Annotated in this window: 52 protein-coding genes (1 of these 52 only partly in view); 22 read left to right on the forward strand and 30 right to left on the reverse strand. The window is 66.7% G+C overall.

The annotated features are described in order from the left end of the window. From BLQ58_RS29305 to BLQ58_RS08600, 3 genes are all read left to right on the forward strand, one after another. The coding region (locus tag BLQ58_RS29305) for a hypothetical protein (RefSeq protein WP_217635977.1) at positions 1-285 on the forward strand (285 nt) is incomplete at its 5' end. A gap of 70 nt (positions 286-355) precedes the next feature. Beyond that, positions 356-1963, forward strand: a complete 1608-nt coding sequence (locus tag BLQ58_RS08595; RefSeq protein ID WP_254775879.1) for a 3'-5' exonuclease family protein — start codon at positions 356-358, stop codon at positions 1961-1963. A gap of 140 nt (positions 1964-2103) precedes the next feature. Beyond that, the gene (locus BLQ58_RS08600) at positions 2104-2520 is read left to right on the forward strand and encodes a hypothetical protein (protein WP_092596531.1); all 417 of its coding nucleotides are present in this window, start codon (positions 2104-2106) and stop codon (positions 2518-2520) included. Between the two features lie 43 nt (positions 2521-2563). Here the strand turns inward: BLQ58_RS08600 and BLQ58_RS08605 are convergent, their stop codons facing one another. The 7 genes from BLQ58_RS08605 to BLQ58_RS08635 form a co-directional block, all read right to left on the reverse strand. Further along, on the reverse strand, positions 2564-3553 hold the full coding sequence (locus BLQ58_RS08605; RefSeq protein WP_092596535.1) for a Bug family tripartite tricarboxylate transporter substrate binding protein: 990 nt from the start codon (positions 3551-3553) through the stop codon (positions 2564-2566). Positions 3554-3669: 116 nt separating this feature from the next. After that, positions 3670-4647 carry a Bug family tripartite tricarboxylate transporter substrate binding protein gene (locus BLQ58_RS08610; protein ID WP_092596538.1) on the reverse strand — a complete coding sequence of 326 codons (978 nt, stop codon included), beginning with the start codon at positions 4645-4647 and terminating at the stop codon, positions 3670-3672. Next, positions 4644-5969: a DUF1254 domain-containing protein gene (locus tag BLQ58_RS08615; protein WP_092596541.1), complete on the reverse strand. Its 1326-nt coding sequence runs from the start codon at positions 5967-5969 to the stop codon at positions 4644-4646. Before BLQ58_RS08615 ends, BLQ58_RS08610 begins: the two co-directional genes overlap by 4 nt. Before the next feature lie 54 nt (positions 5970-6023). Next, positions 6024-7370, reverse strand: coding sequence for a DUF1254 domain-containing protein (locus BLQ58_RS08620; protein ID WP_092596544.1), 1347 nt, complete (start codon positions 7368-7370; stop codon positions 6024-6026). Positions 7371-7401: 31 nt separating this feature from the next. After that, positions 7402-8397: a Bug family tripartite tricarboxylate transporter substrate binding protein gene (locus BLQ58_RS08625; RefSeq protein WP_092596547.1), complete on the reverse strand. Its 996-nt coding sequence runs from the start codon at positions 8395-8397 to the stop codon at positions 7402-7404. A 36-nt stretch (positions 8398-8433) separates the two neighbouring features. After that, complete coding sequence (locus tag BLQ58_RS08630; RefSeq protein WP_092596550.1) at positions 8434-10572, reverse strand: acetate--CoA ligase family protein; 2139 nt, start codon at positions 10570-10572, stop codon at positions 8434-8436. A 76-nt stretch (positions 10573-10648) separates the two neighbouring features. Then, complete coding sequence (locus BLQ58_RS08635) at positions 10649-11455, reverse strand: IclR family transcriptional regulator (protein WP_092597300.1); 807 nt, start codon at positions 11453-11455, stop codon at positions 10649-10651. Positions 11456-11625: 170 nt separating this feature from the next. Here BLQ58_RS08635 and BLQ58_RS08640 point away from each other — a divergent pair, with 170 nt between their 5' ends. The 3 genes from BLQ58_RS08640 (at position 11626) to BLQ58_RS08650 (ending at position 14256) form a co-directional block, all read left to right on the forward strand. Beyond that, positions 11626-12309, forward strand: coding sequence for a TetR/AcrR family transcriptional regulator (locus BLQ58_RS08640; RefSeq protein ID WP_092596553.1), 684 nt, complete (start codon positions 11626-11628; stop codon positions 12307-12309). A gap of 118 nt (positions 12310-12427) precedes the next feature. Beyond that, complete coding sequence (locus BLQ58_RS08645; protein WP_092596556.1) at positions 12428-13426, forward strand: Bug family tripartite tricarboxylate transporter substrate binding protein; 999 nt, start codon at positions 12428-12430, stop codon at positions 13424-13426. 155 nt (positions 13427-13581) lie between these two features. Next, positions 13582-14256 (forward strand): histidine phosphatase family protein, encoded by a 675-nt coding sequence (locus tag BLQ58_RS08650; protein WP_092596559.1) that lies wholly within the window; start codon positions 13582-13584, stop codon positions 14254-14256. A gap of 11 nt (positions 14257-14267) precedes the next feature. Here the strand turns inward: BLQ58_RS08650 and BLQ58_RS08655 are convergent, their stop codons facing one another. Continuing rightward, the gene (locus BLQ58_RS08655) at positions 14268-14894 is read right to left on the reverse strand and encodes a LysE family translocator (protein ID WP_092596562.1); all 627 of its coding nucleotides are present in this window, start codon (positions 14892-14894) and stop codon (positions 14268-14270) included. Positions 14895-15086: 192 nt separating this feature from the next. Here BLQ58_RS08655 and BLQ58_RS08660 point away from each other — a divergent pair, with 192 nt between their 5' ends. Beyond that, the gene (locus BLQ58_RS08660) at positions 15087-17252 is read left to right on the forward strand and encodes an alpha/beta hydrolase domain-containing protein (RefSeq protein WP_092596565.1); all 2166 of its coding nucleotides are present in this window, start codon (positions 15087-15089) and stop codon (positions 17250-17252) included. A gap of 26 nt (positions 17253-17278) precedes the next feature. Here the strand turns inward: BLQ58_RS08660 and BLQ58_RS08665 are convergent, their stop codons facing one another. Together BLQ58_RS08665 and BLQ58_RS08670 are read right to left on the reverse strand one after the other, a co-directional pair. Next, positions 17279-17560, reverse strand: coding sequence for a DUF7696 family protein (locus tag BLQ58_RS08665; protein WP_092597303.1), 282 nt, complete (start codon positions 17558-17560; stop codon positions 17279-17281). 277 nt (positions 17561-17837) lie between these two features. Further along, complete coding sequence (locus tag BLQ58_RS08670) at positions 17838-18248, reverse strand: hypothetical protein (protein ID WP_092596567.1); 411 nt, start codon at positions 18246-18248, stop codon at positions 17838-17840. A 341-nt stretch (positions 18249-18589) separates the two neighbouring features. Between BLQ58_RS08670 and BLQ58_RS08675 the strand changes: the two genes are divergently transcribed. Together BLQ58_RS08675 and BLQ58_RS08680 are read left to right on the forward strand one after the other, a co-directional pair. Then, the gene (locus BLQ58_RS08675; RefSeq protein WP_092596570.1) at positions 18590-20857 is read left to right on the forward strand and encodes a mechanosensitive ion channel family protein; all 2268 of its coding nucleotides are present in this window, start codon (positions 18590-18592) and stop codon (positions 20855-20857) included. 386 nt (positions 20858-21243) lie between these two features. Beyond that, positions 21244-22398, forward strand: coding sequence for a helix-turn-helix transcriptional regulator (locus BLQ58_RS08680; protein ID WP_092596573.1), 1155 nt, complete (start codon positions 21244-21246; stop codon positions 22396-22398). A gap of 51 nt (positions 22399-22449) precedes the next feature. On the opposite strand, the gene BLQ58_RS08685 is transcribed toward BLQ58_RS08680, so the two are convergent. From BLQ58_RS08685 to BLQ58_RS08700, 4 genes are all read right to left on the reverse strand, one after another. Beyond that, positions 22450-23988, reverse strand: a complete 1539-nt coding sequence (locus BLQ58_RS08685) for a SpoVR family protein (protein WP_092596577.1) — start codon at positions 23986-23988, stop codon at positions 22450-22452. A gap of 63 nt (positions 23989-24051) precedes the next feature. After that, on the reverse strand, positions 24052-25329 hold the full coding sequence (locus BLQ58_RS08690; RefSeq protein WP_092596580.1) for a YeaH/YhbH family protein: 1278 nt from the start codon (positions 25327-25329) through the stop codon (positions 24052-24054). Between the two features lie 72 nt (positions 25330-25401). Continuing rightward, the gene (locus BLQ58_RS08695; RefSeq protein WP_092596583.1) at positions 25402-27324 is read right to left on the reverse strand and encodes a PrkA family serine protein kinase; all 1923 of its coding nucleotides are present in this window, start codon (positions 27322-27324) and stop codon (positions 25402-25404) included. Between the two features lie 879 nt (positions 27325-28203). Then, a complete protein-coding gene (locus BLQ58_RS08700; RefSeq protein ID WP_092596586.1) occupies positions 28204-29118 on the reverse strand; it encodes an SDR family NAD(P)-dependent oxidoreductase in 915 nt (304 codons plus the stop codon). Between the two features lie 135 nt (positions 29119-29253). Here BLQ58_RS08700 and BLQ58_RS08705 point away from each other — a divergent pair, with 135 nt between their 5' ends. Then, positions 29254-30156, forward strand: coding sequence for a LysR family transcriptional regulator (locus BLQ58_RS08705; protein ID WP_092597306.1), 903 nt, complete (start codon positions 29254-29256; stop codon positions 30154-30156). A gap of 67 nt (positions 30157-30223) precedes the next feature. Here the strand turns inward: BLQ58_RS08705 and BLQ58_RS08710 are convergent, their stop codons facing one another. Next, the gene (locus BLQ58_RS08710) at positions 30224-31228 is read right to left on the reverse strand and encodes a tripartite tricarboxylate transporter substrate-binding protein (protein ID WP_092596589.1); all 1005 of its coding nucleotides are present in this window, start codon (positions 31226-31228) and stop codon (positions 30224-30226) included. 265 nt (positions 31229-31493) lie between these two features. Here BLQ58_RS08710 and BLQ58_RS08715 point away from each other — a divergent pair, with 265 nt between their 5' ends. From BLQ58_RS08715 to BLQ58_RS08725, 3 genes are read left to right on the forward strand one after another with little or no spacing between them, the layout of a single operon-like run. Continuing rightward, positions 31494-32663: an acyl-CoA dehydrogenase family protein gene (locus BLQ58_RS08715; RefSeq protein WP_092596592.1), complete on the forward strand. Its 1170-nt coding sequence runs from the start codon at positions 31494-31496 to the stop codon at positions 32661-32663. Between the two features lie 22 nt (positions 32664-32685). Continuing rightward, entirely contained in the window at positions 32686-34059 is a 1374-nt protein-coding gene (locus BLQ58_RS08720) for an MmgE/PrpD family protein (RefSeq protein WP_092596595.1), read from the forward strand. Between the two features lie 23 nt (positions 34060-34082). Further along, positions 34083-34949, forward strand: a complete 867-nt coding sequence (locus tag BLQ58_RS08725; RefSeq protein ID WP_092596598.1) for an HTD2 family dehydratase — start codon at positions 34083-34085, stop codon at positions 34947-34949. On the opposite strand, the gene BLQ58_RS08730 is transcribed toward BLQ58_RS08725, so the two are convergent. From BLQ58_RS08730 to BLQ58_RS08760, 7 genes are all read right to left on the reverse strand, one after another. Then, positions 34946-36352 carry a DUF1996 domain-containing protein gene (locus BLQ58_RS08730; RefSeq protein WP_175459869.1) on the reverse strand — a complete coding sequence of 469 codons (1407 nt, stop codon included), beginning with the start codon at positions 36350-36352 and terminating at the stop codon, positions 34946-34948. The genes BLQ58_RS08725 and BLQ58_RS08730 overlap by 4 nt on opposite strands. Positions 36353-36473: 121 nt before the next feature. After that, positions 36474-38015, reverse strand: a complete 1542-nt coding sequence (locus BLQ58_RS08735; protein WP_092597309.1) for an acetolactate synthase large subunit — start codon at positions 38013-38015, stop codon at positions 36474-36476. A gap of 44 nt (positions 38016-38059) precedes the next feature. After that, a complete protein-coding gene (locus BLQ58_RS08740) occupies positions 38060-38809 on the reverse strand; it encodes a GntR family transcriptional regulator (protein WP_092596605.1) in 750 nt (249 codons plus the stop codon). Between the two features lie 158 nt (positions 38810-38967). Next, the gene (locus tag BLQ58_RS08745; RefSeq protein WP_254775859.1) at positions 38968-39909 is read right to left on the reverse strand and encodes a DUF535 family protein; all 942 of its coding nucleotides are present in this window, start codon (positions 39907-39909) and stop codon (positions 38968-38970) included. 419 nt (positions 39910-40328) lie between these two features. Then, positions 40329-40532 carry a CsbD family protein gene (locus BLQ58_RS08750; RefSeq protein WP_066741149.1) on the reverse strand — a complete coding sequence of 68 codons (204 nt, stop codon included), beginning with the start codon at positions 40530-40532 and terminating at the stop codon, positions 40329-40331. A 102-nt stretch (positions 40533-40634) separates the two neighbouring features. Then, positions 40635-41207: a hypothetical protein gene (locus BLQ58_RS08755; protein WP_092597312.1), complete on the reverse strand. Its 573-nt coding sequence runs from the start codon at positions 41205-41207 to the stop codon at positions 40635-40637. 300 nt (positions 41208-41507) lie between these two features. Further along, positions 41508-42266 (reverse strand): substrate-binding domain-containing protein, encoded by a 759-nt coding sequence (locus tag BLQ58_RS08760; protein WP_254775880.1) that lies wholly within the window; start codon positions 42264-42266, stop codon positions 41508-41510. Between the two features lie 242 nt (positions 42267-42508). Between BLQ58_RS08760 and BLQ58_RS08765 the strand changes: the two genes are divergently transcribed. The 3 genes from BLQ58_RS08765 to BLQ58_RS29435 all read left to right on the forward strand — a co-directional run bounded on the left by BLQ58_RS08765 (position 42509) and on the right by BLQ58_RS29435 (position 44465). Further along, on the forward strand, positions 42509-43117 hold the full coding sequence (locus tag BLQ58_RS08765; protein ID WP_092596614.1) for a TetR/AcrR family transcriptional regulator: 609 nt from the start codon (positions 42509-42511) through the stop codon (positions 43115-43117). A 92-nt stretch (positions 43118-43209) separates the two neighbouring features. Beyond that, positions 43210-43908 (forward strand): YbfB/YjiJ family MFS transporter, encoded by a 699-nt coding sequence (locus BLQ58_RS29430; RefSeq protein WP_254775860.1) that lies wholly within the window; start codon positions 43210-43212, stop codon positions 43906-43908. Positions 43909-43952: 44 nt separating this feature from the next. After that, positions 43953-44465: a YbfB/YjiJ family MFS transporter gene (locus BLQ58_RS29435; RefSeq protein ID WP_254775861.1), complete on the forward strand. Its 513-nt coding sequence runs from the start codon at positions 43953-43955 to the stop codon at positions 44463-44465. A gap of 15 nt (positions 44466-44480) precedes the next feature. Here the strand turns inward: BLQ58_RS29435 and BLQ58_RS08775 are convergent, their stop codons facing one another. The 6 genes from BLQ58_RS08775 to BLQ58_RS08800 all read right to left on the reverse strand — a co-directional run bounded on the left by BLQ58_RS08775 (position 44481) and on the right by BLQ58_RS08800 (position 49284). Then, a complete protein-coding gene (locus BLQ58_RS08775) occupies positions 44481-44921 on the reverse strand; it encodes a MarR family winged helix-turn-helix transcriptional regulator (RefSeq protein ID WP_092596617.1) in 441 nt (146 codons plus the stop codon). A 105-nt stretch (positions 44922-45026) separates the two neighbouring features. Beyond that, positions 45027-45788 carry a DUF4410 domain-containing protein gene (locus BLQ58_RS08780; protein ID WP_092596620.1) on the reverse strand — a complete coding sequence of 254 codons (762 nt, stop codon included), beginning with the start codon at positions 45786-45788 and terminating at the stop codon, positions 45027-45029. A gap of 109 nt (positions 45789-45897) precedes the next feature. Beyond that, entirely contained in the window at positions 45898-47205 is a 1308-nt protein-coding gene (locus BLQ58_RS08785) for an ATP-binding protein (protein ID WP_092597315.1), read from the reverse strand. Further along, entirely contained in the window at positions 47205-47918 is a 714-nt protein-coding gene (locus tag BLQ58_RS08790) for a response regulator (RefSeq protein WP_092596623.1), read from the reverse strand. Before BLQ58_RS08790 ends, BLQ58_RS08785 begins: the two co-directional genes overlap by 1 nt. A gap of 63 nt (positions 47919-47981) precedes the next feature. After that, positions 47982-48281, reverse strand: a complete 300-nt coding sequence (locus tag BLQ58_RS08795; protein WP_092596626.1) for an EF-hand domain-containing protein — start codon at positions 48279-48281, stop codon at positions 47982-47984. Between the two features lie 79 nt (positions 48282-48360). Further along, positions 48361-49284 (reverse strand): hypothetical protein, encoded by a 924-nt coding sequence (locus tag BLQ58_RS08800; RefSeq protein WP_092596629.1) that lies wholly within the window; start codon positions 49282-49284, stop codon positions 48361-48363. A gap of 240 nt (positions 49285-49524) precedes the next feature. Here BLQ58_RS08800 and BLQ58_RS08805 point away from each other — a divergent pair, with 240 nt between their 5' ends. Continuing rightward, positions 49525-50451 (forward strand): LysR family transcriptional regulator, encoded by a 927-nt coding sequence (locus tag BLQ58_RS08805; RefSeq protein ID WP_092597318.1) that lies wholly within the window; start codon positions 49525-49527, stop codon positions 50449-50451. A 12-nt stretch (positions 50452-50463) separates the two neighbouring features. Here the strand turns inward: BLQ58_RS08805 and madM are convergent, their stop codons facing one another. Further along, positions 50464-51246 carry a malonate transporter subunit MadM gene (gene madM / locus BLQ58_RS08810; protein WP_175459870.1) on the reverse strand — a complete coding sequence of 261 codons (783 nt, stop codon included), beginning with the start codon at positions 51244-51246 and terminating at the stop codon, positions 50464-50466. 14 nt (positions 51247-51260) lie between these two features. After that, on the reverse strand, positions 51261-51656 hold the full coding sequence (gene madL, locus BLQ58_RS08815) for a malonate transporter subunit MadL (protein WP_092596632.1): 396 nt from the start codon (positions 51654-51656) through the stop codon (positions 51261-51263). Between the two features lie 258 nt (positions 51657-51914). On the opposite strand from madL, the gene mdcA reads away from it, so the two are divergent. The 5 genes in view from mdcA to mdcE are tightly spaced (each overlapping or abutting the next) and all read left to right on the forward strand, a layout consistent with a single transcriptional unit that may run on beyond the window. Next, the gene (mdcA, locus tag BLQ58_RS08820) at positions 51915-53573 is read left to right on the forward strand and encodes a malonate decarboxylase subunit alpha (protein ID WP_092596635.1); all 1659 of its coding nucleotides are present in this window, start codon (positions 51915-51917) and stop codon (positions 53571-53573) included. Continuing rightward, positions 53573-54487: a triphosphoribosyl-dephospho-CoA synthase gene (locus BLQ58_RS08825; RefSeq protein WP_092596638.1), complete on the forward strand. Its 915-nt coding sequence runs from the start codon at positions 53573-53575 to the stop codon at positions 54485-54487. Before mdcA ends, BLQ58_RS08825 begins: the two co-directional genes overlap by 1 nt. Then, positions 54487-54795: a malonate decarboxylase subunit delta gene (locus tag BLQ58_RS08830; protein WP_092596641.1), complete on the forward strand. Its 309-nt coding sequence runs from the start codon at positions 54487-54489 to the stop codon at positions 54793-54795. Before BLQ58_RS08825 ends, BLQ58_RS08830 begins: the two co-directional genes overlap by 1 nt. Beyond that, a complete protein-coding gene (locus BLQ58_RS08835; RefSeq protein WP_092596644.1) occupies positions 54792-55646 on the forward strand; it encodes a biotin-independent malonate decarboxylase subunit beta in 855 nt (284 codons plus the stop codon). Before BLQ58_RS08830 ends, BLQ58_RS08835 begins: the two co-directional genes overlap by 4 nt. After that, a protein-coding gene (gene mdcE / locus BLQ58_RS08840; RefSeq protein ID WP_217635980.1) for a biotin-independent malonate decarboxylase subunit gamma crosses the window boundary here: on the forward strand, positions 55643-55902 show its 5' end (the start). The gene runs 583 nt beyond the window's last position; the window shows 260 of its 843 coding nt (coding positions 1-260); the start codon lies at positions 55643-55645; the stop codon falls past the right edge of the window. The genes BLQ58_RS08835 and mdcE overlap by 4 nt, the downstream gene beginning before the upstream one ends.

Below are 55902 nucleotides of genomic sequence, written 5' to 3' on the forward strand. Positions count from 1 at the left end.
AGCCAAAGCTCCGTGGCGTTCGCCATCAAGCGCCCACACTTATCGGTTGTTTGTTTGTTAAAGAACCCCAGCAACCGGCTTTGCCGTTCGCTGTCGCTGCGTCTTTCGTTGCAGCGGAGAAACGAGATTATGCAGAGCATTCAACGTTTCGTCAACAGTTTTCGCAGAACTTTTTTCTGCCGGCCAGCGCTGCAAACCTCGCAACCCCAACCCCCTGCCAACCCCGCAACCCTTGTCACTGCTGCGTTTGCAGCGCGCTTTGTGTTGCGAGGGGGCGAATATTAGATGGGATTGGCGACCTGCGCAAGGGGTTTCGCAAAAGAATTTTCCGATCCCTTAGAATCGCCGGATGACGATGCCGGAACCGCCCACCTATCTCCCCGAACGCCTGGCCAGCCGGGACGCGGGTGCGCTCGATGCCCTTGCGCTGGCCACCGCCCTGGCCCGCCCTATTGCCTTTGTCGATCTGGAGACCACGGGGCCGGACGCCCAGCGCGACCGGATCACCGAGATCGGTGTCGTGGAAGTGGGGCCCGACGGCATTCACGAGTGGGACACCCTCGTCGACCCGCAGGCCAGCATCCCGCCGTTTATCCAGGGGATGACCGGGATCACCGACGATATGGTGCGCGGGCAACCCACCTTCGCGTCGATAGCCGAACTATTGGCGGAACGGCTACAGGGCCGGCTGTTCGTCGCCCACAATGCCCGCTTCGACTATGGCTTCCTGAAGAATGAATTTCGCCGCGCCGGCGTGACGTTTCGTGCCGATGTCCTTTGCACGCTGCGGTTGTCCCGCTCCCTGTTCCCGTCGGTGGAGCGCCATGGGCTCGACGCGCTGATCGCCCGCTTCAACCTGATACCAAAGGGCCGCCACCGCGCGCTGGCCGATGCCGAACTGCTCTGGCAGTTCTGGCAGAAGATCCACGACCTGTATTCAGTGGATCTGGTGGAGTCGGCCGTCAAGACGCTAGTCAAGCATGCCAGCCTGCCCGCTGGCCTGAGCGAGACCGCGCTGGACGACGTGCCGGACCGCCCAGGCGCCTACCTGTTTTACGGTGACGACGACGCCTTGCTATATGTAGGCAAGAGCATCCACCTGCGGCAGCGCATCCGTGCCCATTTTTCCGGCGACCATACCAATCCAAAGGAAATGCGCATCGCACGCGCGGTCCGGCGCGTGGATTGGCGCGAGACCGGCGGGGAAATCGGCGCGCTGCTGCTGGAGGCCCACCTCGTCAAGACGCTGCAGCCGCTGCACAACCATCAGCTGCGCCACAACGACGAGCTGTTCGCCTGGGAAATGATCGATGGCCTGCCCGCGCCGCGCCTGCGCTCGGACCGTCAGGTCGACTTCAGCCGCCATACCCGTCTATATGGTGTGTTTCCGAGCCGCGCCGCGGCACGCGCACGCCTGCTGGCGCTGGCCGAAGCCCATCAGCTTTGCCTGGTCACGCTGATGCTGGAACCAACGGCCCGCCGCGGCCACCCTTGTTTTGCGCGGCAAGTCCACCGCTGCGCGGGGGCCTGCACTGGTCATGAATCGCGTGCTGCGCATCGCCTGCGCACGCTGGCCGCACTCGAAGCATTGACGGTGGCCCCATGGCCGTTCGATGGGGCGATTGCCTGGCGCGAGGGCGAGCAGCCCGACCAGCCCTGGCATGTGATCGAGGACTGGTGCTACCTGGGCACGGCGCGGACGCTGGCTGACGCCGAAGGGCTGACCGCCCTGCCAGCCCGCTTCGATATGGATACCTACCTGATCCTGGCGCCGCACCTGGCCAGCCTCAGGGCGACGGCCGTGCCGCTGGCCTCAGCGCGCCCGTTCGTGCTGACGGCACCGGTCGTGCCGGCCACGGCGATGATCGCCACGACCGGCGAAAGCCGGCGTGCGGCTAAGACGCGTGCCACGCCCCGGCGCACCGTGGCCGTGACAGACGCCCAGTCATCGCTGTTTGGCTAAACAGCGATCTGCACGCCACACAGCAACGGGGCCACGCTGCCCGGTGCTGCGTGCGGCGGCGCGCATAAGCGTGTTGCCAGCCCTCTGCCGGGTCGGCTAGTCTCCGACAGGAGGGATTGCACCCGCGAGATGGAGCCGCCATGCCTGCTTCGCCCCGACCTGCCGCCTGCCGCGCCTTCGTACTGGCCACCGGCGCCCTTGCCCTGGCCGCTGCATGCGCCAATATCGAGGCCAGCACCATGCAGCGGATCTTCGATTCATGGAAAGGGGTGCCCGTCGAACAGGCCAAGGCGCAGTGGGGGCCGCCGCAATCGGTGCAGGCCGTGCCAGGCGGCACAGCCTATGTCTGGACGGACGAAATCCCCGTCGCCCGTGCGCCGGGCAGCGGTCCGCGCGACGCCGGGCTGGAGCCACCGGCCAGGGTAGCCCAGTGCCAGCGCAAGCTGGTGGCGGGGCCCGATGGCAACGTCAGCCACGGCGAATGGAGCGGCAGTGCGTGCTGCACCCAGAGCCTGGTTGGCATCTGCGCCGGACTGGCCCGCAGGGCCACCGGCTGATGGCCGGGCAACCGCACCGCCCTTTGCCCCTTCCTTCCGTCGATCAATCGATCTTCGCGCCCGACACCTTGACGGCCTGTCCCCAGCGCTTCTGCTCGTTGACGATGGTTGCCGCAAACGCCTCCGGCGACTGCCATGCCGGCTCGGCGCCCTGCGCTTCAAGCTTGGCCCGGGTGTCCGGGTCCGCCAGTACGGTGCGCAGCGCCCCCGACAGCTTGTCGACGATTTCCTTCGGCGTGCCGGCCGGCGCCAGCACACCGTAAAAACCCACCACCTCGAAACCTTTCAGGCCCGACTCCTCCATGGTCGGCACATCGGGCAGCGCCGGCGAACGCTTGCCCGACGTCACCGCCAGCGCACGCACCTTGCCGGTCTTGATGTGCTGGGTGAACAGCGGAATCGAATCGGCCATCATCTGGGCCTGGCCGCCCATCACGTCGGTCAGTGCCGGCGCGCTGCCCTTGTAAGGGATATGGACGATGAACGTGCCCGACGCCTGCTTGAACATCTCGGGCATCAGGTGCGAAATGCCGCCATTGCCGCCCGACGCAAAATTGAGCTTGCCCGGATTGGCCTTGGCATAGGCGATGAACTCCTTCAGGTTTTTGGCCGGCACATTGTTGTTGACGACCATCACCAGCGGAATCAGCGCGGTACGTGCCACCGGCGCAAAGTCCTTCGGCATGCTGTACGGCAGCTTGGGATAGAGCGATCCGTTGATCGCCATCTGGCCGGTATTGGCAATCAGCAGCGTATAGCCGTCGGGCGCGGCCTTGGCCACGTTATCCGACCCGATATTGCCGGCGGCCCCCGCCTTGTAGTCAAGCACGACGGTCTGGCCCAGGATCGGCTGCAGCTTCTCGGACAGGATGCGCGCATGCGTATCGACCGGCCCGCCAGGCGGAAAGCCCACCACCATGCGAATCGGCTTGTCGGGCCAGGCGGCCTGCGCGGCGCCGGCAGCCAGAGCCAGCGGGGAAAGGACCAGGGCAGCCAGGACATGCCGGGCGCGGCGGGTAGCGAACAACGTCATTTCTCTCTCCGGATGCGGCCCCGCTCTATGCGGCAGGGACCGGTCCGGTATTGTGACGTTTTTATGACAATCTTGTGAAGGGCTTTCGCCAAGTGGCGCTGACCACAATCATCCGCCTACTCCAGTACGATGCCGCGCGCCTTGATCAGCGCGCCCCATTTCCTTACCTCGCCGTCGATGAACGCGGCAAAGTCCGCACTGCTGCCCGGCGACGGCTGCAGGCCGAGCGCCAGCAGCTTCTGACTGATCTGCGGATCGGCCAGCGCCTGGCTGGCATCGCGATTGATCTGCTGCACGAGGGCGGGCGGCGTGCCGGCCGGGGCCACGATGCCGAACCAGCCGTAGCCGACCACGCCGGGCACGCCCTGCTCGGCGAACGTCGGTGCATCGGGATAGACCGGCGTGCGCGCATCGGCCGCCGCCGCGATCACGCGCAGCTTGCCGGCCTGGATAAAGGGCAGCGCGGTCGTGATCGCCGTCAGCGTGGCATCGACGCGTCCGGCCAGCAGTTCGGTATAGGCCGTGGCATCGCCGCGGTAATGGACGTTGAGCGCCTTGAACCCCGACTGCGCAGCAAACAGCTCGGCCGTCAGGTGCGGCCCCGAGCCGATGCCCGGCGACGCGAACGTGACGCCCTCGGGCTTCTGCTTCGCCATCTTCACGAAGTCCGCCACGGTCCTGACCGGCGAACTGGCATTGACGATCAGGAACACCGGCCCCAGCACGCGCGGCCCCACGGCGACGAAATCCTTGTGGATATCGAACCGTTGCGACAGGCCGGCTGCCGTGTTGATGGCGAACGGCGCGGCCGCCCACAGCAGCGTGTAGCCATCGGCCGGTGCGTGCGCCACCGTTTCGCTGGCCACGCGCGTGCCGGCGCCGGGCTTGTTCTCGACCACCACCTGCTGCCCATACTTGCGGCTCAGCGCCTCGGCCAGCACGCGCGCCGACGTATCGTTCGATCCGCCCGGCCCGTAGGGCGACACCAGCCGCACCGGCCTGCCGGGCCAGGTATTGCCGAAGGCGTGCGGCACGACGCCGGCCAGCGCCATCGCGCCCAGCAGGCGGCGGCGGGTCAATTGCGATGGGGTCATGATGCCTCCCGGATCCGCTCGATGGCGGGATAGCGATAGGTGCGGTCAAGGTGGTCGGGCTGGGGCACGTACAGGCGCAGCGCCACATAGAAGGCCCCGGCCGGCGCCGGCAGCCAGTTGCCGTGCGCGGCGCGATCCCGCGGGGGCTGCGCCGACAGGTACAGCGTCAGGCTGCCATCGGCGGCGCGCTTCAGTGACGGAGACCGGTCGCCCAGCGAATAGCGCGCAAGTTCGTTCGGCACCAGCATGCAGTCGCCCTTGTCGTACATGGTCAGGGACCAGAACGCGCCCACGCGCGGCAGGTTGTCGGCCGCGAAGTGCAGCCGGTAGGCGTGAGCGCCTTCGAGCGGCGCGCCGTCGGCACAGCGGTCGGCCATCACGTACATGGCCTCCTGCACGCCCAGCGCTCCAATATAGTTGCGCGCCACCAGCGCGCGTTGCAGGTAATGCGTGCCATACGACTCGCGCACGTCCACCGACATCGTCCAGCCACCGCCCATGTCCGACGCCTGCGGCTCGGCCAGGTCGGCCAGCACGGCCTGCAGCGCCGTACCCAGCGTCTCGACCTGCGCCGGCGTGGGCGCAAGCCCCTTGCCGATACCGGCTTCGGCAAAGCGGGCCACCACATCGGCTTCTGCCGGCGGGGGCGGGTTGTCGGCCAGCATCCGGTTGACCACGGCGGCAAAGCGCCGCGGATCGCCCAGATGCTCGCGCGGCTGCATGCCGACATCGAACGCGAACGCGGCCGGCTCCCCGTCGAGCCGCTGCAGCGCGATGGCATCCTGCAGCGCATGGCCGGCGGCCAGGTCGGCATCGCCGTCCACCAGCAGCCGGCCGATCATCCACACCGCATTGGTCGGACACGCAACGGCCCGCATGCCGGCAGGTACTTCGCCATGCCAGTCGGGCCCGTGCAGCAGAAAGCGGCCAGCGCCGGTGCCCGTGGTGCGGCTGCCCAGATAGCCAAACGGATTGGTATAGAAATCGAGCAGGCCCAGCACATAGTAGCGGCCGGCAAAGTCGGGCACTTCGAGCACCACGGGCTCGCGCGACAGGTCGAGCCAGGCATTGGTGTACAGCGTGTCGTTGTTCGGCGTGACGACCTGGCGATGCTGCGGGCCCAGCAGTTCGCGCGTGTGGATCAGGTGGTTGACCCAGCGCAGCGAGGATTCGGGGCCATCGCCGGCGAACTGCCTGGCCCGGTCACGGCGCGGGCATGTGGCCGCGCGCATGCGGGCCATCTCGTAGAGCGGCAGCGTGTAGATCACGGCTTCGCGGGCAAGCTGCAGGCCGGGGCTGGCGGCGGTGGTGGTTTGTGGCATGGGTTGGTGTCTCCTTTCCCTTATATATGTAGCGAGGCGTGTTCCGCACCACGCTCAGCCGATCCGGCGCACGGCGGGGATCGCGTACTGGCCCGCGATGAAGCCGGCGGATGGGTGGTACAGCCGCAGGATCAGGTAGAACGGGCCATCGGGCGCGGGCAGCCAGTTGGCATCGTCGGACGGCCGGGCATGGCCGATAGGAATCACCAGCGTGCCGTCCGGCTCCAGGCGCAGTCCCGGGGTGCGATCGCCCACCGCATAGCGGCCGATCTCGTTGGCCGAGAAATAGCGGTCCTCCCCGTACAGCGATACCGACCAGAACGCCTCGGCCGGCGGCAGCATGCCGGGCGCGAAACGCAGTTCGTATCGATGCCGGCCATGCAGCGGCTCGCCGTTGGCGTCGAAATCGGCCATCGCATAGACGGCCTCGTCCGCGCGCAAGGCGCCCAGCCCCTTCATCGCCGTGCAGGCGCGCAGCACCCAGTCGTCTCCATAGACGCCCAGCCGCATGCTGTAGCCCCACGCCTTGTGCCCCTGGCTGCGGGTATGGGCTTCAATCAGCGCCATGCCCTGGGCATACGCGCTGCGCAGGCCGTTGACGATGGACGGCCGCAGCGCGGCCATCTCCACATCGTCCTCCAGCCGCAGGCCCACCTTGCGCAGCAGCGTGAACAGGCCGCGCTCCTGCGCGCTGGGCGGAAAATCGCGCATCGCGCGGAACAGGTTCTGGAAGAAGTCCACCCCGGCGTCGCCGGTGTCCTGCCACCGCGCCACGCTGGCCGGCCGTGCCGCCCCGGCGCTTTGCTCCACCTGGAAGCCCTGCTCGAATGCGTTGGCACGCGCCAGGTCGTCAGGACCGGTCACCAGCACCCGGCCGATGATCCAGACCAGCGTGGTGGGCGCCTCCACCACGTGCGCGCCGCTGCCGCGCTGGCCGGGGCCCACGATCTCGACATCGGCGCCCTCGCGTGGCACGGTGCGTGGCCCAAGGTTGGCGAAGTTGTTGGTGTGGGCATCCAGCAGTTCGACCACGTAGTAGCGGTCGGCATCGGGCAGCGCCGGCACGCGGATCGTGGCCGGGCCATCGGCCAGGTTGAGCCATCCGCAGAAATAGAGCAGGTCGTTGGCGGGGGTGACGATGTCGCGGTCTTCGTGCGTCCACTGGCGCGCGCTGGCCGACAGCATGTTCATCGGTGCGCGGCCGTAGCGCGTGGGGGCGTCCACCGACGTCTGCAGCCGGCAGGTGCGCAGGGTTTCGATCAACGGGTAGCCGTAGATCACCAGCGGCAGCGCGGCAGCGGCCACCAGGGCCTCCTGCGGGCTGGCGTGAACCGGCGAACCCAGGGCGGAAGGACTGGCGGAAGGGTTGGCGGCGGGTTCGGGAAAGGCGGGATGGTTCATAGCGATGGTCAGGGTGGATGGGATGTCGGGTTCATTCCAGCGCGGTGCCGCTCGATTTGACTAGCGCGGCCCACGCCCGCGCGTCGTCGCGCATCTGGTTGGTGAACTGCGTTCGCGACACGGGCTGGTAGCGCATGCCCATCGCCGCGATCTGTGCCTGCAGCGCGCTGTCCTGCATGGCTTCCTGCATCGCGCTTTCCAGCCGGTCGACGATGGCCGGCGGCGTCCTGGCCGGCGCGAACATCGCGTACCAGCTGTCGACACGGAAGGCAATGCCGGACTCGGCGAACGTCGGCACATCGGGCAGCGCGGCGGACCGTTCCGAGCCCGACACCGCCAGCGCACGCACCTTGCCGCTGCGGATCAGCGGCAGGGTGCCGGCCAGATCGGACATGGCGACAGGCACCGTGCCGCCCATCACGTCATTGAGCATCGGCGCCACGCCCTTGTACGGCACATGCCGCAGGTGGATGCCGGCGGACACGTTCAGGCTCTCGCCGGCCAGATGGCCGCCCGATCCCTGCCCCCATGAGCCATAGGCCAGGTCCGCGCCGGGCTGCTTCGCCATGGCAATCAGCGCGCGCACGTCATGGGCGGGAAAGGCCGGATTGGCCACCAGCACATTGCCGCCATAGGCAATGCGGCCGATGGGCACGAAATCGCGCAGCGGGTCGTAGGTCAGCTTCGGGAAGATCGCCGGGGCAATCGCGTGCGTGGCCGAGATGCCCAGCAGAATCGTGTAGCCATCGGGCGCGGCACGCGCCACCTGTGCCGCGCCGATGGTGCCGGTGGCGCCCGCCACGTTCTCGACGACCACCGTGCCCTTGAGCACCGTCGACAGGCGCGCGGCCACCATGCGTCCCACCACGTCGGTGCCGCCGCCCGGCGGGAACGGCACCACCAGCCGGATCGGCTTGCCGGGGTACGCGTCCGCAGCCACTGCCGCGGGCAACGCCATCCCGCCCGTCACACCTGCCGCCAGGCACAAGGCCAGGGCGTGCCGCATCCTGCGAATTGCTGATCGCATGGTCTGTCTCCGTATTGTCCAGGATGGGTTGCTGCGTCAGCGCAGCGTGATCACGGCGTCCGCCGCCACCAGCCCATCGGGGCCGACGATGAACGGGTTGATTTCCAGCGTATCGAGCCGGTCGCCAATCGCGGCTGACGCGCGCGACACGTTGACCAGCACGTCAGCCACCGCATCGAGGTCGATGGCGGGATGGCCACGGTGCCCGCTGCACAACGCGGCGGCGCGGCTCTGCGCCAGCATCGCGCGAGCGCGCCGGCGCGACAGCGGCGCCAGCCCGAACGCCATCTGCCGGAAGATCTCCACGGCCGTGCCGCCGATGCCGGCCAGCGCCACCAGGCCGAATACCGGGTCGCGCCGCACGCCCACCATGATCTCGCCCCAGCCGCGCGCCATGCCCGCGACGATGGCGCCCTCGAAGGGCACCGCGTTGCCCCCGGCATCGCGTGCCTGCGCTGCGGCCCGGCGCACCTGCGCGAACGCGGCGCGCACGGCGTCGGCATCGCGCAGGTTCAGCACCACGCCGCCGATATCGCTCTTGTGCAGGATATGGCGCGAGCAGATCTTGACGGCCACCGGGTAGCCGATCGATTCGGCAAGGTCCACCGCCGCTTCGGCATGCTGGGCCACGCCGTGCGGCACCACCGGCACGCCGGCAGCAGCCAGCAATGCCATCGCCTCGGCTTCCGACAGCGCGGTGGCGTCGGGCGGCAGGGCTGGTGGATGAACAGGCGCGATGTCGTCGCCGCCCGCCGCGTCTTTGGCCGCTTCCATCGCGGCCGCCTTCGCCAGCGCGGCCACGGCTTCCATCGTGTGCGCGGGCTCGCGGAACACCAGACAGCCCCGCGCTTCAAGCCAGGCGCGCCTGTCGTCGTCCATCACGCCCGAGATCAGCAACGGCGCGGCGTGGCGATCGCCTTCCAGCGCGGACACGGTGTCCTGGAGCACGGGCCAGAGGCGCGGCGCATTGACGCCGCCGGCCAGAAATGCCGCCACAGCACCGTACTGGCCGCAGCGCGCCACGTTGGCCAGCGCATCGACGAATACCTGCGGCTGCGCCACCACCTGGCCCGTGACGTCGATGGGATTGGCGGTACTGGCAAACGGGATGGCCGTGCGCAGCGCCTGGGCCGCGGCATCCGGCATCGGCGGCAACGGCAGGCCCAGCGTCTCGGCGCTGTCGGCCATCATGATGCCCACCCCGCCCGATACCGTGACGATGGCCACGGGCGCCACCGCATCGGCGGCCAGGCCGGTCGGCGATTGCCAATGCGCCGGTCGCCGGCCACGCGCCAGCGTATAGCCGAGCCGGAAGAATGCTTCGAGCGTATGCGCGCGATGCACGCCGTATTCGTCGAAGACCGCCTGGTACACGGCGTCCTCGCCAGCCAGACTGGCCGTATGCGATTGCGCGGCGCTGGCGCCCGCCGCCGTGGTGCCCACCTTGGCGATCACCACGGGCTTGCCGGCGGCGCGGGCGGCGGCGAGCGCGCGGCGCAAGCGCATGCCGTCGCGCGCGCCCTCGACATAGGCCAGGATCACTTGCGTCTGCGGATCGTTGGCCAGCCATTCGATCACGTCAGCCACCTGCAGCCCGGCCTCGTTGCCCGTGGTCACCCAATGGCTCAGGCCCAGCCCCGCTTCGCGCGCCAGCGCAAACGCGTATGCGCCAAATGCGCCGCTCTGGCTGACCAGCCCCACGTGGCCCACCGGCGGCACGCCGCTGAGCGGAATCGGCGAGAACGTGGCGAACATGCGATCGCGCAAATTCATCGCACCCAAGCAGTTGGGACCGAGCAATTGCACGCCATGCGCGTGGGCCTGCGCGGCCAGTGCGTGCTGCAGGGCATCCCCGCCGCTGACTTCGGCAAAGCCGGACGTGAACACCACGGCCGCCCGCGTGCCGGCCTGGCCCAGTTGCGCCATCACGTCGGGCGCGGCGGGTGCCGGCACGGCCACGATGGCCAGATCGACGGGCTCGCCGATGTCGGCCACGGTCGCATAGGCGCGCAGCCCCTGCACGGTATCGGCGCCGGGGTTGACCGGAAACACGCGGCCGCCGTAGCCAAGTTCGCCAAGCAGGCGAATCGGCACGCCACCCACCTTCTCGGGCTGCGTCGATGCACCGACCACCGCGATCGATCGCGGGCACAACAAGGGCTGCAGGTCCAGCATGGTGTCTCCGTTGATGACACCGCGGTACGCGCCACGGCGTTCTGTCGTGCGGGCGATCCGGGCCCGCGTCCGGCGGCTAGCGTCCCACGCCAGCCATGTTCTCGATGGCGCGCACCATCTCGCGCAGCAGCGGCGCCACGCGCTTTTCCATCATGCCGCGCCTGACGCGCAGACCCGGCAGCGCGCAGTTGAACAGCAGCGGCCGGTTCAGATACGTAATGCGCGAATACACGCCCACGCCATGGATGTCCTCGCCGGCGTCGCCTTCATTGAGCGTGAAGCCGCGCTTGGGGTAGTGCGCCACGTTGTGGCAGACGGTCTCGTAGCAGACGCCGAATTCCTGCGGCCGCTCGGTGCGCGCCAGCATCATCAGCTTCTCGAACTCGCCCTTCGACAGCGTGCAGAGGAAAGCCCGCCCCATCGCCGTGGTCAGCACCGAACGTACCGCGCCCACGGCCGGCCGCGCCGACGTGCCCTCCAGGTGCGTGCACGACTCCAGGTACGTCACGTCCAGCCGGTGCGCCACGCCCATCGACACGGCGCCCTCCACCTGGTTGGCCAGCGCCTGCATCAGCGGCCGCGCCAGGTGGCGCACCTGCAGGCCGGCCAGGTAGGGATACCCAAGTGCCAGCACCTGCGCACCCACGAAATACTTGTCGAGCTTGGGATCCCAATCCAGATAGCCCAGTTCGAACAGCGTTCGGCAGATGCGCGACACCGTGGCGCGTGGCAGTTGCAGCCGCTGCGACAGCTCGCCATTGCCCAGCGGGCGCGGATCGTCGATGAAGCAGCGCAGCAGCGCAAACCCCTTGGCCAGCAGCCCGCCGAACGAAGGGTCTTCGCGACGGCGTTCGGCAATGAATTGTTCGACCGGGGTGTTCATGGGCATGTCGTCTCCTGGATTCCAGTGTGGGCGTCGATCCGGCATCGTGTCAAAAAGCGGAACAAATTTCCACATATTGGAAACCCGGAGCGTAAACCCTGACTTGACGGTGCGCGCGGACGAATCGTAAGGTGCAAAACCGAATCCGAATTCGCATACGGAAAATCGTCATGCAAGCTGCCTCCACAGGTAACGAAACCGCCACTTCCGCATCGGCCTTTCCCCGGGTCGATACGTCGTCGATCCTGCAGCCGCCGCGCCAGCGCCGGGCGCGGGAGACCGAGCAGGCCCTGCTGACGGCGGGACGCCAGTTGTTGGCCGACCGCGATTTCGCGGCCGTGTCGGTCGCGCAGATCGCAGCCGCCTGTCAGGTGTCGGTGGGTGCGTTCTACGGCCGGTTCCGCGACAAGATGGCGTTCTTCGATGCGCTGCGCGCGTCGGTGATGGAGGAATCCGATGCGTCGGTTGCGCGCTACATGGCCGAGCATCGCTGGCAGGAAGCGCCGGCGGCCCAGATCCTCGACAAGACCATGCGCTTCATGGTGAACGGCTGCCGCAATAACCGTGGCGTGATTCGCGCATCGCTCAAGCACGCCACCACGCATCCCGAGCAGTGGCTGCCGCACCAGAAGAACGGACAGGCGCTGATCGACCGGCTCGTGATCCTGCTGGTGCCGCGCCTGTCCGGCCCGGCCGACGAAGCCGAGCTGCGCGTGCGGTTTGCGATGCAGATGGTGTTCGGGATGCTCGTCAATGCCGTGCTGAACAATCCGGGGCCGCTGCAACTCGATGACGAGCGCCTGCCCGGCGAAATGGCACGCATGGTTGGCCGCTACCTGGGCATCGAAGCCTGACGGGCAGGGCCGCCTCCCACTCGCTTTCCCTCGCTTCATCCGTCCAACCGCCCGCATCAGCCGCAACCATAGCGGCATGTCTGGGAAGCAGACCGGGCACAAAAAGAGGAGACACACCATGAAGCAAACCAAGCTGCCGCGCCGGCGGTGGGCGGCACGCGTGACTTGCGCGGCGATGTCGCTGCTGCCGCTGGCCGCGCTTGCGCAGGGCGACTATCCGACCAAGCCGATCCGCCTGGTGGTGCCCTACCCGGCCGGCGGACTGACCGACACGCTGGCGCGCCAGGTGGCCGACGGGCTGTCCAAACGGCTCGGCCAGCCGGTGGTGGTGGAAAACAAGAGCGGCGCGGGCGGCATTATCGGCACCGATTTCGTCGCCAAGTCGGCGCCCGACGGCTATACGCTGCTGATGACGATTCCGGGGCCGATCACCGCCAACCTGGCGCTCTACAAGAAGCTGCCCTACGACCCGCGCACCGACCTGCGCCCCGTCTCGGACGTGGCGATGGCCCGCACGGTGCTGGCCGTCAACAGCGGCGTGCCGGTCAAGACCGTCAACGAGCTGATCACCTACGCCAAGAAAGAACCGGGCAAGCTGCGCATGGGATCGTGGGGGCCGGGCACGCAGCCGCACACCATCCAGGCCTACATGGACAAGACCTACGGCGTCGACATCCTGCATGTGCCGTATCGCGGCGAAGGGCCGATGGTGACCGACCTGCTGGCCGGCCAGGTCAACGTGACGATCGGTTCGGTCACCACGCTGCGCCAGCACATCGCCACCGGCAAGCTGCGGCCGTTGGCCGTGGCCGGCACCACGCGCGCCAGGGCGTTGCCCGATGTACCGACGTTCGCCGAGGCCGGCTATGGCGATGCGGCCTACAAGATCGTCGGCCCGACAACGCTGCTGACACCGGCGAAGACTCCTGACGCCATCGTCGAGCGGCTGGGCCGCGAAGTGGCGTCGCTGGTCAGGACGCCCGAGATGCAGGCAAAGATCGACGAAATGGGCGCCGAGCCGATCGGCAACACGCCGGGTGAGGCCGAGCGCGCCTACAAGGCGTATCTGCCGGTGGTGCTGAAGCTCACCGCCGATACCGGCGTGACGCTCGACTGACTTCGCGACCTTCGCCAGCCGCGTGCCGCCGTGTGCCGCCGTGTGCGCGGCATGCAGCGAAACCATGGCCGTCATGAATTCCTGCGGGTCTTGCTGGGCCCGCAGGCATCGCCCGACTAGAATCGCGCCATATCCTCTCTGCAGATGCCCACATCATGGCCACGCTCTTCCTGGTCCGTCACGGCCAAGCCTCGTTTGGCGCCGCCAACTACGATTGCCTGTCTGACGTCGGACGCCAGCAGGCCCGCTGGCTTGGCGAGTATTTCAAGGGGCGGGATATCACGTTCAAGCGCGTGGTGGCCGGATCGCTGGTGCGCCAGCAGGACACCGCCGCCGAAGTCCTGAGCGGCATGGGCGCCGCAGGGACGGCCGTGGATACGCACACGGGCCTGAACGAATACGACGGCGAATCGCTCTACCGCAGCTTCACCAATGGCGCCGATCACCGGGCCCACCAGAACGGCGACTACCAGGATTACTGGCGCACGTTCCGCGCGGCATTCGCGGCGTGGACGCAGGACAAGCTGACCGGCATGCCCGAAAGCTGGGAAGCGTTCGGGGCGCGCATGCAGGCCGCGCTGTCGACGGCCACAGAAGGCGCGGCACGCGAGGATGCGCTACTGGTGGTCAGCTCCGGCGGCGCCATTGGCCGGGCCATCGCCGACCTGCTCGGTGCGCCCACGCAGACTGCCATCGAGCTGAACCTGCAGTTCCGCAACACCGGCTTCTGCGAACTGATCGTCGGGCGCGGCACGCAGCGCCTGCTGAGCTTCAACAACGTGCCGCATCTGGAACATCCCGAGCGGCGCCGCGCCATCACGTTCGCCTGACCGGCTCCGCGTCAGCGCTGCGACAGCGCCAGCTTGCCAGCCAACGCCAGGAATACCGTTCCCGCAAACCAGTTCACGGCGCGCTGCACACGCGCCGAACGCATCAGCACGCGACCGAACAGGCCCGAGAACCATGCGATGGATCCAAACACCAGCAGCGTGGCCACGATGAAGGCGAAGCCCAGCACCATGATCTGCAGGGCCACGTGACCCTGTTTCGCGTCGACGAACTGCGGCAGGAACGCCAGGAAGAAGATCACCACCTTGGGATTGGTCAGGTTCATGACGACGCCGCGCAGATACATGTTCTTGACCGGCCGCGCGGCGGCCTCATCCTTGCCGATGTTGCCCACCGGCGCACGAAACGCCTGCCACGCCAGATAGACCAGATAGAGCGCGCCGACGATCTTCAGCACGGTGAACGCCACCACCGACGCCGCCAGCAGCGCGGCCAGGCCCACGGCCACCACGGCCGTATGCACCAGCAACCCCGTACACAGCCCCAGCACCACGGTCAGCCCGGCGCGCGTGCCGTGCATCGCCGATTGCAACAGAACGAAGATATTGTCGGGGCCCGGCGCCAGGCTCAGCAGCACGGCGATCCCCAGGAAAGGCAGCAGCGTTTCTAACGGTGGCATGCGGGCGCTCCGGCGAAATGTGAGACGCCATGGTAGCCCATGGCCGCGCGCGCAGGCGAGGCCCGCCTTTCGACAAGATCGATCAATCCATTCAAACAATCAATTTATCAGCACAATGCCATCGGCCTATATTCGAGTCGCCTCCCGCGCATGACGGGACGGCCATTCGAAAACAAAGACGAGGAGACATCGATGGATGCACGTGCACATGGGCGGCACGCGGCGGCGCTCGCCCTTGCGGCAACGGTAACGCTGCTGGCGGGCTGCGGCGGCAGCGACGACAGTGGCAATGGTGGCAGCAGTGCCGGCAGCGGCAACAGTACGCCGGCCGCCCGCACGCCAGCCGTGACGCTGAAGATCACCGGCACGCAGGATTTCGCCGGCACCTACGGCAGCGTGGGCCAGTACGAGCAGGTCACCGGCACCGTCAGCGGCGAAGTCGATCCGAAGGACCCGAAGAACGCGGTCATCCAGGACTTGGCGCTGGCACCGGTCAACGCCAACGGGATGGTTGAGTATTCGGCTGACTTCGTCATGCTCAAGCCGAAGGACATGAGCAAGGCCAGCGGCGTGCTGCGTTACGACGCACCGAACCGCGGCAACATCCTGACGATGCCCAACCCGGCCGCCTCGCCTGGCGATGCGGTGTATCTGGAACGCGGCTACGTGCTGCTCTATTCGGCCTGGCAGGGCGACGTGCCAAAGTCCACCGCGGCCCGCCTGACCGTGACGGTGCCCGTGGCGAAGAATGCCGACGGCACATCGATCACCGGCACCTATCGCTCGGAACTGGTTCCCACCGCGGCCACGCCAATGATGTCGCTGCCCGGCGGCGTGTTCAACGGCACGATGCTGCCCTACGCGCCTGCCAGCCTTGACAACACACAGCCAGGCTATTCGCTGACGCGGCGCATCAACGAGACCGATCCCCGCGTGGCCATCCCGGCCAGCGACTGGAAATTCGCCAGATGCGACGCCGGCAACCCGTTCCCGGGCACCGCCGACCCGGCCAACGTCTGCCTGCGCGGCGGCTTCGATCCGCAATACCTGTACGAGCTGGTCTACGTGGCCAAGGACCCCAAGGTCATGGGCGTGGGCCTGGCCGCGCTGCGCGATACGGTCAGCTTCTTCCGCAACAAGACCGTCGATAGCGCCGGCACGCCGAATCCGCTGGCCGGCCGCATCCGGTACGCCATCGGGCAAGGCACGTCGCAGTCGGGCAATGCCATGAAGACGTTCCTGCATCTGGGATTCAACCAGGCGCTGGACGGCTCGAAGGTGTTCGACGGCATCTACGCCCATGTGGCCGCGCGGCAGACCAATATCAACACGCGCTTCGCGGTGCCCGGTGGTGGCGGTGGCCTGCGCACGGACCACACGGCGTTCGGCCAGACCGCGCCGCGCGGGCTCGATGCGAACTATGTGGACGACCTCTCCGGCAAGACCGGCGGCGTGATGGCGCGATGCTCGGCCAGCAGCACCTGCCCGAAGTTCTTCCTCGGCTTGTCGGGCACCGAGTTCTGGCAACTGCAGGGCTCGCCGGTGCTGACCGATGCCAACGGCTTCCGTGACCTGAAGCAACCCGACAACGTCCGCATCTATTACTACACGGGCACCCAGCACGGCGGTGCGGGTGGCGCCAGCAGCATCGCGTTCGCCCCCACGCGCAATGTCTATCCGGCCGGCACGGTGATCCACCACAACGACACGTTCCGCGCGCTGTTCATCGACCTGGAGGACTGGGTGGTCAAGGGCACGACGCCGCCCGCAAGCCAGGTGCCGGCACTGGCAGACGGCACGCTGGTGCGTCCCGCCAGCCTGACGCTGCCGGCAATGAAGGGCACCAGCTGGCCGGTGTCTGGCGTAGCGACGGCGATTCCCGACTTCCAGTACCTGGCACGCTACAACGGCTATCCGTTGCTGGACTTCGGCCCGCAGTACCGGCGCGAGGATGAATCGGGCATCGCCACGATCCTGCCGCCCGCCTACCTGAACCGCGACTACGCCATCCTGGTGCCGCAGACCGACCCGTCCACCGGCATTCCGCGTGCAGGCATCCATAGCGTGGAAGCCCGCGCACCGATCGGCACCAGCCTGGAGTTCAACTACGTGGCCACGGCGGGCATTGTCGACCTGTCCAACCTGACCGGCTCGTTCATTCCGTTCCACAAGACCGAAGCGGCACGCATCGCCGCCGGCGATGGTCGCCCGTCGCTGGAGTCGCTCTACACCAACCAGGCTGGCTATGTGGCGGCGGTGACCGCTGCGGCCAACGATCTGGTGGGCCAACGCTTCCTGCTGCAACGCGATGCCGACGCGATCATCGCCCGCGCGGTGGCGAACCCGGTGCTCCCGTAAGGCGCCTCGGGCGGGGGTGGCAGTGGCTACATCAGGCGCGCGATCGCCTCCGCCCGGATCGACTCGGCCTTGGCCTTCAGGCGCAGCGCCACGTCGGCGCCGCGCTCGTTGGCCACGCGCTCGATAAAGGCGGAACGCAGCACGTCGTTCAGCGTGGCGACGTGCGACGCTTCGCAGAACATCTTCCATGCCATCGGCTGACCGCTGTATTCGTCGCGGCGGCTCAGCATGGCGGCGTCGATGGCGGCGACGATGGCGGCATCGCGCACGATCACGGCATTGGGGTGGGCGGCAACGGTCTGGAACATGATGGTCTCCCGGTCGGCAAGTCTGGCGCTGCGTTTCAAATCGTCTTCTCCGATCAGGATCTGCAAACGACATGCCAATATCGGCCGACCGGCGCGGTCTCCATACGATCGTTTCAATCGACGACCCGCCAGGGCGCGCCGCATGGCCGTTCCAGGAATCGTTACCCCACTTCAGGCGGGCGCTTGCAGCCCCGCACGACGGCTGCCGGCGGACGTTCCACAAACAAAAAAGGCGTTACGGGTTACGTAACGCCTTGCTCGTTCCGCGTAACAGCCATCATGCACGCGCGCCGTCGAGGTACGGGTCGAAGGTGCGAGCCGGGGCAGCGGAGACTCCCACATTATCGAGGCCGGCGACGAAGCGGGCGCCGTCCGTGTACGGGTTGGCGTTGCGAGCGCCGTCCAGGTATGGGTCGGCGGTGCGTCCTGGGGCTGCCGAGACGCCAATCTTGTCGAGGCCGGCTACCGTGCGGGCGCCGTCAGTGAACGTATCCGGCTTGCCGACGCGGGCGCCGTCGGTGAAGACGTCGTGCGTGCGGAATTCATAACCGTACTTGTCAGCCGAAACCGTGGTGCGGAAGGTGTAGCCATACTTGTCTGCCGATACCGTTTCTGCCTGAGCGGCGCCGAGGGCGGCCAGCGACAGAACCAGGGTCGATGCGATCTTGAGGGCGGTGGTCTTGGTCATGATTTCTCTCCGTAAGGTTTTGCAGATTATTCAGTTTGTATGAATGGTTCCGGCGTGCCATCTGGCTGCTTCTGTCTTGTTTGCGCCTTGTTGCGCGCCGTCCATGAACAGAACTATAGGCGTGTCGCCCCCTGCAAAAGTGATGCATTCGCGGACAAGTTATTCAATTTTTTTGAATTCAAGAAACTCGCGATGAAGCGCCTCCGGGCAGGCCCGTGGGCGGTGGCCTGCTGCAATGCGCTACAGTGACGCGCATGCTGGCTATCTGACGGCGATCCTCAACCGCCCGCGTCCCCTACATGCACAGCTCGCGCTCCCCTTTGACAGCCCTGATCCCGGCCATGGCCTGGTTCCACGCCTTTGTGCTGACGCTGCTTCTGAGCAGCCCCGCCTTCGGCGCCGGTTCGCCCCTGCTCAATGCCATCAAGGCCCCGGCCGACAAACCCGCGTCGGCGCCGGCCGCCAGCGACGCGCTGGCCAGATCGCTCGACGAGGTCATCGGCACGCTGCAGAACGATGCCGAACGGAAGGCGCTGGTCACGCAACTGCAGACGTTGCGCCAGGGCCTGGATGCCTCTGCCCCGGCCGCGGCCGCCAGCACCCCGGCTCCCGGACTGATTGGCGCGGTGGCGCAAGCGTTGCAGGACATCGACAACACTCCGCACAGCGACCGTGGCCCCTGGCAATACTGGCGCTGGCGTATCCGCTTTGCCGGCGAGGAAATGCGCGAGGCGATCACGATCGGCCATACGCGGGCGGCACTGGAATCGTGGCGCGAATTCGGCATCGTGCTGGCTGGCTGGGCGCTGACGGGCTGGCTGCTGTTCGAGCTGTCGCGCCGGCTGCACCGCAACCGGCTGCGTCCGGCACGATCCACCCAGTTGCCGGTGGTGCCTTCGTGGGTCGATGTCGGCATCTATTTCCTGCGCCGGATCGGGCCATGGATCGTGGCCTTCGCACTCACGGTGCTGCTGGCCTACAAGGTCTTCGGCCGAACGCCCGCTAGCATGGGGGCGGTGCTGGTGGCCTATGCCATCGTGGCCGGCGCGCTGATGTCGGCGGTCTGCCAGGTCATCTTCGCGCTGTTCCAGTCGGGACACCGCTCCCACGCAGTGCGTGACCTGCTCAGGCACTCGCCGATTCTGCTGTTCGTCACGGGCGCCCTGGCCGCGCTGGGCGAAGCCAATACCGACGCCCGGGTCATCGCCGCGCTGGGCGTGAACCTGTCCGCGCTGGTCAGTACCTTCGCCAATATCCTGGCAGCCGTACTGATCGGCGTCTTCGCGGTGCGGTTCCGCAGGGCTATCGGGCAACTGATCGCCTTCCGCCCGTTTGCGTTCCGCCAGGAGCATCCGGCCCTGATGGAGTTGTTGCGCATGGCCGGCCAGGCCTGGTACCTGCCCATGCTGGCGGTAGTGGCGGCGTCGGTCATTGGCACCATCATGGCCACGGGGCGTGCCGACGAATTCCTGCGGCGCGCCGTGATCACCGTGGCGCTGTTCGTGGGCGCCATGCTGCTCACGCTGGTGGCGGGGCGCTCGCCCAAGGCCTCGGCACGGGCGCCGCGGCTGCGCGATCGCCGGCGCTCGGCCTACCTGCGGCGCTTTGGCCGCTTCGGGGTGGCCCTGGTACGCGTGATCATCTGGCTGGCATTCCTGGAGCTCAATGCACGCATCTGGGGTACGTCGTTGATGATGCTGGCCGACTCGACCGTGCTGGGCCGCCATATCACGCGGTCCGTGCTCAGCGTGATCGGCGTGGTGCTGCTGGCCTGGCTGGTCTGGCTGCTGATCGATACGGCAATCACCCAGTCGCTGTCGCCCACCAACAATCGCGCCGCCCAGCCCAGCCTGCGCGCCAAGACCATCCTGCCGCTCGTGCGTAACGCGTCGTTCGTGGCCCTGCTGGTGGTAGCAATGATTGCAGTGCTGGCCAACCTGGGGGTCAACGTCACGCCGCTGCTGGCCGGTGCCGGCGTGGTGGGCCTGGCCATCGGCTTCGGCGCGCAAAGTCTGGTGCAGGATCTGATCACCGGGCTGTTCATCGTGATCGAGGATTCGATCGCCATCGGCGATTCCATCGAGCTGCCCGACCACGCCGGGGTTGTGGAAGGCATGACGATCCGCACGCTGCGGCTGCGCGATGGCAAGGGCGCGCTACATACGCTGCCCTACAGCCAGATCAAGGCGGTCAAGAACCTGTCGCGGGACTACGCCTTCGCGGTATTCAGCATCTCCATCGCCTACCAGAGCGACTTCGACCGCGCGCTGGAGATCATTCGCGAGACCGGCGCCGAGGTGGCCCGCGACCACCGCTACTCCCGCAACCTATTGTCCGGACTGGACATCCTGGGCCTGGACCGCTTCGATCCGAACGGTCAGGTGGTGCTTGCGCAATTCAAGACGCGCCCGCTGACCCAGGCCGAGATCTCGCGCGCCTTCAACATCCGCCTGAAGCGCAACTTCGACGCCGAAGGCATCCGCATGGCGGCCCCCTATGTGACCGTGCAGGTCGACGGGGCCAGCAACGGAGCCCTCGCCGAAGCGGCGTCGACGGCCGCTGCCGGCGCGGGCGCCGAATTCGTCACCTCAGCCAAGGGCGCCGCCTGAGGTTCGCCATACGAATGTGAAGGCCCGTGCGCCTTGACGGGACGTTGTCGCATTTGCGCCATGGCGGCGCGCGAACTTCGCCGCGAATCGTTTGAAATACGTTGGTCACGGCATTACTATCTCGCGAACTTCAGCAATCCGCCGCGCCCAACTGCGCGTGCCCGGATGCCGGAAACGCAAGCGTGGCGCCGGAAAACGGTGAAAACACCCCTCCCTTGGCGGGATATTCCGGCACCGTGTTTTTGCAGGATCATCGTCGTACACATTGCCGAGTTCACGCGCTCCCAGTCAATCGGACGCGGCACTGTGATGACATACAAAAGAATGACCGCGCCTCGACGCAGCGGTCTTGAGGAAAAAGGCGTTTGCCACCGGGGAAAAAAGAAATGGGCGAACACTTGTCTGCCGACGACGTCTTCTATCGTCTGGTCGATTGCATCTATGAATCCGCCATGGACGTGGCGGCCATGCCTGCGGCGCTCGACCTGTTTTCCGACTACACCTGTTCCGCCAGCCCGAGCTACCTGATATGGGACAAGCTCGCCGGCAAGGCGCGCCTGGGTGTCACGCCACACGGCTGCTTTACCAATACCAGCACCATGCCCGAAAGCATGCGGGCGCTGCCCTCGCACGCCGCGCTGGCGGCTGCCAGCGCCGACGCCGGCACGCTGCCGGGCCCGTATCCGGAAGACCCGACGCCCTTCGACTGCAACGGCCTGGCCAACGGCATCCGCCTCTTCGACACGCATGACGTCTGCGTCTGGATGAGTGCAACCCCCGGTTGCGACACCTGCCGAACTTTCGATTGCAACCAGCGCGTGGCGCAGGTGATGCCGCACTGGGCACGGGCGGCCCGCATGCAGCACCGCAATTTCGAGCTGAGCGGCCTGGCGTCGATGGGACTCGCGGGGCTGGACACGCTCGATTTCGGCGTGATGGTGCTACAGGCCGACATGCGCGTACGCTACGCCAACAGCTGGGCCGAGGCCCTGGTGCAGGCCGACTCCAACCTGGCGCTCGACAACGGTGTGCTGTGCGCGCATCCCGAATCGCTGCAATCGGTACTGACCAGGCTGCTTGACGGCGCCGTGCACGGTGGCCGCCATGGCGGTGCCGCGGCGGGCTCGTGGATGCATATCACTTCGGGCGGCCAGCCCGTGCCGATCATTGTCATGCCGCTGGTATCGCGTCAGCCGGTGGAAGGTCCGTGGCAATTGCCGATGGCCATGATGCTGCTAGGCAACTCCGAATCGCGCTCGGTGCTTGACGCCGGGGTGCTGACGTCGCTGTTTGGCCTGTCGCGCAAGGAGAGCATCATCGCCATCCGTCTGGCGGCCGGCGAAACGCTCAACGAGATTGCCGAACGCGAATTCCTGTCGCCGCACACAGTGCGCGTGCACATCCGCGATACGCTGCGCAAGACCGGCACGCATCGCCAGTCGGAACTGGTGCGCCTGCTGCACCTGCTGCCAGGCGTGGACCTGGAGCGCGCGGGTGCATGCTCGCCGGCCCGGCCCCGCGGCCAGGCCCGGCCCCGATGACATCTTGCCGGACGGCACCCCGCCTGCTGGCGGGGGTCGTGTCAATGAGCGTTAGGCTGCCTTGCGATGCTGCTGGTGGCGGCGTTCTGGCTTGCACTCGTACTTGAGTTCGCGCCGGCCGTCCTCGTAGACCACTTCCAGCCGCACCGTAAATCCCCATAGCCGCGTGACGTGGCGGATCACCTCGTCGAAGTTCTGCGCCAGCGGACGGCGATCCTGCTGCAGATGGCGCAGCGTCAGCGAGCGGTCGCCGCCGATATCGACATTGGTCACCTGGATATTCGGCTCCATGTTCGACAGGTCGTACTGGGTCGCCAGCAGCCGGCGGATCTCGCGATAGCCTTCGTCGTCGTGGATGGCCGTCACGCGCAGCTTGCCCTCGCGGTCGTCGTCCAGCACCGAAAACAGCTTCAGCTCGCGAATCACGCGCGGCGACAGGAACTGCAGCAGGAAGCTCTCGTCCTTGAAGTTGCGCATCGCAAAATCGAGCGTCTGGCGCCAGTCGCTGCCGGCAATCTCGGGCGCCCAGCGCCTGTCTTCCTCGGTCGGGTTCTCGCACATGCGGCGCAGGTCCTGGAACATCAGGAACCCCACCGTGTACGGATTCAGGCCGCTGTAGTACGGGCTGTGGTACGGCGGCTGGTAGATGACGTTGGTATGCGCCTGCAGCAATTCGAGCATGAACGCATCATTGACCAGCTTTTCCTCGTACAGCTGGTTGATGATGGTGTAATGCCAGAACGTGGCCCAGCCTTCGTTCATGACCTTGGTCTGCCGCTGCGGATAGAAATACTGGGCAACCTTGCGCACGATGCGTACGATCTCGCGCTGCCACGGCTGCAGCTTCGGTGCGTTCTTCTCGATGAAGTAGAGCAGGTTTTCCTGAGGCTCCGGCGGGAAGGTCACCTCGAACTCTGCAGCCTCCTCTTCCTCACGCAGGGCGTGGGGGCGATGCTTGGGCAGCGTGCGCCACAGGTCATTGACCTGCATCTGCAGGTAGTTTTCGCGTTCTGCCTGGCGAGCCTGCTCTTCGGTGATCGACAGCTTCTTGGGCCGCTTGTAGCGGTCCACCCCGTAGTTCTGCAGCGCGTGGCAGGAATCCAGCAGCATTTCGACTTCCTGCTCGCCGTATCGCTGCTCGCACTCGGCCACGTAGTTCTTGGCAAACAGCAGGTAGTCGATGATCGCGTCCGCGTTGGTCCAGGTGCGGAACAGGTAGTTGCCCTTGAAGAACGAGTTGTGGCCGTAGCAGGCGTGCGCGATGGTCAGCGCCTGCATCGGCATCGTGTTCTCCTCCATCAGGTACGCGATGCAAGGATTGGAGTTGATCACGATCTCGTAGGCCAGCCCCATGTAGCCACGCTGGTAGCCGCGCTCCGACGCCAGGAAGTGCTTGCCGTACGACCAGTGGCTGTAGCCGACCGGCAGCCCCGCCGACGCATACGCGTCGAGCATCTGCTCGGCGGTGATGATCTCTATCTGGTTGGGATAGGTGTCCAGCCCGAACTCGCCGGCGATGCGGGCGATTTCGCGGTCATAACGCTGGATCAGCTCGAAGGTCCACTCCGAGCCCGTCGAAAGATAGGCCATAGACTTCCCCAGTGGATGCCGGCCCGCGCCCCGCGCAGCGCCGGTTTGCTGCCGAATGCCCTGCTATCTGGTGGCCGGCCACGCCGCGCGTTTCTGGAACAGGTCGTGCAACACGGGGTAGATCTCGTCCGCACCGATGATGCGCTGCATCGCGAAGTGCTCGAACTGGTTCTTAACCGTGAGGTACTCTTCCCAGAGATTCTGCGGCTCTTCCGAAGCCACCTCCACATACGCGTAGTACTGCACCAGCGGCAGGATCGACTCGCGCAGCAGCCGGCCGCACAGTTCGGAATCCCCTGCCCAGTTATCGCCGTCCGACGCCTGGGCGCAATAGATGTTCCACTGGCTCGGCGGATAGCGCTCATGAATCACATCAACCATCAGCTTCAGCGCGCTCGAAACCACGGTACCACCGGATTCCCGCGAATGGAAGAAATCCTCCTCCTCCACCTCCTTGGCCACCGTGTGATGGCGGATGAACACCACGTCGATGCGCTCGTAGTTGCGCTTCAGGAACAGGTACAGCAGCATGAAAAACCGTTTGGCCAGGTCCTTGCGGCTTTCGTCCATCGAGCCCGAAACGTCCATCAGGCAGAACATCACCGCCTGCGCCTGCGGCCGCTTCTTTAGCACGCGGTTGTTGTAGCGCAGGTCGAGCTTTTCGATGAACGGCACGCGGTCCACCTGGGCCCGCAGGTGGCGCATCTTCTCCATCAGCGCCTCGGCCTGTTCGGAATATGGCCCTTCCTTCTCGAGCACCTCGTTGTACTCGATCTCCAGTTCGTGCAACCGCTTCATGTAGGGGCTGGACAGCGCGATACGCCGCCCGAGCGAACTGCGCATGGTGCGCAGGATCGACAAATTCGATGGGGTGCCGTCGATGGAGAAGCCGGCGCGCACCTTGCGCACCTCGGCAATCTTGGCGAGGTGGCGCTTGGCCAGGTCGGGCAGCGCCATGTCCTCGAAGAAGAAATTCAGAAAGTCCTCGCGCGACAGCGTGAAGACGAAATCGTCCTCGCCTTCGCCGCTGTCGCTGGCACGTGACCCGGTACCACCACTGCCCTGCTGCTGGCGGTCGAAGCTGTCACCCCGGACGAATTTCTTGTTGCCGGGGTGAATCCACTCCCGCTTGCCGCCCTGGCCGTGGTGGAAGATCGGCTCGGAGATGTCCTTGACCGGAATGGACACCTGCCCGCTCTGCTCGATGTCCATGATCTTCCGGCCGGACACCGCCTTCGCCACCGCCTGCCGGATCTGCTCGCGGTAACGCTTGATGAAGCGTTGCTTGTTGACGGCGCTCTTGTTGCCGCCGTTCTCGCGCCGATCGATGACCGTACCCATATGCCGTCTGTCCGCCGTGGTAAGAGACGCCAGGAAAAGCGCGCCGTGGATAAAGACCGCGTCCGGAACCGGTTACGAAGATTTCCTGACGCGCAGATACCACTCCACCAAAAGTCGAACCTGCTTGGGTGTATAGCCTTTCTCAACCATGCGGTTGATGAAGTTCTCGTGCTTTTCCTGATCCTCGCGCGACGACTTGGCATTGAACGAGATGACCGGCAGCAGGTCTTCCGTGGTGGAGAACATGCGCTTTTCGATCACCATCCGCAGCTTCTCGTAGCTGGTCCACACCGGGTTCTTGCCCCCGTTGTTGGCACGGGCCCGCAGCACGAAGTTGACGATCTCGTTGCGGAAGTCCTTCGGGTTCGAGATACCGGCCGGCTTTTCCACCTTCTCCAGTTCGTCGTTCAGGGCATTGCGGTCCAGGATCTCACCGGTATTCGGATCGCGATACTCCTGATCCTGTATCCACAGGTCCGCAAACACCACGTAGCGGTCGAAGATGTTCTGGCCGTACTCGGAATACGACTCCAGGTAGGCGGTCTGGATCTCCTTGCCGATGAATTCCACGTACGGCGTGGTCAGGTACTCCTTTATGTACGACATCAACTTGGCTTCCTGCTCCGGCGGGAACTGCTCGCGCTCGATCTGCTGCTCAAGCACGTACAGCAGGTGCACCGGATTGGCCGCCACCTCGGTATTGTCGAAGTTGAACACTTTCGACAACACCTTGAACGCGAAGCGGGTGGACAAGCCGTTCATGCCTTCGTCGATGCCTGCGTAGTCGCGATACTCTTGATACGACTTCGCCTTGGGGTCCACGTCCTTGAGGCTCTCGCCGTCATAGACGCGCATCTTCGAGAAGACGTTCGAGTTCTCCGGCTCCTTGATCCGCGTGAGCACGGCGAACTGCGCCATCATCTTCAGCGTGTTTGGTGCGTTGGGCGCCGCCGACAGCGAACTGCTGCGAAGCAGCTTGTCGTAGATCTTCACCTCGTCCGACACGCGCAGGCAGTAAGGCACCTTGACGATATAGATCCGGTCAAGGAAAGCCTCATTGTTCTTGTCCGCCTTGAACGTCTGCCACTCGGCCTCGTTCGAGTGCGCGAGGATGACGCCATCGAACGGAATCGCTCCAAAGCCTTCCGTGCCCTTGTAATTGCCTTCCTGCGTAGCGGTCAGCAGCGGGTGCAGCACCTTGATGGGTGCCTTGAACATTTCCACGAACTCGAGCAGGCCGCGATTGGCCAGGCACAGGCCGCCCGAATACGAATAGGCGTCCGGGTCGTCCTGCGGGAAGTCTTCGAGCTTGCGGATGTCGACCTTGCCAACCAGCGACGAAATGTCCTGGTTGTTCTCGTCGCCCGGCTCCGTCTTCGAGATGGCAATCTGCGCCAGCACCGACGGGCGCAGCTTCACCACACGGAATTTCGTGATATCCCCGTTGAACTCGTGCAGCCGCTTGACGGCCCATGGCGACGGAATGGTATTCAGGTAGCGCACCGGAATGCCATAGTCTTCCTCCATGATCTTGCCGTCCTCTTCCGGCGAGAAGAGCCCGAGCGGAGATTCATGGATGGGCGAACCCTTGAGCGCGTAGATCGGAATCTCTTCCATCAGCGCCTTGAGCTTCTCGGCCAGCGACGACTTGCCACCTCCGGGAGGCCCAAGCAGGTACAGGATCTGTTTGCGTTCTTCCAGGCCCTGCGCCGCGTGCTTGAAGAAGGAGACGATCTGTTCGATCGTGTCTTCCATCCCGTAGAAGTCGCGGAACGCCGGGTAGACCCGGATAACCTTGTTGAAGAACAGTCGGGACAGGCGCGGATCGTGGTGGGTATCCACCAGTTCAGGCTGTCCGATAGCGGCGAGCATGCGTTCGGCGGCAGTCGCGTAGGCAGCAGGATCCTTCTTGCAGATCTCCAGGTATTCCTGGATGCTGTATTCCTCTTCCTTGCGCGCTTCGAATCGCGTGGCGTAGTGGCCAAAAATGTCCATACCTCACTCCCGTCAGAGTCCCACGTCCGAGGCGAAGGTAGTTCTACTCCCCTAAGACTTCGCGGCAACTTTGCTTTCCGCCACCCCGGCTTGGTGGAGTTGCCAAGTTGCGAAGTCTTTACTTCATCATAGTCAAATAACGGTGAACGTGAATCCCGAGTTGACTTCAACTGCCTGTCGGTTCGGTCGCTGCGATGCACGCTCATGCCATGCACGCATTGCGACTGGACCCTCGTTTCATCACCCCGCCGCGACGGGCCATCGACCATGCTTGTGACACACATTACACCTTTCGAGTGCGTCCTGCACAGCGTGTTGTGTAACGACCTATCAAATCCAGAAACATCTGACAGGCCCTGTCGGCAATGGTCCTACACCCATGTCGCCGCTGTGGATGGATAACCTTCCAGCCCCCATCGTCCAAATGCATGATTTGCACCGCTTTTCGCATATCGACCTGCGCAATACCCGCATCACGGTGCGTGCATCGGCCCGCGCATCGCTTGCCTCCGCTTGATCGGTCCTGCAACGACTTGAGCGATGCCCCTGATCGCGTCATGGCTGCCGGATGCGTCATCGCTGCGACCACGCGTCGCACCCATCAGCACTGTCCGAACGGGAGTGCCAGTGGGCGGGCGCGTGCATGCACCGATTTAGCGTGGGATCCACGCCCGCGCCGCACAGTCCGAGTGCGTGAGGCCGCCATGACGGAGGATGAGCAGAATGCGTGCCACGCGCGGACGGATTGCTGCACTGCAGCGCGTGGCGACGAGGGCGACGAGGGCGACGAGGGCAACGCGGGCGACGCGGGCGACGCGGGATAGAAGCGCCGGGACAGGCCTGTGGCAAGGGGCAAGCGCCCCTTGGCCTGCAGTCGGATCAGATCGGATCCCAGTTGATGACATCGGGCGATCGATCCAGCTTGAAGAAGCTCGAACGCATCGCCGGCATGGCGATCTCGGCCACGGTCTCCGGGGTCCAGCCTTCGCTGGTATGCACCGAGCGCACCGGACGCGGCTGGCTCATCAGCATGATTTCGTTGGCGCGTACTGCGAAGATCTGGCCATTGACCTCGCTGGCCGCATCGCTGGCCAGGAACACCGCCACCGGCGCGATTTTTCCGGCTTCCATCTTCTGCAGGCGCTGCACGCGGGCCTTCTCCTCGGCCGTCTCGGCCGGGATCGAGCTGGTCATGCGGCTCCAGGCAAATGGTGCGATGCAGTTCGAACGCACGTTGAAGCGCGCCATGTCCAGGGCAATGGATTTGGACAGCGCGGCAATGCCGAGCTTGGCCGCCGAGTAGTTGGCCTGGCCCAGGTTGCCGATCAGGCCCGACGTCGACGTCATATGGACGAAGGCGCCGCTTTCCTGGTCCTTGAAATAGTTGGCGGCGGCGCGGCTCACAAAGAACGTGCCGTGCAGATGCACGTCGATCACCGAGCGCCACTCCTCCTCGTTCATCTTGAAGAACATGCGGTCGCGCAGGTTACCGGCGTTGTTGACCACGGCGTCGATGCGGCCGAAATTGTCGAGCGCGCACTGGACGATGGCATTGGCGCCCGCCCAGGTTGACACGCTATCGGTATTGGCCACAGCCTCGCCGCCGGCCGCGCGGATTTCTTCCACCACGCGCTGCGCCGGCCCGGCGTCGCCGCCTTCCCCGCTCATCGACACGCCCAGGTCGTTCGCCACCACGCGCGCACCGGCTGCGGCCATGCCCAGCGCGATGCCCCGGCCGATGCCCCCGCCTGCGCCCGTCACCACCACGACCTTGCCTGCCATCATTCCACTCATCTTCGACTCCTTGCGTGCGAGATTGCCGGGTTCCGGAACGTCACCCGTTCTATTGCCAACGCACATACGATAAATTGTCGGCGGAGTTTCTGGAATTCACGAATGACAAAAGTGGGCTTCACGCTCGCTGAACCCATGCACTACGACCTGACCGACCTGCGCCTCTTCCTCAACGTCGGCGAAACCGAAAACCTGACCCGCGCTGCAGAACGCAGCTTCCTGTCGCTGCCGGCCGCCAGTTCGCGCATCAAGCAGCTGGAAGAGGCCTTTCAGACCCAGTTGCTGATCCGCCAGGTCAAGGGCGTGCGCCTGACGCCGGCCGGCGATGAACTGCTGCGCCACGCCCGCGAGGTGTTCCGCCAGCTGGAATGCCTGCATGCGGACCTGCGGCCCTACGCCAAGGGCGTCAAGGGCCGCGTGCGGCTGCTGGCCAACACCACGGCCACCAACTCGTTCCTGGCCAACGGCCTGTCACGCTTCCTGTCCGAGAACCCCGATGTCGACGTCGAACTGGAGGAACACCTGTCCGCCGATATCGTCTCGGCGGTCGGCAACGGCGCCGCAGACCTGGGCATCGTGGCCGGCGAGGTGGCGACGGCCGACCTGGACACCATGCAGCTCTGCAGCGACGAGCTGATCGTGATCGCCCCGGTCAATCACCCGCTGCCGGCCTTCAAGGCACTGCATTTCGCCGATTTGCTCGATACCTGCCGCTTCGTGGGCCTGAACCAGTCGTCGGCCATCCAGTCGTTCCTGGACCGTATTGCCAGCGGCATGGGCAAGCGCATCAGCCTGCGCATCCAAGTGGGCAGTTTCGATGCCGTGTGCCGCATGGTCGAGGCCGGCGCGGGTATCGCCATCGTGCCCAACAGCTGCGCACGGCGCTACGCCAGCCGCAAGGTGCTGCGTTTCATCCGGCTGGAAGACGACTGGGCCCGGCGCGAACTGCGCCTGGTGCGCCGGCCCGGCCGCGAGCTGCCGCAGTTCGCGGAAACCCTGATCCGCTATCTGTCCGACGCGGCACGAGAGCCGGTGTAGGTCGGTTTTGCGCGTTGTTCCCTCTCCCGCCCGCACGCGGGAGAGCGGAGACAACCATCGGTCCTGCTTAATCCGCGCTCACCCCCGCAGCCTTGATGATCGGCGACCATTTGTCGATCTCCGACGCCAGCCAGCTGTGCAGGCCTTCCGGCGTCTGCTTGTCCGCCGGCACGATCACCGCGCCGAGATCCTTCATGCGGGCCACCACGGCCGGGTCCTTGAGCGCCGTGCGCAGCGCGCCGTTCAGCTTGTCGATCACGGCCGGCGGGGTGTTCTTCGGCGCATAGACGCCGTGCCAGACCTTGACTTCGAAGCCCTTCAGCCCGCCCTCGCGCAGCGTGGGCGTATCGGGCAGCGCCGGAATGCGTTCCGCCGTGGTCACGCCGTACAGCTTGACCTTGCCCGACTTGATATGCGGCAGCGTCTGCGTGGTCTGGTCGCAGAGGATGTCCACCTGGCCGCCCAGCAGCGCGGTCAGCGCAGGTGCCGTGCCCTGGTACGGAATCGTCTGCAGGTCCACGCCGATCGCCTTCTGGAACAGCATGCCGCACAGCTGCGACACGGCGCCCAGGCCCGCGTTGGCCAGATTCACCTTGCTCTGGTTCTGCTTGATGTAGCTGACCAGCTCCGGCAGCGTATTGGCCGGCAGGTCGTGGCGGCCCAGCAGCGTCATCGGCACATCGGCCACCTGCCCCACGAACGAGAAATCGGTCAGCGGCTTGTAAGGCAGCTTGGAGTACAGCGCCGGGGCCGTGGCCATGCCGTTGTGGTGGATCAGGATCGTATAGCCATCCGGCGCGGACTTGGCCACGTAGGCGGCCGACACGGTGCCACCGGCGCCAAGCCGGTTCTCCACCACCACGCTCTGGCCCAGCGATTTCGACATGGCCGCCGCCACCGAGCGCGCCACCACATCGGTCGGCCCGCCGGCCGCGAACGGCACGACCATCGTGATCGGCCGCGACGGATAGGGGTCCGCCGCCCTTGCGATGCCTGGCGCCGCAACGGCCACGGCGGCAGCCGCCAGTGCGGCCCAGGTCACGGATGCTGAAAGTTGCCGGTAGAACGTCATTCACTGTCTCCTGTCTGGTCTGCGCGTATGACACGCGTCTGGTTGTTCTGGAATCGTGAGCCGCAGGGTGCAAGCTATGGGCGCGGCACACAATTCCGATTTGCCGAAGGGAGGACACGGCCCCGGAAAACCCACGGGATTACCCTGAGCCGATTCCGGCCTCCATCCCTAAGCCGGACAGAAGCCGCGCTTCAGCAAATGCGAATGTTGCTGCCACGGCGGCTCGGGAATAATGGCCTCACCCCCGACATAGACGGACATTGCCATGCACGCTGCACAGGACCAAGACCAGATTTACCCCGAAATCCGCGAGGCCGTACGCGACCTCTGCCAGCAGTTCGACTCCGCGTACTGGCAGCGCATCGAGGAACACAACGGCTTTCCTGAGGAATTCGTCCAGGCGCTGACCCAGGCCGGCTGGCTGTCCGCGCTGATTCCCGAGGCCTATGGCGGCTCGGGCCTGCCGCTGACCGCCGCGTCGGTCATCATGGAAGAGATCAACCGCAACGGCGGCAATTCGGGCGCGTGCCACGGCCAGATGTATGTGATGGGCTGCCTGCTGCGCCACGGCTCCGACGCGCAAAAGCAACGCTGGCTGCCCGGCATTGCCTCGGGCGAACTGCGCATGCAGTCGATGGCCGTGACCGAGCCCACCACGGGCACCGACACCACCAAGCTCAAGACCACCGCCGTGCGCCGTGGCGACAAGTACGTGATCAACGGCCAGAAGGTTTGGATATCGCGGGTGCAGCACTCCGACCTGATGCTGCTGCTGGCCCGCACTACGCCGCTGGATCAGGTGAAGAAGAAGTCCGAAGGCCTGTCGGTGTTCGTGGTGGACCTGCGCGAGGCCATCGGCAACGGCCTGACAGTCCAGCCGATCCGCAACATGGTCAACCACGAGACCAACGAGCTGTTCTTCGACAACCTGGAAATCCCCGCCGAGAACCTGATCGGCGAGGAAGGCCGCGGCCTCAAGTACATCCTCGACGGCCTGAACGCCGAGCGCATCCTGATCGCCGCCGAATGCATCGGCGACGGCTACTGGTTCGTCGAGCGCGCCAGCGGCTATGCACGCGAACGCATCGTGTTCGACCGTCCGATCGGCCAGAACCAGGGCGTGCAGTTCCCCATCGCGCGCGCCTTCGTCAACGTGGAAGCGGCCAGCCTGATGCGCTACAAGGCGGCGCAGCTGTTCGACGCCGGCAAGCCGTGTGGCAAGGAAGCCAACATGGCCAAGCTGCTGGCGGCCGATGCGTCGTGGGAGGCCGCCAACGTCTGCCTGCAGACGCACGGCGGCTTCGGCTTCGCCGCCGAATACGACATCGAGCGCAAGTTCCGCGAAACGCGCCTGTACCAGGTGGCGCCGATCTCCACGAACCTGATCCTGTCCTACGTGGCCGAGCACGTGCTCGAACTGCCGCGTTCGTTCTGACCGCCCGACGCCTACGCCGAACATGCCCAACGAAACCTATCCGACGCGCCAGCTCTGCGAATTCCTGGCGCAACTGAAGCTCTCCGACGTGCCCGCTCCGGTGGTCGAACGGACCAAGGACCTGTTCCTCGACTGGATCGCCTCCGCCATCGCCGGCAAGGACGCGCCGGCCATCCGCCGCATCCAGGAGTTCGCCGCAGCCATGGGGCCGCAGTCGGGCGATGCGGAGGTCTTTGTCGACCGTCGCCGCACATCGCCCTACTTCGCCGCGCTGATCAACGGCGCGTCGTCGCATGTCGTGGAGCAGGATGACGTCCACAACGGTTCGGTGCTGCACCCGGCCGCCGTGGTGTTTCCGGCCGTGGTCGCCGCCGCGCAGGCCGAGGGCAAGACCGGCGCCGAGGTGCTGCTGGCATCGATCGCCGGCTACGAGGCCGGCATCCGCATCGGCGAATTCATGGGCCGCTCGCACTACCGCGTGTTCCACACCACCGGCACGGTAGGCACGCTGGCCGCCGCAGCCGGCGTTGCCAAGCTGTATGGGCTGGACGCGGAGGGCATCAACCAGGCGCTGGGCTCCGCCGGCACGCAGGCCGCCGGCCTGTGGGAATTCCTGCGCGATGCGGCGGACTCCAAGCAGCTGCATACCGCCAAGGCGGCTGCCGATGGCCTGCAGTCGGCCTGGCTGGCCCGCGCGGGCTTTACCGGCGCGAAGCAGATCCTCGAAGGCGCGCAGGGCATGGCGGCCGGCATGTCGAGCGACGCCAACCCCGCCGCGCTGACCAACGGGCTCGGCACGCGCTGGGCCACAGCCGAGACCTCGTTCAAGTTCTTTGCCTCCTGCCGCCACACGCACCCGGCGGCCGACGCGCTGAAGGCACTGATGCAGCGCGAAGGCCTGCAGGCCGAACAGATCGACGCCGTGACCGCACATGTGCACCAGGGCGCCATCGACGTGCTGGGCCCGGTGGTCAATCCGGTGACGATCCATCAGGCCAAGTTTTCGATGGGCACCGTGCTGGGCCTGGTGGCCGTGCACACGCATGCCGGGCTGGGCGAGTTCGAGCAGCACGCGCTGCAGGACCCGCGCATCGCCGCCTTCTGCAACAAGGTGACGATGGCGCTCGACGACGAGATCAACGCGGCCTACCCGCGCCAGTGGATCGGCCGCGTGACGGTGCGCACCACCGATGGCCGGGCCCTGGAAGCAAGGGTCGATGTGCCCAAGGGCGATCCGGACAATACGCTGTCGCGCCCGGAACTCGAAGCCAAGGCCGTCCAGCTGGGCACGTTCCGCCACGGCGCCAGCGAGGCCGAAATGCGCGCCATCATCGACCGCGTGTGGCGCCTGGACCAGCAGGCCAACGTCAACGACTGGCTGCCCGCCAGCCGGTAACCACCCACCGACCACCCATCGCCATGACCTCCCTTACGCTTGAACAACTGCGCGAATGGATCGGCCGTTCGGAGTCGCGCACCGAGACCCTGGCGGCCGAGCCGGTCCACGCGCTCGCGGCCACGTTCGATCTCGATGGCGCAGCCATCGCCAGCCAGCCGCTGCCGCCGCTGTGGCACTGGCTGTACTTCCTGCCCCGCGCGCCACAGCACACGCTCGGGCAGGACGGCCACCCCACACTGGGCGGATTCCTGCCGCCCGTGCCGTTGCCGCGCCGCATGTGGGCCGGCAGCGAGCTGGCCTTCCACCGTGGGCTGCGGGTCGGTGAGACGGTCACCCGTACGTCGACCATCACCGACGTGCAGCACAAGGCCGGCCGCACCGGCGAGCTGTATTTCGTGTCCGTCGACCACGCGTTCACGGTCGGCGGCGAAACCGCGCTCACCGAGCGGCACGACATCGTCTACCGTGCCATGCCGCCGAAGGGACAGCCCCAGCCGCCGCGCCCGGCGCTTGAGCAGACCGCGCAGTTCGGCCGCACGCTGCAGGCCGACCCCACGCTGCTGTTCCGCTTCTCGGCGCTGACGTTCAACGCCCACCGCATCCACTACGACCTGGACTACGTGCGCGACGTGGAAGGCTATCCCGGCCTGATCGTGCATGGGCCGCTGCAGGCCATGCTGATGCTGGAACTGCTGCGCCACGAGCGTCCCGACGCGCGCGTGACGCGGTTCGGCTTCCGCGGCCTGGCGCCGTTGTTCCACCAGGACACCGTGGCCGTTGGGGGTGCCGACGATGCCGGCACGCCGGGCCGCGTGCTGCTGTGGACCGGCGACAATGCCGGCGGGCAGGCCATGTCGGGCTGGGCCGAGACCGAAAGCCGCGCCTAGTGGTGGATCGGATTGAGGGTCATCATCAGCTGCAGCGGCGGGTTGGCGGTGTCGCGGCTGCCAAACGTGTAGATGCGATCGCCGTTGCCGCGCAGGCAGAACGCGATGGTGTCCTTGCCTTCCGCAATGGCTTCGTTGATGGCCTTGCCGACCTTGAACGTGCGGTACTGGATCACGTTGTCCAGGTACATGTCCGTCATGGTGCCCTCGCAGGGCGGCGCATTGTTGGCCGTGATGGTGTCCTCCGTCCAGTCCGTCGACACGCGGTACAGGCGGATGATGGCGGCCGTCGTGTCGGTGGTGTTGCCGCCGTAGATCCGCAGCTGATAGTCGGGCGTGAAGTTTGACGGCACGTTCACCGCACCCTGCGGGATGCGGAACTTCATGTAGATCATCGACTCCGGCGTGGTGCCGCTGGCCCGCTGCGCGTACAGCGACAGGTCGTTCCCATAGTTCCTGTCCGCCGTGTCGCCGCCGCGTACCGTGGCATCGCCAAGCGACTCGCTGTACGCGTAGGGCACCTGCTTGTTGCAGAGCCGGCCCGCGTTCAGGCAATAGTCGGCCATGTAGCGCAGCGATTCGTCGCGCCATCCGTTGAAGAAGTCGGCGTGCGCGGTGTAGAGGGTGCCCCAGTTCTGCGCCACCACCCTGCCAAACGCGTCCAGCGTGGGGTCCATCGACAGCCGGGCCTCCGTCAGGTCGGTCACCTGGCCGATCATGTAGGCCAGGTTCAGGTTCACCTCCGGGATATGGATGGGATGCGTCGCCGGGCAGACGCCCTGCTTGTCCGGATACACCACGTTTTCGATCACGCCCTTGATGGGCGCCAGGTTCCGGCCGTCCCAGCACGTCGGGAAATTCACGCCGATATTGAACTGGGTGCCTTTCTCGGGATCGGGCACGCAGTCGGTGGGAATCGTGTTGCTGTAGCCCCGTCCGTTACACAGGAACGATATCCTCGGATTGGGCAGCGCGCCGTTGTGGTCGCCGGCCAGCATCCGTAGTCCTGCCGGCAGGGGCTCCACGCGCACGCGGCGCCCCGACGGCACCGCCACGTTCGTGTAGTAGGTCTTCTGGTACGTGGGCGGCACGATCCTGCCATCGGGCAATTTCAGTGCAGGCGCCCAGTACGCCGTGGTGTCGGCCGCGTTCTCGCAGGTCGTGCCATGTTCGGCGCGCAGCGTCTCCGGCGTCGACAAGGCGTTGGCCGTGGTGTTGCCCAGAAAGTCGTGGATCATGGCGACGCCGGGCTTGCCCGGGTAGACGATCGGATCGTCCGCCAGCGTGTGCGAATAATCGCAGATGATCGTGGCATTGCCGTCGGCGACCGATTGCGCGGAGACGCCGCCCGCCATCGCCAGGCCGCAGCACAGTGCGGCCCACTGCATTCCCGATTTCTTCATGATGTGCCCCCTTGGACGAAGTACGCAGGTTGATGCTGCTGCGCGTCCATCCCGGGGGCAATGGAACATCATGGGTCAGCGCCGGCCCATGCAGGGACCGGCGCTGCGGCCGACCGGCCGCTCAGATGACCAGTTCGATCAGGAACGGTCCCTTGCGCTGGTTGGCCTGCTGGAACAGGTCGTTGAACGCGTCCATGCTGTCGGCGCGCGCCGCTTCGACGCCCATCCCGTTGGCCATCTTGACCCAGTCGAGGTCCGGATTGCCGATGTCCAGCATGTCCATCGCCGTCTTGCCTGGGTTGGCGCCCACGCCAGCCAGTTCGCCCAGCAGGATGGCGTACTTGCGGTTGGCCAGCAGCACGATGGTCACGTCGAGCTTTTCGCGGGCCATGGTCCACAGCGATTGCAGCGTGTACATACCCGATCCATCGGCCTGCAGCGCCACCACGCGGCGGTCGGGCGCCGCGATGGCCGCGCCCGTGGCCAGCGGCAGGCCGGCACCGATCGCGCCGCCGGTCAGCTGCAGCCAGTCATGGGGCGCGGCGTGGACGGTGCCCGGATAGAACGCACGACCGAAGCTCACGCTTTCTTCCACCACCACGGCCTGCTCGGGCAGCAGCGCGGTCAGCGACTGGGCCACCGCTTCGGACGTGATCGCGCCCTTTGCGGCCTCCACCGGCATCGTCGTCGAGGCGGGTAGCTGTGCGTTACGCGCGCCGAGTTCGTCGGCCAGGCGCGTCAGCGCCTCGCCCAGGTCTTCCTCGGGGCGGGCCAGCACATGGATCGCCGCATCCTCCGGATACGGGCGCGGCGACTTGCCGGGATAGGCGAAGAACGTGACCGGAGGCGGCGCACCCACCAGGATCACGTTGCGGATGCCGGCCAGCTTCTGGCGCGCGGCGTCGCCCGAGTACGGAATCCGGTCGATGGCCAGCCGGCCGCGGCCACGCGTCACGCGCGCATTTGACATTGGCGTGATCAGGCGGGCATCGGTGGCGGCCGCGATGCGGTGGGCATCGGCCAGTGCGCCTTCGCGCAGCGCGCTGCCAGCCAGCACGATCAGCGTCGGCTGCCCGCTGCGCAGGATGCGCGCGGCATTCTGCACGGCGTCCGGCGACACCTTCGGCACGGCCAGCGGGGGCAGCGGCGCGGCCACCTGGCCGCCCTCGTCCCAGCACACGTCGGACGGCAGGATCAGGCTGGCCACGCCGCCGGGCGCGCTGCGCGCGGCCTGCACGGCCACGGCGGCGTCGGCACCCACCGACGCGGCATGCGTGGCGGTGCGCGTCCACACGGACACGGGTCGCGCCCAGCCTTCGGTATCGGCGGTCAGCGGTGCATCGAGCGGGCGATGGTAAGTGGCCTGGTCGCCAATGATGTTGACGATCGGCGTCTGTGCGCGGCGGGCGTTGTGCAGGTTTGCCAGGCCATTGGCCAGCCCGGGCCCGCAATGCAGCAGCGTGGCGGCGGGCTTGTCGGCCATCCGCGCGTAACCGTCGGCCGCGCCCGTCACCACGCCTTCGAACAGGCCCAGCACGCAGCGCATGCCGGGGATGCGGTCCAGGGCGGCCACGAAGTGCATCTCGCTCGTGCCGGGGTTGGCAAAGCAGGTATCCACGCCGCAGGCCAGCAGCGTCTTCACCAGGCTCTCTGCACCGTTCATCTTGTCGTGTGTCTCCATCTTGGGTTCCGTGCGGTTGGCGGTTGTCAGCAACGATTGGCGAGCAGGTCAAAATCCAGGCAGACGTACTCGGTGGGAAATTCGATACGCGCGTAATAGACGATCACATCGTCGACGCAGGCGAAGCGTCGCAGTTCGGCCACGGGCGCGCCCACGGCCAGCTCCAGCGCGCCGGCGCATTCCGCGCCAGCCGGCACGATGGACAGGCGCTGGCGGGCGGCATTGACCTTGACGCCGGGAAAGCGGTCGAGCACGGGCACCGACGCGCCCTGGCGGAATGCCTCGGGCTCGCGCGCAAACACGTCGGCGGCGATATAGACCTCGCCCACGGCGAATGGCCGCCCCTCGAGGCGATGCGCGCGGCGCAGGAAATGGTAGGCGTCGGCGCGCCGGGCGTCGCAAGGCATGCCCAGATCGTCGGGCAGCTGCACATCGGCGGTGGATTCCACCATGGCCTCGGTGGATAGCTGGTCACCCACCGCCACGGCCTGGTCCCAACTGATTGGCAGCGCCAGCGGGCGGCGCGCACGGCCGGCGGCCTTGACGAAGGTGCCGCGGCCGCGCGAGCGCGCCACGAGCCCTTCGGCATCGAGCTGGGAAATGGCGTGATGCATCGTCATGCGCGCCACACCGTACTGGCGGCACAGGGCATCGAGCGATGGCAGCTGCTCGCCCTGGCGCCACGCACCGCTCTCGATCTGGCGGCGGAATATCGTGGCGAGCTGCAGGTAGACGGGCTCGCGGCTGCGGGAAAGAAGATCGGTGGCGTCCGGCATCGGGGGCACATGGCGCGGCCGGCCGGCGCATGACTGCACCGGCGCTTCAGGCCGATACCGGACTCTATTAAAAGTCTAGCTGGCTAGACTACTAGGGTTTACGCCCCGCTCGTTCCACCCTGCGGGCCGGGGTACACCCATATCGGGTGGCCAGCGGTTCAGGCTGCCGGAATGACCGCCAGCGCAAACCCGTCGTTGCTGGCCGTTTCGGCCTGCGGACGCAGGCCCAGCGCGACTGCGTGGCGGATCGATGCCGCCAGCGCCTGCTTGCGCCGCCATGCCGAACGCTTCTTCGACGCCACTTCCGAAATGTCGCGCTCGGGCTGCCGTACCGGTATTTCGAAGTTGCCGTTGGACAGCGCCATGCCGTGATATTCCGTCCAGAAGCTTTCGTAGTCTGCCTGGATATCGCGGGGACGGTGGCGCTGGCGTCCAACGTGATTGGCGCGCGATACCGCAACGATCCGGCGCGCGCCGATCTGACCGGCCAGCGCCAGCAGCGCCTGCATGAGCGCGTCCTTGGGCCGAAGGCCGTCGCATGCCTTGGTGGCGGCACGGATCCAGCCCAGGCTGGCGTCGTTCATCGGGCCCTGCAACCCGCCTATATAGAGTTCCACGCCATCGGCGGCACGTCGCAGGTAAAAGCTCAGTTGCGCCAGGCTGGCCCCCGTTTCGTTGTCGATCCAGTAAAGCCCGAGTTCGCCTTCCTTGGGATTCGGTCCGGGGTCGGTCAGCCGCAACGTGTAGCGGCCATCACCGAAAGCCCAGTCCAGTCCACCGCCCAGATAAATACGGTCGCAGACGCAGTCCGGTAGCGCATCGTGCATGAGCGAAAAATGCTCAAGCACCAGCCGGGCGCGCTCACCAAAGCACAGGCCGTAGGCTCCGAGCGGCCGAAACGGCTTTTCCAGCACCACCGGACGTGCGGCAATCACCCGCTCCAGCAGCGCGCATGAAGACGCAGCGCTCAGCCAGGACTGTGTCGTACTGCGACGGATGGCCGAAAGCGCGACAAGTTTGATGCGCCGCGACAGCCATTTGCGGCTGCCAGTCGGATAACAGAATGTTGAAACCGACGCGACCGCGCCGAGATAGCGCACATAATCGGCCGGAAAAAGATGAAAAAATCCCCCTGCGTGGCTCTGAAGGCCCTGCAGGCATGAAACTGGTCCATGCACGACTGACTGCTCCCCTGGTTGGCATGCCGGTCTTTCTTCGAGACCTGATCACGCAGTGACGACCCTCGCATTTACGGCCGGTATCCGGCGCAAAGCGGCCGAACCGCCTTTGTTGGATTTGTTCGTGGGGAAGGCGGGTCCGGCTCGTAATATTCCGTAACGCGTTGAAATATTGTCGGTTGACACTGTTACAAATCATCGACAAGCCCGTAACAATGCCTTGGGCAGGCGACAGTTGCCCCATCAACGAAAAAAGGCGGAGCCCGAGGCCCCGCCTTTTGATCGTCACGCGTGTCCGCGCATGACGCGTGGTCCGGCCTTGTGGGCCGGGACGTGCTGGCTTACCAGCGAGCGTCCCGTTCCCAGGCCTTCATTTCCTCTTCCGCCCGTTCCTTCGTGTAGCCGTAGCGTTCCTGGATCCGGCCGGCCAGTTGGTCACGCTTGCCGTTGATGACGGTGATGTCGTCGTCGGTCAGCTTGCCCCACTTTTCCTTGATCTTGCCCTTGGCCTGATCCCATTTGCCTTCGATCTGGTCCCAGTTCATATCTGGCTCCTTCGTGTGTCAGTGGACTGTGGATCATTGCGTTGCGGCGTCACATACGTGCCGGTTCGCGCGTCTGCCCATAGGGGCTGGCATGCTCTGGTCTTACTTGGCGTACTTGGCCTTCACATTGGCCTGGCACTTGTCCTTGGCATCGCCGGACATCGCGTCGCACTTTTCCTTGTCAGCCTTGTAGGCGGCGTTATTGGTGTCCTTGCGGGCATCGGCGCGGGCCTCGGCCACGTCAGTGCTGGTCCCGGTGGCGGCCGCCTTGTCGACCTTGGCTTCGCCCAGGGCGCGTTCGTGCGATGCCTTGGCTTCCTTCACGCACACGTCCTTGTCGTTGCCCTTCTTGTCGTCGCACATTTCCTTGGCCACGTCATAGTCGCGGTCGGCCTTGGTCTTCAGGGCCTTGGCGTGAGCCTTCTCGGTGCCGTCGCGCTTGGCTTCGGCGTTGGCCTTGGCCACGTCGTGGTCCCGCTTGGCTTCGGCCTTGCAGACGTCCTTGGCATTGCCGGACATCCCGTCACATTTGCTCTTGGCAGTCTTGTAGTCGGCATCGGCCTGCTTCACGGCGGCGTCATAGTCCGCCTTCGAACCAGCCTGCGCATAGGCCATGCCCATCGGCGCGGCCACCATCATCGAACATACTGCTGCACTCAGCCACTTCTTTGCGATCATGTCGTGCTCCTTTCTCGAGGTGGATACCTGTCGGGCCCGGCAATCTCCGCGTTGCAAGCTGCTGGATTGCGTTGTGGCCCCGCTGTAGTTGCAGGTTATGTTTTGCCACCCCGCCGAAGCAGAAGGCCGCTGCTGAAACATTCGTAAGACAATTCCCACAACATCACATTTGCTTAATGCAGGCGTCAAAGCGGAAGGCAAGGCACGCCGTGCGGCATGAGGTGGCCGTCCAATGAAAAAGGGCCGGCATGGGCCGGCCCCGGGCGATGACTGCAGCCCTTAAAAACGGCGTCGAGTTCAGTGGGGCACGGAGTCGAGACCGGTTTCCTTCACCACGGCCTGCGCGGCAGGTGCCGCAAGGAATTCCAGCAAGGCCTTCGCCTCGGCGGGGTGCTCTGCCTTGACCGGCACGCCGCCCGCGAAGCGCGTGACGGACTGCACCTCCTCGGGAATGCGGCCCGCAAACGTCACACCCGGCACGGGCAGCAGTTCGGCCACCTGCTGGAAGCCGATCTCGTACTGGCCATTGGCCACCGTCGACGCCACCGGGATCTTTTCCACCTTCTTCGCCTTGGCGGCCAGCGTCGGATCGCCGAGCTTCGTGAACAGCTCGCGCTCCACATAGACCCCGCTGGCGCTGTCCGAATACGCAATCGACTTTGCCTGTGCGAGTGTCTGGCGCAAGGCGTCCACGGTGCGGATATCTGGCACGGTCGCACCCTGGCGCACCACCATGCCGATTCGGGAGTCCGCCAGCTCCACGCGCGACTGCGGGTCGACCACGCCCTTCTTGATCAGGTCGTCCAGCGCGTAACCCACCATGATGACCACGTCGGCATGCTCGCCACGCGCCAGCCGGTTCGGAATGGCCTCGGGCGACTTGCCCATCGACGGACCATGTTCGGTGTCCAGCCGGGCACCATGCTGCGCGGCGAAGTCGGGCGCCAGCTTCTGGTAGGCCGCCGTAAATCCGCCAGAAATCATCACGTGGAGATTGGGCGCCTGCGCGGGCGGCTCCACGGTGGCCTGCGCATGGGCACCGGGTGCCAGCAGCATTGCCGAGGCAGCACCCGCCGCCGTCCAGTTCTTGATCATGTTTTGCGTCTCCTTGTGGGGTCCAGGCGGTACTTACCCGCAGGACTATAGGGACGGCGGGCGTGTGCAGCCAAGTCACATTTCACGAAGACCACTTCACGAAAACTGAAGCACGGTGGCCGACAAGGAACTTGTGTTTTGTATCGATCGCTCTATAATCCGTCCTACGATTTCATACAGATCGATACAAAACGAGATCCGCCATGGCACGACCCCGACAATTCGATGCGAACGCGGCGCTGTCCGCAGCCCAGGCCACGTTCTGGGCCAAGGGCTACCACGCCACGTCCACGCGGGAACTGACCCAGGCGATGGGCCTGACCCAGCCCAGCCTGTACAACGCGTTCGGCGACAAGCGGCAGCTCTTCATGCAGGCGCTGGACGACTACCTGAACCGCACGCTGCGCGAGCGCATCGACCGTATCGAGGCCAGCTATCCGCCGGCGCGGGCGCTGGTGCAGTTCTTTGCCGAAAGCGTCGAACGCGGCGCCACCGAACTGCCGCACCGGGGCTGCATGCTGATCAACACGGCGCTGGAGGCCTCCAACGAAGACCCCGAACTGAAAGCGGCCGTGGCGCTCGAACTGTCGCTGCTGCGAGCCTTCTTCGGGCGGGCGATCCGCGCGGCGCAGGCGGAAGGCACCATCGCCACCGTCCACGACCCCGACGACGCCGCGGCCATGCTGCTGTCGCTGCAGGTCGGCATGCGCGTGCTGTCGCGGGTCATGCCGGACCGTGCCCTGCTGGAGGCCTCGGTGCGGCCCGCGCTGGCGTCGCTGGGCCTGCAGGCGGCCGACGGCCCACCGGCCTAGAACCGCCCACCCTCCTGTTTTCGACACGCTCCCACGCGGCCCGGCGCCGCGTGGCGGAGACGTTCGCCCCCGACATTCGTGAAGGAAAAACCATGTCACAAGATGCCCCCGCCGTCGCACCCGTTCCGGGCGCCCCCGCCGACAGCCGATTGCTCGACACGCGAGCCCTCCATGCCGCGTTTGCCGGCCTGTCCGCCAGCCTCGTGGCCATCGGCCTGGCCCGCTTTGCCTACACGCCGCTGATTCCGGCGCTGATCCAGGCCCACTGGTTCAGCGCGGCCGATACGGTCACGCTGGGCGCGGCCAACTTTGCGGGCTATCTGGCCGGCGCGCTGCTGGGGCGGCCGCTGGCGGCGCGGACGTCCAACCGTCATGCACTGCGCTGGCTGATGGCGGCCGTCACGGCGGCGTTCTTTGCCTGCGCCTTTCCGCTGTCGGTCGGCTGGTTTTTCGTCTGGCGCTTTCTGTCCGGCCTGTCGGGCGGCGCAATCATGGTGCTGGTGGCCACGGCGATCCTGCCGCATATCGCGCCGGCCCGACGCGCCTTTGTCAGCGGCATGATCTTCCTGGGGCTCGGTATCGGCATCGCCGCATCGGGCACGCTGGTGCCGGAACTGCTCAAGCTCGGCCTGCGTACCACGTGGTTCGGCCTTGGCGCCGTGTCGCTGCTGCTGACCGCGCTGAGCTGGGCGGGCTGGCCTGCCACCGACACGCCGCCGGGCATGCCGGCGGCCACCGCGGCCGGCCACCATGCGGCCGACGGCGCGCTGGCGTCGCATCGTCGCGCGTAATCTATATCCAGTACGCAGCCAATGCCCTGGGTCTCGTTCCGGCGATGATGCTGCTGGTGGATTACGTGGCACGCGGACTGGGCCAGGGCGCGTCGGTGGGCGCGGGATACTGGGTGCTGTACGGCATCGCCGCGATTGCGGGTCCGGTGCTCAGCAGCTGGCTGGGCGGCCGGATGGGCTTCGGCAACGGCTACCGCATTGCCATGGTGCTGCAGGGGCTGGCGGTGGGCCTGCTGGCGCTATCGCACCATACGGCGGCGCTGTGGGTGGCCACGATCGTACTCGGCGCCTTTACCCCCGGCATCGTGCCGATGGTGCTGGGCCGCGTGCAGGAACTGCTGCCGCATGACCCCACGGCGCAGCGCGCCGCGTGGAGCCGTGCCACCGCATCGTTCGCGCTGTTCCAGGCGCTGGGCGGCTATGGCTATGCGTGGCTGTTCTCGCATACGCACGAGAACTACACGCTGATCTTCGCGTGCGGTGCGGTGGCCATGGCCGTAGCGTTCGCGGCAGACTTCACCGTGCGCCGGGCAGCGCCGGAGCGTGCCCCGGCATGAATCGGGACGGCGGCCTCAGCTGCCGTCCGCGAACTTCTGCAGCAGGCGCATGAATTCGCTAAATTCGGTCTCGGTGAAATTGCGCAGGCGATGATTGAGCACTTCGGGCGCGATATGGGGCAGTTGCGCCGCCACGTCCCTGCCCTTGTCGGTCAGGACCAGGTGGATGACGCGACGGTCCTCGTCGCTGCGCTGGCGCTGCAGCAAACCCTTGTTCTCGAGCTTGTCCAGCATGCGCGTCATCAGGCCGGTGTCGATGCCCAGCAGCCGGCTGATCTCCAGCGGCGTGCTGGCCATCCCGCGCATCAGCGACAGCAGGATGCCCATCTGCTGGGCGGTAATGTCCAGCGGGCGCAGCGCGGCATCCATCTCCATGAGCAGGCTGTTGCGTGCCCGGTTCAGGTGAAAGCCGACACTTTGCGTTAGCTGGAAGTTTTCGCGTGTGTAGTGTTTCACGGCATTTCAGGCAAATCAGGAAATGCCAATGTATCTGAGGCATCAGAAAAAGAAAAGGACGCCACTGCGGCGCCCCTCGTTTCGATCCGTTTCAGAGCGGACGATTCAGATACGTGCGGCCCCGCCCTGCTGGCCCAGTACGGCCATCACCTGCCTGACCACCGCGTCGCCCACGCGCTGCGCTTCGCCGGCAACGCTTTCGCGCCGGGCTTCGGTCGCCCCATGCACGCCGGCGCTGGCCGCCACCGACGTGGCCACGTGGCTGGCTGCCGCGCCCACGCCGGCCATCTCGGCCACGCCGGGCATATGGCCGCTGTCGGCGCTAGTATCGAACAGCGCCAGCGGAATCGGCTGGGCATGAGCCGGCTGGTACAGCACCTGGACCGATGCCGACACATCGCTCTTGCCCGCGCCCAGGCCAATCATCGTGCGACGGCGCTGCTTGCCTTCGTCGATCCTGTCGAAGCGGCCTTCCACGATCAGGGCGTTGGCGTCGGCGGGCACCGGACCGTCGATCCGCACGGCATGCAGCCCCCTGGCCTGAAGCTGGCGGACGATCTCGTCTGCCGTGGCATTGCGCGCGGCCAGCGCGGCCTGGTCCTGGGCGCTGCCGCCCGTGTCGCCCGAAGCCATCGCCTTGATCCGATGCATCATCGTGTTATCGACCTTGACCTGGCTGGCACTCACGTCGAAGCCGCGCACATAGACCACATCGGCCTGCACCTGCGACAGCGAGGCGGGCACAGACGCTTCGGAGATCATCGTCGTGGCCGACGCGCCGCCAGCCATCATCATCGATGCCGCCGCCACGGCGGCGATGGTCAGTTGCCTGGCGGCGCGCGAGAGGGTCTTGAAAGTGGTCGTCATGATAGGGGTCCTTGCTGGTGGTTTCGGTTGGCACCGGACATCGGCGCCGGCAGACCCAGTATTGGACGAAGCCGCGCAACAGGCCAGGCGATAACTATTTCATTCCATGTCACGCGGGCAGCGACACCACCACCTCCAGCCCACCGCCGTCGCGCTCGCGGAACGACAGCGCGCCGCCGTGCAGCCGCGCGATGCGATCGACGATGGCCAGGCCCAGGCCCGTGCCGCCCTCGCCATGCGTATTGCTGCCCCGGCTGAACGGTGCGCGCAACGACTCCAGATCCGCCGCGCCCAGCCCCGTGCCGCGATCGCAGATCGCCACATGGGCCTGCCGGCCGTCCTGCCAGGTACGCACGAAAAGGCCCGTCTTGCCGTACTTGATCGCGTTCTGCATCAGGTTCATCAGCATGCGCAGCATGCTGGTCGGCCGATACACCACCGGGGGCAGCGGCCCCAGGTCGAGCTGGAATTCGTGCCCCAGACCCGCGAAATCGGCCGCGAGCTGGCTCACCAGCGCATTGAGGTCACCTGGCCGCGGCGCCTCTTTCTCGCCGCTACCGGCGTAGTCCATGAACTGCTGCAGGATCATGTCGATGTGATCGAGATACCCTTCCACGGACGCCACGAACGCGTCGTCGGTGCCGCGCGGCAACGTCATCGCCATGGCCAGGCGCAGCTTGGTCAGCGGCGTGCGGATGTCGTGCGAGACACCGGCCAGCATCAGCGCGCGCGTTTTCTCGGCCTGGCGCAATGCGTCGGTCATGTCGTTGAAGGCACGGCTGACCTCGGCGATTTCGGTGGGGCCGTTGGTCGGCAGGTCCTCGGGCATGTCGCCCGCATGAATGCGGTTGGCCGCGCGCGCCAGGTCCTGCAGCGGGCGGTTGAGATGGCGTTGCAGCAGGTAGCCGGTCAAGGCCGCCAGCAGACCGAGCGCCGCCGACAGCGCAATGGCGGCCGTGATGCCGCTGGCCTGTGCATCGGCCGTCATCGGCAACGCAATCCACGTGGGCGATCCGGCGGCATGCACCTGGATCCAGAGCCTTTCGTCGTCGTCGCCGCCCTGCCAGCGCACATCGGTATCGCGCGCCAGGTCGCGCCGCAATGCGCGCATGAACACGTCGCGCTGCCAGGTGCGGAACGGGTGGGTGGTGTCGGCGCCGGGCGGATCGTCGGGCGGCGGATCGGTCTGGCCGCCCATGCGCGCCACGGCCGCGTGGGCCTCGCCGGCGGGCATGGTGCCGAGCGCCCGGTCCATCAGCGTCACGTAGTGCGAAAACACGGCGGCGGCCCGCTCCACGCGCGGACGCTGCACGTAGTGCAGCAGCACGAACAGCGAACAGGCCTGCGTCAGGACGACCAGGATCACCAGCAGGACGATGTTGCGCGCCAGCAGCGAGCGCGGCAGCAAGCGCCGCATCATGCGTCCACGCCCGCCACCAGCATGTAGCCGACGCCCCAGACGGTCTTGATGAAGCGTGGCTTGGACGGATCTTCCTCGACGATCTGGCGCAGCCGCAGGATCTGCACGTCGATGCTGCGGTCCAGCGCGTCGTGGTCGCGGCCCCGGGCGCGCGCCAGCAGGTTCTCACGGCTGACCGCACGGTTGGGCGACGACCCGAGCGCGTGCAGCAACAGCATCTGGGCCGAGTGAACTTCCACGGGCGCCCCGCCGCGCGTCAGCGTCTGCTTGCCGACATCGAAGCGGAATTCGCCAAAACTCAGTGTCTGGCAGGTCACCGTGGGGTCGCCGGCAGCGATCTTCTGGCGCCGCAGCAGCGCGCGGATGCGCGCCACCAGTTCATCGGGCAGGAACGGCTTGGCCAGGTAGTCGTCGGCACCGGTATCCAGGCCGACCACGCGGTCGGCCGGGTCGCCCCTGGCCGTCAGCATCAGGATGGGCAGCGTCTGGCCTTCGGCCCGCAGCCGGCGGCAGATCGTGAGCCCGTCCTCGGGCTCCATCATCAGGTCCAGCACCAGCAGGTCATAGGGCTCGCGCTGCAGGTAGCGGTTGAGTTGCTTGCCATCGGCCACGGCGCGCACCTGGAAGCCATGGCCGGTCAGAAAACGCTGCAGCATGTTGCGCAGCTCGGCCTCGTCGTCGAGCACGATGATGCGGTGTCCCTGGTCCATGCCGTGCCTCCGGTTCTTATGCTTCCGAACTCCTGGACTGACCTGCCGCCCGGGCAATGCCCCTCAACGCGACCGCATGCGCTGGGCCATGAACGCCTCGATCTGCGGCAGCGTCAGGTAGCCCGCGTGGTGCGTGTCCATCTCGTCGAAGTGCCGCGCCACCATCGGCATCCCCGCCTGCGCCTGAGCGCGCGTCAGTTTGCCGTCCCGCGTGGTGTTGGCGTTGGCGAAGCGGGTCTGCAGTTGAGACAGCACCTGCTCGGTGCGTGCCATGCGGTCTTCACCGCCGCCGCCCGCTAGGCCTTGCGCGCTGGCCCCTGCAGAAACAATACACAAGATCATTACCGTGATCATCTTCTTCATGATGCAACTCCGTTGGTTTGCCGGCGTCTGGCGTGCTGCCCTGACCGGCGAGGTTGAAATCGTTGCGGCAATCGCCCGGTCAGGCGTAGTGCGCCGGCACCCAGACGCGGCCGACCCAGTGGCCCGGCACCAGCACGGCCACCCGGGCCGGCGCCACATAGACCGGCAGCGGGGCCACCACGACGGGCGCCACGCGCACCGGCGGGGGCGGCGTGACTACCACGGGCGGCGGCACCATCACGGGAGGCGGCGGCAGGACAGCCGGCGCCGGGGCCACGACTGCCACAGGTGCGGGCGGGGGCACTACCACCGGCACCGGCGCCACGACCACCGGCGGGGGCGGCGGCACATAGATCGGGGTCGCACCCACTACTACGGCCGTGCTGCCGGTGCTGACCGTCGCCCCGTGGTAGACGGTGGCGCCGCCGCCGGTCGTCACCACGCCCGGCGCCACGCGCGTGGCGTTGCCTGAATGGGTGACGCTGCCGCCATAGCTGTTGCTGACGGTGCCGGACCGATCGCACGTGCTGCCAGCGCAGTTCGTCCCCGCCGCGTGATTCCAGCTGTTGCCATTGCCGCCCGTCACGGTGCCCGACGAGCTGTACTGCCCGGGGCCGTCGCGCGTGATGCTGCCATTGGTGCTGGCCGTGCGGCCGTTCGAGCCGGTCATATCGCCGGTATGGTCACAGGTGCCGCCCGCGCAGCTGGTGCTGCCGTCGTGCTGCACCGAGCGGCCGTTCGGTCCCACCGCCGTGCCGGCATTCGAGAACTGGCCCGGTGCGTTGCGCGTCACGGTGCCGGTGTTGGCGGCCGTCCGGCCCCAGAGGCCCACGGCGCCGCCGGCATGCGAGCAGCTGCCGCCGCCGCAGGACATGGCATGGCCGCCGCTGAACTCGCCGCGTGGCGTATAGGCATTGAAGTGACCACCGCTCCAGGCGAAGGCCGAAGCATGGGCAAGCAGCATCAGCGATCCGGCGGCGGCAATGAGGAGGCGTTTGGCCATGGTGTTTCCTCTCGGTTCGTTTCGTTTGACGCGTGGTGGTGCGTCGACGGGCTGAACTCTAGGAGGCGGATTGCTGGCTGTCGCCCTGCCATTCATGTCGGGATATGTCACGCCGGGCTGGTGTAACCGGGCGACATGATTGGCCGGCGGAAGCTGTCCGGCGCGTGCGCCATGCACATCGCCGGCCCGGTGTGCGATCATCGTGGCCTGTCCCGACTTCCGTCCCGCCGCCCCCAGACCATGCCCGAACGCATCAGCGAAGACATCACGTTCCGCAAGCTCGAAGCGTTGCTCGCGTTCATGGACACGGGCAACCTGGCCAAGGCGGCCGAGGTGCTGGAAGTGAGCACCGTCAGCGTGCACCGGGCCCTGCACTCACTGGAGGAAGGGTTGCGCTGCGCGCTGTTCCGCCACGAGGGCCGCAACCTGTTGCCCACCGAGGCGGCCCACGTGCTGGCCGATGTGGCGCGCGACGTGCTCAAGACCATGGCCGACGGCGTACGCGTGACGCGCGAGGCCGCCGGCTATTCGGCCGACCAGCTCAAGATCGGCTCGCTCTATTCGCTGACGATCCGGACGGTGCCTCAGGTGGTGATCGGCATCAAGATGCGCCGCCCCGAACTGCAGACCGAACTGGTGCTGGGCTCCAACGCCGACCTGCTCGACAAGCTGCGCCAGGGCACGATCGACGCCACGCTGATGGGCCTGCCCGAGCCCAGTGCCGAGATCGAGTCGATCCCGATGTTCGAGGACGATATCTTCTTTGCCACGCCGGCCGACTCGCACTACGCGAAGCTGCCCGCCGTGGACCTGCGCCTGTGCCGCGACGAGCCGTTCGTGTCGCTGGGTGACGGTTTCGTGACATCGAGCGGCTTTGCCGAGGCCTTCCGCATTGCCGACTTCACGCCCAACGTGGTGATGAAGGTGGGCGACATTTTCTCGCTGATGAACCTCGTGGGCGGCGGCATCGGCTACTCGCTGCTGCCGGGCCGCGTGCGCGACGTGTTCGCGCGCAACGTGGCCTTCGTGCCGCTGACGGCCGACTACGGCATGAAGCAGACCATCGGGCTCAGCTTCCTGCGCCGTCGCGAGCGCGACCCGAACCTGCTGGCGCTGGCCGCCGTCTGCCGCATGCTGACGCAGTCGGGCGGCCGCGCGCCCTGCTGATCGCTCCCGGGATCAGCCTCCCACGATCGCCTTGGTGGCCAGGTACAGCACCGATGGCCCCAGCAGGCAGCCCAGCCCCGTGTGGAACGTGGCCACCAGCGCGCCATAGGGCACCAGCCGGCGGTCCGTGGCGGCCAGTCCGGCCGATACCCCGCTGACGGTGCCGGCCAGCCCGCCGAACACCATGGCGGCGCGCGGATTGTTCAGGCCCAGGAAACCGGCCGCGAACGGCGTGCCGACCATCACGATGATGGCCTTGATCAGCCCGGTGGCAATCGACAGCGCAATCACGTCGGAACTGGCGCCAAGCGCCGCACCGGTCACGGGGCCCACGATATAGGTCACCGCGCCCGCGCCGATGGTGGTCATGCTGACGGCGTCGCTATAACCAAACGCCCGCGCCACCAGCGCGCCGACGATGAATGGCACCACGGTGCCCAGCAGCAGCGACACGGCGCCCACCATGCCCGCCTTGCGCGCCTCGCGCACCTGCACCTCGAAGGCCGTGGCGACGATGGCGAAGTCGCGCAGCATGGCGCCGCCCATCAGGCCGATGCCCGAGAACAGCGCAAAATCGGCCAGCCCCTTTTCCTTGCCGGTGACCACGCCACCGTAATAGGCCAGCCCCAGGCCGATCATGATGGCAATGGCCGACGCATGCAGGCGCCCTTTCGTCAGCCGCCTTGAAATCTGCGAAGACACCCACATCACGATGCCGACCGTGGCGAAGGCGGTCACCAGGCCGTTGTGGAGCAGGACGTTGTCGAACATCATGGCCGGAGCAGCGATAGTCATGGCGGTCTCCTGGCTTATTGCGAAACGGCTTCGGCGGGCAGCGGCGGCAGCGGCTCGTGATCGCCGGTGCGGCTGAGCAGGGCGATCAGGCAGGCACAGGCGCCCACCGCCAGGATGGCCGCCAGCACGGCCACCGGGCCGCCGCGCAGCGCGGCCACCACATTCTGCTGGGCCGCCATGGCCACCACCACGGGGATGTACATCGCGCCCCAGAAGCCCACGCCGGCCTCGGTCTCCCTGGGCATCAGCCCCCGGTCGTGCAGGTAGAGCCGGATGAATATCAGCAGCAGCATGGCGATGCCCACCCCGCCCACATTCGACTTGACGCCGATGGCGGCGCCTAGCAGGTCGCCCAGGTACAGGCCCACCAGGTGGCAGATGGCCAGTAGCGCGGTTCCGTAGATGATCATGGTTGTCTCCAGTTGGTGTTGTGAGCGCCGCATCCTCCGGGGTGGGGAGCGGACATTTGCAGACAACTCTAGGAACGGCGGCGCGCCGCATCAATCAACCAGCGGCGCATGATCGTTACGGTCCGGTTAATCGTGCCGTTACGGTGGCTTCAAGGGTTTAGTTACGCCCGCCGTAACGGTCCGTCGCCGACGTTGATTGTTCGCCCGCCGCCGCGTGGCCTATCTTTGCCGTAACGACCGCAGCACACCGGAGACGCCATGCTGAACCCGATACCGGAACGACAATGGGACACGCGCCGCACAGAGAAGCGGCGCCGCCAGGAGCTGGGCGCCAGGATCGCCACGGGCAAGGTGGTGCCCACCGGCGACATCGTGCGCTTTCTCGAAACCATCACGGCGCCGGGCGACCGCGTGGTGCTGGAGGGCAACAACCAGAAGCAGGCCGATTTCCTGTCGCGTGCGCTGGCCGAGGCCGATCCGTCGCGCGTGCATGACCTGCACATGATCATCCCGAGCGTGAGCCGGGTGGAACATCTGGACCTGTTCGAGCGCGGCATCGCCCGCAAGCTGGATTTCGCGTATGCGGGCGCCCAGAGCGTGCGGATCTCGCAGTTCCTGGAAGACGGGCTGCTCGAAGTGGGCGCCATCCATACCTATATCGAACTGTATTCGCGGCTCTATGTCGACCTGACGCCGCAGATCGTGCTCACGGCCGGCTACAAGGCCGACCGCGAGGGCAACCTGTACACCGGCCCCAGCACCGAGGATTCGCCGGCGCTGGTGGAAGCCGCCGCGTTCCGTGACGGCATCGTGGTCGCCCAGGTCAACGAGATCGTCGATGACCCGGCCGACCTGCCGCGCGTGGACATCCCGGGCTCCTGGATCGACTACGTGGTGCAGTCCGACAAGCCGTTCTTCTGCGAGCCGCTGTTCACGCGCGACCCGCGCCTGATCAAGCCGGTACACATCCTGATGGCGATGATGGCGATTCGCGGCATCTACGAGCGCCACAACGTCCAGTCGCTGAACCACGGCATCGGCTTCAACACCGCCGCCATCGAGCTGATCCTGCCCACCTACGGCGAGCAGCTGGGCCTGAAGGGCAAGATCTGCAAGTACTGGACGCTGAACCCGCACCCGACGTTGATCCCGGCCATCGAATCGGGCTGGGTGGAAAGCGTGCACAGCTTTGGCAGCGAACTGGGCATGGAAGACTACGTGGCCGCGCGCCCCGACGTGTTCTTCACCGGCCGCGACGGCAGCATGCGCTCGAACCGCGCGCTGTGCCAGCTGGCCGGCCAGTACGCGGTGGACCTTTTCATCGGCTCCACGCTGCAGATCGACGGCGACGGCCATTCGTCGACGGTCACACGCGGCCGGCTGTCCGGCTTCGGCGGCGCGCCCAACATGGGCCACAACCCCGGCGGCCGCCGCCACGCCACGCCCGCCTGGCTGGACCTGATCGAAACCGACGACCCGCTGGCCCGGGGCCGCAAGCTTGTGGTGCAGATGGTGGAAACATTCCAGGCCGGCGGCAAGCCGACCTTCGTGGAATCGATGGATGCGGTGCAGGTGGCCAAGGACAGCGGCATGCCGCTGGCACCGGTCATGATCTACGGCGACGACGTCACGCACGTGCTGACCGAGGAAGGCATCGCCTACCTGTACAAGGCGCGCTCGCTGGAAGAGCGGCGCCGCATGATTGCCGCCGTGGCCGGCGTCACGCCGATCGGCATGCGTCACGATCCGGCCACCACGCGCCAGATGCGCAGCGACGGCCTGATCGCGCTGCCCGAAGACCTGGGCGTGCATCGTGCGCAGGCCACGCGCTCGCTGCTGGCCGCACGCAGCATGGCCGACCTGGTGGAATGGTCGGGCGGCCTCTACAACCCGCCGGCCCGCTTCAGGAGCTGGTGATGGCTGCGGTGCTTGCCCCCCTCGCTCCGACCATATATCGCGACGTCGCGCCGTCCGGCCTGGCCGGCGCCCTCGGCAGCCTGGCTGTCGCCGTGCTGGTGGACGAAGCCACGCTGGCGCCCAAGCCCGGCCTGGTGGACGCGCGCGGCAACGGCGCCCATGCCGACATGTCGCTGTCGCTGATGATCGCCTCGGCGCACAGCCTGGGCGACAGCTTCGTGGCCATGGCCCTGGCCGGGCAGCAGGCGCGCCGCATCGACGTGGCGCTGCGCGAGCGGCTTGGCGTACTGGGCCGCGATGCCGAATCCGCCATGCTGCGCGCCACAGGCGGCGTGAACACGCATCGCGGCGCGATCTGGGCGCTGGGCCTCCTGGCCGGTGCGGCCGGCTGGCTTGGCAAGATGCGTGGCGCCGTGCCCAACGCGCAGGCCATCGCCCAGATGGCCGCGGTCATCGCCCGCCTGCCCGATCGCCATCGTCCGGTCCACACCGGCAACAAGGGCGAACTGGCACGTGCCGCCTACGGCGTGGGCGGCGCGCGCGAACAGGCCGAGGCCGGCTTTCCGCACGTGACGGGCATCGGCCTGCCGGCGCTGCGCGAGGCCCGGGCGCGCGGCGACGCCGAGCCCACGGCGCAGGTCAACGCACTGCTGGCCATCATGGCGCGGCTCGACGACACCTGCGTGCTGGCGCGTGCCGGCCGCACCGGACTGGCCGACGTGCAGGCCGGCGCCGAGGCGGTGCTCGACGCCGGCGGCATTGGCACGCTGGCCGGACGCCGGCGGCTGCACGACCTCGAAGCGACGATGCACGCACGCCATGCATCGCCGGGCGGCAGCGCCGACCTGCTGGCCGCCACCCTCTTTCTTGATCGGCTTGGCGGGCTTTCGGCCGCGCCATCTGGAGAACACTGATGGAACAGCTCCGTTTCGAATACGCTGCAGGCGCCCCCGCCTCGCACCGCGTGCTGGTGGGCGTGGTCGGGTCTGGCGACCTGGAAGTCATCATCGAACCCGGTGAAGCCGGCAAGACCCTGATCGATGTGACCACGTCGATCAACGGATACGGCCGCGTCTGGGATGCCCAGCTCAACCGCGTGTTCAGCGCCGAGCCCCGCGCGGCAATGAAGATCCGCATTCACGACTTCGGCGCCACGCCCGGCGTGGTGGGCATGCGCCTGGCCGAGGCGTTCGAAGCCCTCGACGGCAAGGAGCCGACATGACCCGCGCCGCCCTGCTCTCCCGCGAAAGCTTTGTCGAACTCGGCGCACGCGAACGCGCCCGCGCCCTGCTGGACCCCGGCACCTTCCGCGAACTGGCGGGCCCGTTCGATGGCCTGACCTCGCCGTGGCTGGAACGCCAGGGCGTCGTGCCGCAAGGCGACGACGGCGTGATCGTCGCCAAGGGCAGGATCGACGGCCAGCCCGCCGTGGTCCTGGCCATCGAAGGTGCGTTCCAGGGCGGCAGCATGGGCGAAGTGGGCGGCGCCAAGATTGCCGGCGCTCTGGAACTGGCCGCCGACGACAACCGCCGCGGCGTGCCCACGCGTGCCGTCATCCTGTTCGAAACCGGCGGCGTGCGCCTGCAGGAGGCCAACCTGGGGCTGGCCGCGATTGCCGAGATCCATGCCGGCATCGTCGACCTGCGCCGCTACCAGCCCGTCATCGGCGTGATCGCGGGCCAGGTGGGCTGCTTCGGGGGCATGTCGATTGCCGCCGGCCTGTGCAGCGCCCTGGTCGTCACGCGCGAGGCGCGCCTGGGCCTGAACGGTCCGGCCGTGATCGAACAGGAGGCCGGCGTGGGCGAATACGATTCGCGCGACCGCCCGTTCATCTGGGGCCTGACCGGCGGCGAGCAACGCCACGCCACGGGCCTGGCCGACCGCTATGTCGACGACGACGCAGCCGCGATCCGCGACGTGGTGGCCGAACTGGTCACCGCGCCCGTGCCGGACACCGCGCGCAGCGAACGCTACGCCGACTATCTGCACCGCCTCGCCGCCTACACCGCAGGCGACACCGTCCATCAACCGGACCCGGCCACCGTGCGCCGCCTCTATGGAGACCGTCAATGAGCGCCACGCCCATGCAATCCGCACCCCGCGCCACGAGCCGGGGCGACACCTGGCTGGCCGCCCTGGGCGGCAACGCCGCGCGACTGCCCGGCTATCCGGCGTCGGTCCAGGTGGCCGACGTGGAGGTCTCCGGCCGCGCCGCGCGCCTGATCGCGGTGGTGCCCGATGCCACCAGCCCCTTCCCGCGCGCCCGGCAGGGCGAGGTAGGGCTGCTCGAAGGCTGGTCGCTGGCGCGCGCCGTGCATGACGCCGTGGC

The organism is Ralstonia sp. 25mfcol4.1, assembly GCF_900104095.1.
Taxonomy (GTDB): Bacteria; Pseudomonadota; Gammaproteobacteria; order Burkholderiales; family Burkholderiaceae; genus Cupriavidus.

Excerpts from the sequence above, each read along its gene's own strand:
- BLQ58_RS08595 (WP_254775879.1), top strand. The coding sequence starts at position 356 with ATGCCGGAACCGCCCACCTATCTCCCCGAACGCCTGGCCAGCCGGGAC.
- BLQ58_RS08600 (WP_092596531.1), top strand. The coding sequence starts at position 2,104 with ATGCCTGCTTCGCCCCGACCTGCCGCCTGCCGCGCCTTCGTACTGGCC.
- BLQ58_RS08605 (WP_092596535.1), bottom strand. The coding sequence starts at position 3,553 with ATGACGTTGTTCGCTACCCGCCGCGCCCGGCATGTCCTGGCTGCCCTG.
- BLQ58_RS08610 (WP_092596538.1), bottom strand. The coding sequence starts at position 4,647 with ATGACCCCATCGCAATTGACCCGCCGCCGCCTGCTGGGCGCGATGGCG.
- BLQ58_RS08615 (WP_092596541.1), bottom strand. The coding sequence starts at position 5,969 with ATGCCACAAACCACCACCGCCGCCAGCCCCGGCCTGCAGCTTGCCCGC.
- BLQ58_RS08620 (WP_092596544.1), bottom strand. The coding sequence starts at position 7,370 with ATGAACCATCCCGCCTTTCCCGAACCCGCCGCCAACCCTTCCGCCAGT.
- BLQ58_RS08625 (WP_092596547.1), bottom strand. The coding sequence starts at position 8,397 with ATGCGATCAGCAATTCGCAGGATGCGGCACGCCCTGGCCTTGTGCCTG.
- BLQ58_RS08630 (WP_092596550.1), bottom strand. The coding sequence starts at position 10,572 with ATGCTGGACCTGCAGCCCTTGTTGTGCCCGCGATCGATCGCGGTGGTC.
- BLQ58_RS08635 (WP_092597300.1), bottom strand. The coding sequence starts at position 11,455 with ATGAACACCCCGGTCGAACAATTCATTGCCGAACGCCGTCGCGAAGAC.
- BLQ58_RS08640 (WP_092596553.1), top strand. The coding sequence starts at position 11,626 with ATGCAAGCTGCCTCCACAGGTAACGAAACCGCCACTTCCGCATCGGCC.
- BLQ58_RS08645 (WP_092596556.1), top strand. The coding sequence starts at position 12,428 with ATGAAGCAAACCAAGCTGCCGCGCCGGCGGTGGGCGGCACGCGTGACT.
- BLQ58_RS08650 (WP_092596559.1), top strand. The coding sequence starts at position 13,582 with ATGGCCACGCTCTTCCTGGTCCGTCACGGCCAAGCCTCGTTTGGCGCC.
- BLQ58_RS08655 (WP_092596562.1), bottom strand. The coding sequence starts at position 14,894 with ATGCCACCGTTAGAAACGCTGCTGCCTTTCCTGGGGATCGCCGTGCTG.
- BLQ58_RS08660 (WP_092596565.1), top strand. The coding sequence starts at position 15,087 with ATGGATGCACGTGCACATGGGCGGCACGCGGCGGCGCTCGCCCTTGCG.
- BLQ58_RS08665 (WP_092597303.1), bottom strand. The coding sequence starts at position 17,560 with ATGTTCCAGACCGTTGCCGCCCACCCCAATGCCGTGATCGTGCGCGAT.
- BLQ58_RS08670 (WP_092596567.1), bottom strand. The coding sequence starts at position 18,248 with ATGACCAAGACCACCGCCCTCAAGATCGCATCGACCCTGGTTCTGTCG.
- BLQ58_RS08675 (WP_092596570.1), top strand. The coding sequence starts at position 18,590 with ATGGCCTGGTTCCACGCCTTTGTGCTGACGCTGCTTCTGAGCAGCCCC.
- BLQ58_RS08680 (WP_092596573.1), top strand. The coding sequence starts at position 21,244 with ATGGGCGAACACTTGTCTGCCGACGACGTCTTCTATCGTCTGGTCGAT.
- BLQ58_RS08685 (WP_092596577.1), bottom strand. The coding sequence starts at position 23,988 with ATGGCCTATCTTTCGACGGGCTCGGAGTGGACCTTCGAGCTGATCCAG.
- BLQ58_RS08690 (WP_092596580.1), bottom strand. The coding sequence starts at position 25,329 with ATGGGTACGGTCATCGATCGGCGCGAGAACGGCGGCAACAAGAGCGCC.
- BLQ58_RS08695 (WP_092596583.1), bottom strand. The coding sequence starts at position 27,324 with ATGGACATTTTTGGCCACTACGCCACGCGATTCGAAGCGCGCAAGGAA.
- BLQ58_RS08700 (WP_092596586.1), bottom strand. The coding sequence starts at position 29,118 with ATGAGTGGAATGATGGCAGGCAAGGTCGTGGTGGTGACGGGCGCAGGC.
- BLQ58_RS08705 (WP_092597306.1), top strand. The coding sequence starts at position 29,254 with ATGCACTACGACCTGACCGACCTGCGCCTCTTCCTCAACGTCGGCGAA.
- BLQ58_RS08710 (WP_092596589.1), bottom strand. The coding sequence starts at position 31,228 with ATGACGTTCTACCGGCAACTTTCAGCATCCGTGACCTGGGCCGCACTG.
- BLQ58_RS08715 (WP_092596592.1), top strand. The coding sequence starts at position 31,494 with ATGCACGCTGCACAGGACCAAGACCAGATTTACCCCGAAATCCGCGAG.
- BLQ58_RS08720 (WP_092596595.1), top strand. The coding sequence starts at position 32,686 with ATGCCCAACGAAACCTATCCGACGCGCCAGCTCTGCGAATTCCTGGCG.
- BLQ58_RS08725 (WP_092596598.1), top strand. The coding sequence starts at position 34,083 with ATGACCTCCCTTACGCTTGAACAACTGCGCGAATGGATCGGCCGTTCG.
- BLQ58_RS08730 (WP_175459869.1), bottom strand. The coding sequence starts at position 36,352 with ATGAAGAAATCGGGAATGCAGTGGGCCGCACTGTGCTGCGGCCTGGCG.
- BLQ58_RS08735 (WP_092597309.1), bottom strand. The coding sequence starts at position 38,015 with ATGAACGGTGCAGAGAGCCTGGTGAAGACGCTGCTGGCCTGCGGCGTG.
- BLQ58_RS08740 (WP_092596605.1), bottom strand. The coding sequence starts at position 38,809 with ATGCCGGACGCCACCGATCTTCTTTCCCGCAGCCGCGAGCCCGTCTAC.
- BLQ58_RS08750 (WP_066741149.1), bottom strand. The coding sequence starts at position 40,532 with ATGAACTGGGACCAGATCGAAGGCAAATGGGATCAGGCCAAGGGCAAG.
- BLQ58_RS08760 (WP_254775880.1), bottom strand. The coding sequence starts at position 42,266 with ATGCTGCTGGCACCCGGTGCCCATGCGCAGGCCACCGTGGAGCCGCCC.
- BLQ58_RS08765 (WP_092596614.1), top strand. The coding sequence starts at position 42,509 with ATGGCACGACCCCGACAATTCGATGCGAACGCGGCGCTGTCCGCAGCC.
- BLQ58_RS29430 (WP_254775860.1), top strand. The coding sequence starts at position 43,210 with ATGTCACAAGATGCCCCCGCCGTCGCACCCGTTCCGGGCGCCCCCGCC.
- BLQ58_RS29435 (WP_254775861.1), top strand. The coding sequence starts at position 43,953 with ATGATGCTGCTGGTGGATTACGTGGCACGCGGACTGGGCCAGGGCGCG.
- BLQ58_RS08780 (WP_092596620.1), bottom strand. The coding sequence starts at position 45,788 with ATGACGACCACTTTCAAGACCCTCTCGCGCGCCGCCAGGCAACTGACC.
- BLQ58_RS08785 (WP_092597315.1), bottom strand. The coding sequence starts at position 47,205 with ATGCGGCGCTTGCTGCCGCGCTCGCTGCTGGCGCGCAACATCGTCCTG.
- BLQ58_RS08790 (WP_092596623.1), bottom strand. The coding sequence starts at position 47,918 with ATGGACCAGGGACACCGCATCATCGTGCTCGACGACGAGGCCGAGCTG.
- BLQ58_RS08795 (WP_092596626.1), bottom strand. The coding sequence starts at position 48,281 with ATGAAGAAGATGATCACGGTAATGATCTTGTGTATTGTTTCTGCAGGG.
- BLQ58_RS08800 (WP_092596629.1), bottom strand. The coding sequence starts at position 49,284 with ATGGCCAAACGCCTCCTCATTGCCGCCGCCGGATCGCTGATGCTGCTT.
- BLQ58_RS08805 (WP_092597318.1), top strand. The coding sequence starts at position 49,525 with ATGCCCGAACGCATCAGCGAAGACATCACGTTCCGCAAGCTCGAAGCG.
- madM (WP_175459870.1), bottom strand. The coding sequence starts at position 51,246 with ATGACTATCGCTGCTCCGGCCATGATGTTCGACAACGTCCTGCTCCAC.
- madL (WP_092596632.1), bottom strand. The coding sequence starts at position 51,656 with ATGATCATCTACGGAACCGCGCTACTGGCCATCTGCCACCTGGTGGGC.
- mdcA (WP_092596635.1), top strand. The coding sequence starts at position 51,915 with ATGCTGAACCCGATACCGGAACGACAATGGGACACGCGCCGCACAGAG.
- BLQ58_RS08825 (WP_092596638.1), top strand. The coding sequence starts at position 53,573 with ATGGCTGCGGTGCTTGCCCCCCTCGCTCCGACCATATATCGCGACGTC.
- BLQ58_RS08830 (WP_092596641.1), top strand. The coding sequence starts at position 54,487 with ATGGAACAGCTCCGTTTCGAATACGCTGCAGGCGCCCCCGCCTCGCAC.
- BLQ58_RS08835 (WP_092596644.1), top strand. The coding sequence starts at position 54,792 with ATGACCCGCGCCGCCCTGCTCTCCCGCGAAAGCTTTGTCGAACTCGGC.